The following is a 57,011-nucleotide window of genomic DNA, read 5'->3' as shown; positions in this document are numbered from 1 at the left end:
TGCAGCATAAGCGGCTGTTCGGCATTGCCCGTTTCCACAAGGTCATTCGCCGGCATGGCGCGGAACTCATCCTGCACGGCCATTCGCATCTGCCGTCCTTGTTCACCATCGGCGCACGTGGCGCCAAGGTGCCCGTGGTCGGAGTTGCCGCCGCCGGCCAGGCGCCCGGCGGCAAGCACCCGGCGGCGCAGTACAACATGTTCGAAATCGATGGCGAGAAGGGCAACTGGCGTCTCCGCCTGATCCGGCGCGGCCTGACCGGACCCGCTATGCCGCCATCGGACCTGCAGACCATGGACCTCGACGTGCCGGCCGGCGCGTCGCGCCAGATAGGAACTGCTCTGGTCAGAAGCTGATCTTCATCTGCATGATGCGATCCCAGAACAAGGCCAGCGAAACCGCCAGGCCGACAAGGGCGCCGGCGGCGATCAGGCCGAGGCCGGCGAAGAAGGTCGTCCAGCCGTTGCGGCGCGTCTCGGATTGAATGGGCGGTTCCGCTTCCTGGACCACGGAACGATGCAGGCCGGGAACGGCGCTCTCCATGCCGCCCTCCATCATGTGCTGCCGCTCGACGACACGTTCCGCCACGTAGCGCGTCACCGCATCGGCGACGGCTTTCATCTCGATCGATTCGGCCATCACCACACGGCCGACGCGCGTATCCTTGAGGAAGCGGTACGTGCGGCGGTCGCGTCCCATGGCGACGTGGCTCACCGCATCGATCCATAGCCGCGGCTGCAGGCCCGACGAAACGGCGAAGTCGAAGCTGTCCATGTCGGCCGGGACGTCGGCAAAGACCGGGGCAAGCTCGCTCGCCAGCAGATCGAGCCGCATGCGATGCGCCTCGCGCATGTCTACGACGACGTCTTCGCGGTCGGCGAAGGCATTCTTGACGTCGCGTATGGCATCGGAGAGCTTTCGCGACGGCTCGATCGGGGTGATTTTGTCGCCTGCATCCTTCATGGCGGCTGCCTCGCTGTTGGTTAACAGCGAGTTAACACAGTCGCCGGCAAAATGCACTGATGATAGCGCCGGTCAGCTTGCCGCCGCGCCGAACACCGAGCGTTGTCGCCTGCCGCGGCGGCGCGTGTTGCGGCGAACGATTTCGGCAACCAGGTCCGGGGCCTCCTCGACCAGCATGTGACCTGCGTCAAGAACATGATGCAGGTGGAAATGCGGCGGCAGAACCTCGGTCTGCTCGACAGGCAGCAGCGGGTCCTCAGCTCCCCAAACAACCATCACCGGCATATCGAGCGTGTCCAGTTGCGCGCCGGGGATGACCCCTTGCCGGTCATCCCTGGTCATCGCCGCTGCCATATCGACAAGGGTCTGCAACTGGCCCGATCGTGTGCGCATCCGGCAGAGCGCATCCACGACATGGTCTGGCGGCGTGCTCCGCGGGCCCGACATGGCGGCAAGGCAGGCACGAACCTCTTTCTTGCCGGCCGCGGCCGCATAACGGCGCAGCAGGGGTGCGTTGATTTCAGGACCGAAGCCGCCGGGCGCCAGCAGAGTGAGCGAAGCCACCCTGCCGGGGTCGGCCAGCGCCATCAAGGTCGCGACAGCGCCGCCCATGGAATGGCCGACGAGGTGGACCCTGTCCAGCTCTCGGGCGGCGAGATCGGCGAGGATGGCTCGCGCCGCCGGCTTGGCGCCGCCCCTGCCGTCGCATTCCAATGAATGCCCATGCCCGGGCAGGTCGTAGGCCAGTACTCTCATGCCTGGCACAAGCGATGCGGCCACATCGCGCCAGACTGCCTGGCAGGAACCGAAGCCATGCAAAAGCACAATCGTTTTCGGGCCAGCGCCGCATTCAACGGCATGAGGGGATGAAAGCATGAAAACTAGGGGTAGCGAGGCAGGAGGGGCAGCAATTGCGAATTGTGGCTGAATTGCTCCCTGGCCAGATCGATAGCCAGTAAAATTTTCGCGACCGTTCGATCCTCTACTGCCCTCAACTGGAGGCGGCAGCACTGCGGCCCAGCATTCAGCGAAGCCCGCCCAGTCGACTTAACCGCTTGTTTTTACGCAGTTTAGGGCGAGACCCGCCGCAAGCGGCTGACGCAGTTACCGCAATTATCGGGGCCATGGTTGGAGCGCAAACAGGTGTGCCGGAGGCAATCCCCGTCAGCTCGGGTTGCCTATTCCAGCTTCGCGCAAAGATTGTACCAGCCGATCGGTGAGATCGGCAGGATATTTGCGGTCGACGAATGTCGCGCGCGGATCCGCAGCGAATTTCGGGAATTCGGCGGTGAGCTCGTTGGCAAGCTCGGTCGCCAGCTTGTCGCGGCCCGAAATCCTGGCGCCGATCAGGCGCGCGGCCAGATAGTGCGACTTGGATGCCGTCGTGCGCAGCGACTCGCTGGCGATCGCGGCCTTTTTCATGTCGCCCTGCATGAAGGCTCCGACGAACAGGCCATAATCCCACCAGGTCGGGTGACCGCTGAAGGCCTCGACCGCGTGGCCCAGGATCGGCGTTCCCTCGTCATATTTGCCGGCGAAGATCAGGCCGTAACCATAGGCGGCGGCCATGCCGAGATCGTACGGGTTGAGCTCGTAGGCCTTGCGCATCCAGCGGATCGCTTCGTCCATGTTGCCGAGACGCGAGTTGAGATAGCCAAAGGCTCGATGCGCGTGCGGGCTCATCGGCCCCATCTGGACGGCGCGATGGGCAAGCGACATGGCTTTTTCGAGCGTCGCATCAGGCGGATAGGCGTAGTGGGCGGTGACGGCTTCCAGATGAAGCGAGGCCAGTTCCGCGTAGACAAGCGATGATTTGGTGCCTTCGCCCACCAGCTTCTCCAGGCAGCGATATGCCGCCTCGTGCGTTTTGGCGCTCTGGTCGAGATAGTAGCGGTCGTCGAGCACCAGGCATCCGATCTGGCTGGTCCGGATGTCGCTCTGGTCAATGTAGCTATAGATCACGCCGGAAGCAGGAACGGTCGAGGTGAGCAGGCTGGCGGTGTTGCTTTCAACCATGCCAGGCGCGCTTTCGGTCGATGTCAGGTTGCGCGACAGCAGAACCCGTCCGGTCGCAACGCTCTGCAATTCGACCGTGACGTCGCCGGCGGCGGGCCCTGGAACAACATCGAAAACGAAACTGACCGGATCGGCGGACCGGTCGCGCGTTCTGTCCGCATCGCGCCCGATGAAATCGATTGTGTCGAAACCGGCAAGGCCGGCGCGCAGCGACGATGCGACGCGAGCCGCCTCCGCTCCATCGGCTTTCACGGCAATGTAGATCAGCGGCAGGGAGTCGAATGTCGGCTGGGCGGCGGCGCCGGCCGCCCCGGCCGTTTCGACCGTCGCGGCGGTGTCGTTGGCGTCGAGGAAGGCATTGCTTTGACGCACGATGAGCACGCCGAGCATGGCAATGACCAGAACCATGGCAGCCCAGAAGAACCGCAGTTGCCGCGTGAGCGACTGGGCAGGCGCCGCAGGCTCGCCGGGCGCATGGCCGTCGAGATATTCGGTTGTGGCCGGAGCGGCTTCGGCCAATGCGTCGGGCCGCTGCGCGATGTTGCCGGACGCGGATTTGGCATCGCCAGGCAGCCGGATCGCGTTCAGCTCGTAGGAAGGGACATAACCGCCGCGCGGGATCGCGATGCGCATCGGCTCGGCGATACCTTCATTGGCGAAATACTGCTCCAAGAGCTCACGCAGCCGACCGGCCTGGACCCTGACCACGGCATCGGTGGAGGCGTCGAAATCGCCGTCCTTGCCGAAGACGTCCATGGCGATGGAAACGCCCTTCAGCCTGTCCGCCTGGCCGGCCTGCTCGCGTTCGACAAGATAGCGTAAAAGCCTGCGGGCACGCTCGGATCGTCCGAACGTTTCGCTGGCAAGCAGTCGCTCCAATGTCTCGCGCACTGCGGGGGCGGCAGGCGGGGCATGCTCCAAGTGTCGATCCTTCCGAAGTCGGCACAGGTTAGGATGCGATCATATATAGCGCTCGCGCCGGCGCACAAGGATGCTTCTGTTATGCTATCGCGTAAGCCACCGGAAATTCCCGCGCCGGTTAACGAATGGCGGGCTTCGCATCTTTCCTGAAGCTTGGCGCACACTGGGGTGCGCCCTCGCTCCGATGCCTGGATCCGGTCAGCCGGCCTGGAGCAGTTCACCGTTTCACGAAAAACGGCGAACCGCTCTACCTCTTTGTTTTTACGCAATTCCGGACGGAAAACCGCTCACACTTTTCCTGGAATTGCTCTAACGGCCGATAATACGGTTGGCGGCCGAAACGACGGCCTCCAGCGAGGCGGCGACGATGTTGGTGTTGATGCCGGCGCCGAACAGCTTGCCACCCGGATACTCCATCTCGACATAGGAGATCGCCGAGGCGTTGGAGCCGCGCTGCAAGGAATGCTCGGAATAGTCGAGCACCGACATGTCGACGCCGACATGGCGCGAAAGCGCATCGACAAAGCCGTCGATCGGGCCGGTGCCGGAACCGGTGATGGTCACTTGCTTGCCATTGTCGAGGATGTCCGCCTCGACCATGCGCCGGCCCTTCACCTCGGTGTCGGGATAGGTGCGGTGGTCGAGGAATTTCAGCCGCGCGCCGGGCTGGTCGACATAGGTTTCGAGGAAACGCTCGTGGATGCGCCTGGCCGGCACTTCCTTGCCTTCCGCATCGGTGATCGCCTGGATCGCCTGGCTGAACTCGATCTGCAGATTGCGCGGCAGGTTGAGGCCGTAGTCGGCCTGCAGCACATAGGCGATGCCGCCCTTGCCGGACTGCGAGTTGATACGGATGATCGCCTCATAGTTACGGCCGACATCGGCCGGATCGATCGGCAGATAAGGCACTTCCCAGATCGACGTGTTGGCCTTCTTCAGCGCCTTCATGCCCTTATTGATGGCATCCTGGTGCGAGCCGGAGAAAGCGGTGTAGACCAGCTCGCCGACATAAGGGTGGCGCTCCGGGATCTTCAACTGGTTCGAATACTCGTAGACATCCTTCATCCGGTTGATGTCGGAGCAGTCGAGTTCCGGATCGACGCCTTGCGTGTACATGTTCAGCGCCAGCGTGACGATGTCGACATTGCCGGTGCGCTCGCCATTGCCGAACAGCGTTCCCTCGACGCGATCGGCGCCGGCCATCAGGCCGAGCTCGGTGGTGGCGATGCCGGTGCCGCGGTCATTGTGCGGGTGCAGGGAGATAATCAGGTTCTCGCGGTTGCCGAGGTTGCGGCACATCCATTCGATGCGATCGGCATAGACGTTGGGCGTCGACATCTCGACCGTCGAGGGCAGATTGATGATGAGCTTGTTGTCGGCCGTCGGCTTCACGATCTCGGTGACGGCGTTGCAGATCTCCAGCGCGACGTCGAGCTCGGTGCCGGTGAAGCTTTCCGGCGAGTATTCGAAGCGGAAGCCGCCGCCGGCCTTGGCCGCCATGTCGGTGATCATCCTGGCGGCGTCGGTGGCGATGCGCTTGATGCCGGCGACGTCCTTTTCGAAGACGACGCGGCGCTGCAATTCGCTGGTCGAATTGTAGAAATGCACAATGGGGCGGTGCGCGCCCTTCAGCGCCTCGAAGGTGCGCGCAATGAGCTCGGGCCGGCACTGCACCAGCACCTGGAGCGACACATCGCGAGGCACGCCGCCTTCCTCGATGCACCAGCGGGCAAAGTCGAAATCCGTCTGCGAGGCCGAGGGGAAGCCGATCTCGATTTCCTTGAAGCCCATATCGAGCAGCATGGCGAACATGCGGGCCTTGCGCTCATGGCCCATCGGGTCGATCAGCGCCTGGTTGCCGTCGCGCAGGTCGACCGAGCACCAGATCGGCGCCTTGTCGATGATTTTGTTCGGCCAGGTACGGTCGGTCAGGCCGACGGTGGGGTAGGGCTGGTATTTTCGGGCGGCATCCGGCATGCGCCCGGCCGCGCCACTGGCGGCTTCAGTCTCGCCGACGCGGATTTCTTCTCTTGCGTTCATCGTCATTTCTCCCGGCGGCTCGCATGCCCCGCTTCAGGCGGATGGGTGGCGAGCGTCGCCTCTACCAAAAATTCGTTCGCTTGATTATGACTTTGCCAAAGTCTGGCCAAGGAGCATGCGCCTTGAGCGGCGGTTTTCGACCGCCGGGCGCTCCTTCAGCGAACCCGGCGATCGCCGATAAGGCCGAGAAGAAGCAGGGTCGAAGCGAGCGCGCGCGCGGTCTCGCCGGCAAAGCCGGTGCGAGGAGAAACGACGGAGCGGACGCGCGTGGTCATGCCGGCTTTCTTACAGGAGCGGCCCGGCAGAGGCAAGCGGGACGCATGGATGAACGCGTCGTGTCTGATGCAGAGAGTCTTCCCCGCGGATCGCAAATGCGCCAGAGTTGGCTACGAGGCAGGGCTGCCGAGCAAAGCTCCGGGGAGGGGTCGTCCATGAATTTCGTATTCTTCTCGCCGCATTTTCCCGCCAATGGCACCGATTTCTGCGACCGGCTGAAGAAGGCCGGCGCCACCGTGCTCGGCATCGGCGATGCGCCTTACGAGACCTTGAACGGCAAGCTGAAGGCGGCGCTTTCGGAATATTACCGCATCGCCGACATGGAAGACTACGATGCCGTCTTCCGGGCGGTGGGGCACTTCATCCACAAATGGGGCCGCATCGACCGCTTCGAGTCGCTCAACGAGCATTGGCTGGAACTCGAGGCCAACATCCGCACCGACTTCAACATCTTCGGCACCAAGCTCGACTTCGTGAAGAACCTCAAACGGAAGAGCCGTATGCGCGCCTTCTTCCGCAAGAGCGGCGTCGAGACCATTCCACAACGCAAATGCTCCGACCGCGCCGGCGCCATGACCTTCATCCGTCGTGTCGGCTACCCGGTGGTGGTCAAGCCGGATTCGGGCTCCGGCGCCTCCAACACATTCAAGATCTCCAACGCCAGGGAGCTCGACCAGTTCTTCAGGGACAAGCCGGAGGGCGTGACGTTCGTCATGGAGCAGTTCATCGAGGGGCTGGTGGTGACCTTCGACGGGCTCGTCAACCGTGACGGCGAGGTGGTGCTGGCGGCCAGCCACCGTTACGATCAGAGCATCATGGAGGCGGTCAACTACGACCGCCACATGAGCTACACGTGCTTTCCCGAGATTGCCCCGGCAGTGGAGGAGGCGGGCCGCAAGATCCTGAAGGCGTTCGACGTGCGCGAGCGCTTCTTCCACATCGAACTGTTCGAGACCAAGGACAATCGCGTCATCGCGCTCGAGGTCAACATGCGCCCGCCGGGCGCCTGGATGACCGACGCCATCAACTACACCTTCGACATCGACGTCTATGCCGCATGGGCCGACATGGTGGTCAAGGATGCCGCCGGCGGTCCTTACAGGGGCAAGTATTTCACCGCCTATGCCAGCCGCAAACGCCACATCGATTATTTGCACAGCCACGCGGACGTGCTAGCCGCCCACGGCGACAAAATCGTCCATCACCAGGCCATAGAAGAGGTCTTCAGCCGCGCGATGGGCAATTACGCCTACCAGATGCGTTCGAAGGATCCGAAGGCACTGCGGCATGCGGTCGACTATATCCACGCGGAAAAGGCCTGAGCCGATGGACGTCTCCTATCACAAGGGCCATGCCCGCAATCTCGGCCGCGATATGGAATACAAGCGCTACGGTCATGCCGGGCGCCCGGTTGTGGTGTTCCCGACCTCGCAAGGGCGGTTCTACCAGTTCGAGGATTCGGGCGGGGTCGCAGCACTTGCCGACTTCATCGACACCGGCCGCATCCAGCTCTTCACGCTCGATGGCATCGATTCGGAATCCTTCTTCAACAAGCATGCCGATGCGGCGCAACGCATCGCCCGCCACGAGGCCTATTTCCGCTATGTGCGCGAGGAGGCGCTGCCGGAATTGCAGGCGATTGCCGCCAAGGCCAATGGCGGCCGCGCTTTGAAGCCGCTGTTCTGCGGCTGCTCGATGGGCGGCTACCATTCGTCGAATTTCGTGTTCCGCTTCCCGGAACTGGCGAGCGGCGTGATCTCGCTGTCGGGCGTCTATTCGGCCCGCGACTTTTTCGGCCGGACGCTGGAAGGCAACATCTATTTCAACTCGCCGCTCGACTATCTGCCCGGCATCGTCGACCAGAAGCTGCTCGGCCGGCTGCGGGCGCTGCGGCTGATCTTCTGCTGCGGCCAGGGCGCCTGGGAAGAGCGCATGCTTATCGAAACGCGCGAGCTGGAACAGGTGCTGCGCGACAAATCCATTCCCGCCTGGGTCGACTATTGGGGCGGCGATGTCAGCCATGACTGGCCATGGTGGCACAAGCAACTGGTCTATTTCTTCGGGCGCTGGCTGGATGACGACCTGATGCACAGGCTAGACTGATGACCACGCCCGACCCGATGGCGATCGCATAGCAGGTCTGATCATCAGCTGAGGCCGCAGGCTTCGCTGCGCTTCCCTCGGAAGCGATGCCTTGCTTTGGGCGGCGGCTAAAGCGCGTCGCGATGAAACGGATTCAGACGACGCGCTTTAAGTCTTTGTTTTGATGCATATCGTTATCCCAAAACCGCTGCGCACTTTTGGGCGACATGCACTAACCTTCCTGGCAGGCCGGGACAGGAGCGACATCTTGTTCCGCCACCGATCCGCGACGCAGGCCGAGGAAGACGACGATCGCGGTAAGCACGGTGATCGTCGCCAGTACGACCAGCAGCCGGTCGAAGGCCGTTTCGTAGGCATGGATTAGGGCACTGCCATCGACCACCGGCAGGTGTCGCATCGTTCCGGCGACATTGCCGGTGACAAGCAACTGCGCCGCCGCCGCGGCCGCTTCGGCTGACGAAGCCAATCCTTGAGCGCCGAGCTGCGTGGCGGTGAAGCCCGACAGGGCCGCCATGACGATCGCCAGGGCCACGCCCTCGCTGGCGACGCGGGTGGTGTTGAAGATGCCGACCGCCATCCCGGCGCGCTCCTTCGGCACGACGCTGACGGCAAGCCCGTCCATCAGCCCCCAAGGTAGCGCGATACCAACGCCGATCAGGACCAGCGGGGCCACCAGAGCGCTGTCTGCCGCGGAAACGCGACTGAGCCAGACAACGCCGGCCGCCGCGATCAGCAGGCCAACACCGCAGATCGTGGCCGGGGCGATCCGGCGTGCCAATTGGCCGGCAAGCAACGGCAATATCAGCAGCGGCCCGGAGAGGCAGATCATCAATTGCCCTGCCTCGATCTCGCTCATCCCCTCGATGCCGATGAAGCGGATCGGGAGGAGCACGAGCAGGACGACAAAGGCATAGGCAGGCGCGGCGGCCAGGAACTGCACGCCGACGAAACGCGGGAAGCGAAACAGCGTCAAGTCCAGCATCGGCCGGCGCACGCGCCGCTCGACGAGGACGAAAGCGGCAAAGCAGACGGCAGCCATGCCAAGAAGCGCCATGACGAGGGGATCGGCCCAGCCGTTCTGCGGCGCCTGCAGCACGCCAAAGGTCAGAGCGGCAAGTGCGGTGGTGAAGGTGCCGGCTCCCGCCCAGTCGAGCCCTGTTGCATCCGGGTCGCGCGATTCGGTGACGGTGCGCATACCGAGGGCCGCTGCGGCAACCGCGAGCATTGCCACCAGAAGAAAAATCGCGCGCCAGCCGAATGCGTCGATGAGCAAACCGGAGGCGATAGGGCCGAAGGCGAGCCCGATGCCAAAGCTGGTGCCGAGGAAGCTGAAGGCGCGCAGCCGCGATTGCCCGTCGAATTCCTGGGCAAGCGCAGAGGCGCCGCCGGCGAAGGCGGCAGCGCCGCCTATGCCTTGCAAGGCCCTGAAGATGTCAAACCAGACGATGTCGGGCGCAAGCGTGGCGCCCAGCGCGGCAAGGATATAGGTGACGAGGCCAGCGATGAAGATCCGCTTGCGGCCGTGGTTGTCGGCCAGAGCTCCGGCCGCCATCAGGCCGGCGCCGAAGGTCAGCATGAAGGCATTCGTCACCCAATTGAGCTCGATCGGGCTGCCGCCGAGGTCGGCGGCGATGCGGGAGAGCGCCACGGCGGGGCCGGTGAAGCTCAACGGCATCGTCATGGCGGCAAGGCAGACCGACAGCAGCACAAGCCATCTGCCGGCCGGGCCGGTTCTGGTCATCAAAATCATGGGTTTTCCTATCTGAGGCGGAATTTGCCGGCGGGCCGCGGACTGGTCGCGCCGATCGCAACGACAAGATAGGGGAGCGACATTTCCGGCAAAATAGTATTTGATCTCCAGTCATCCCGGATCAAAGCGCTCGAATAGGTTTTACGCCATGGATCGTCTCAACGGCCTTCTGGCTTTCGCCCGCACCGCCGAGCTTGGCAGTTTCGTCGCGGCCGGGCAGGCGCTCGGCATCTCCGCTTCAGCCGTCGGCAAGAGCGTCGCCCGGCTCGAGCAGGAGCTCGGCGTGCGGCTCCTGCAGCGCAGCACGCGACGCATAGGTCTGACCGAGGAGGGCAGGCTGTTCAACGAGCGGGTGCGCCGCATCCTCGACGACATCGAAGACGCGGAGGCGATGCTGTCGCGGACACGGCATACGCCGCATGGGCGGCTACGCATCTCGACTCCGATCGTCACCTATCATCTGCTTTTGCCGGTGCTGTCGGAATTCATGGCCCGCTATCCCGAGATCGAGCTCGACATCGATTTCAACGATCGCATCGTCGATGTCATCGAAGAGGGTATCGACGTCGCGATCCGCAGCGGCGAGCTGCCCGATTCACGATTGGTGTCAAGGCCGGTTGCGGCTTTTCGGACGATCTTGTGCGCCGCCTCGTCCTATCTCGATCAGTATGGCACGCCCGGCACGCCGGCGGATCTCGCGGCCCATTTCGGCATACATTTCCGCTTTCTCAACAGCGGCAGGCTGCTCAACTGGCCGTTCATGACCGGGAGCGCCGCGCCGCAGATCCGTTCGATGCTGACCTGCAACAACATGGAGGCGTTGAAGGGCGCCACGATCGCCGGTCTCGGCATCGCCTGCATGCCCGATTTCCTGGTGCGGGAGGCGCTGCATGAGGGAAAGCTGCGCACCGTGCTCGACGAGCATGTCGACGGTCGCGGCCAGTTCCGCATGCTGTGGCCATCCAATCGCCACCTCTCGCCGAAGGTTCGCGTCTTCGTCGATTTCCTGGCCGAGCGGCTTGCGGCAGGGCGATAGGTTTCGCGGCGGGCGGCCTGCGGTCAGTAGGTCGTGCGTCCGCCGGACAGATCGAAGGTCGCGCCGGTGGTGAAGGAATTCTCGTCCGACAGCATGAAGACGACCATGGCGGCAGCCTCTTCGACCTCGACGAAGCGGCCGCGCGGCACTTTGCCCAGCATGTAGGCGACCTGGGCCTCGGTGAGCTGCTCAAGAATGCGGGTGCGGGCGGGCGAGGGGGTCAGCGCGTTGACGGCGATGTCGTGACCGGCGAGTTCCTTGCCGAGCGACTTGGTCAACGCCAGCACGCCGGCCTTGGCGGCCGAATAGGCGGCGGCATTGGGGTTGCCTTCCTTGCCGGCGACCGAGGAGATGTTGGCGATGCGGCCGTAGTTGCGCGCGACCATGCCGGGCACCAGGCGCCGGCAGCAGTAGAAGACGCCGTTGAGGTCGATATCGACGATCTGGCGCCAGGCGGCGGGATCGTAATCCACGACGGTTGCCGCCGGCCCAGCAATGCCGGCATTGTTGACGAGGAGATCGACGGGACCGAGCGTCCGCTCGGTTTCGGCGGCCGCGTGATCGACGGCCTCGATCTGCGACTGGTCACAGAGGATGGCTTCAACGCGGCCGAGCGAAGCGAGTTCGACGACGGCTTTGGTCATTGCGGCCCGGTCGACGTCCCATACGGCGACGCCGGCGCCTGACGACAACAGGCGCCGGGCAACCGCAAGGCCGATGCCTTGCGCGCCGCCCGTCACCACGGCGACCCGGCCAGAAAGATCGACGGCATTCAAACGGCGGCTCATGGACAATTCCTTTGCTCCCTTGCATTACCGCGGATCAGGCCCCGACGTTTCGCGCCACCAGCTTGGCCACACTTGGCCCAATAATCAGCACGACCAGGAAGCGCGCCGACTGCAGGGCCATGACGAAGGAGATGTCGACGTTCCGCGCCGCGGCGGCGATGATGGCGACGCTGTCCATGCCGCCGGGGCTGGTCGCCAGATAGGCGGTCAACGGGTCGATGCCGAGCAGGCGGCTGATGACGCAAGCGATGCCGCCGCAAAAGGCGATCAGCGCGATGATCGAACCGATGATCTGCGGCAGGGCGCGCGCCGCATGGCGCAAGATCGGCCGGGTGAAATTCAGCCCGATCGACCAGCCGACCATGGCGTAGCTGATCGCCAGCAGCCAGGGCGGCAATTGCATCGGCACGCCGAGGCCGAGATGGATCACCGCACCGAAAATGAAGGTGCCGAGAAAAAACGGCGAAGCAGTCTAACCAGCTTTCCGAGCAGACCGCCGACGACCGCGATGCCGATGGTGGCGGCAAAGGCAAAGAGATCGATCGGTGGAAACCAGACGATGGGCGGCACCTCGACACCGGATGTGTCGACCCACATTTTGGCAACGAGTGCTGCAGTCATCGAGACGAAGATGACGCGCAGATATTGCATGAAGGCGACCAGACGCTGATCGGCGCCAAAGGCGCCGGCCATCAGCACCATGGCGGTGGCGGCACCGGGCGACGAACCCCAGACTGCGGTGGTGCCGGGCAGGATGCGCCAGCGGCTGATCAGCCAGCCAAGCAGGCTGGAGGCGGCGACGGTCGCGACCACCACGCCGAGGAAAAGCGGCCATTTGTCATAGAACACCGGAACGATGCCGGACGAGATCGAATTCGCGACCAGGCAACCGACGATCGCCTGGGCCGAGCCAAACAGAGGGCGGGGCACGCGCACGGTGGCGCCATTGGTGCCGGCCAGGATCGCGGCAAGCATCGGGCCGATCAGCAGCGCCGCCGGCAGGGCGGCGAGCTCGAGCGCGCCGGCGAAGAGCAACGAAAACACCACCAGCGCCAGCCATTGCTGCGGGGGGCGCAGGCGCGTCATGTGTTCAAGCGGCACTTGCTCCCGTGATGGTTGCTCTGGGGAGGTATCCATCTTTTGGTCTTAGACCTGGGGCCGAGAAATGCGAACCCCGGGCGCACCGGAAAAACCATATTCCCGTATGCTTTAGCCGCCCCTGCATCACGGGCCTCTGGTCAGAGCTTTTGAACGGGACCGGGGTAGCGCGCGACAAGATCGTCCACTGTCAGCAAAGTGATGCCTTCCACCGTCGCTTGCGCAACAAGAATTCGATCGAAGGGTCCTTGTGGATGGATGGAAGTCCGTCGATAGCGACGGCATGCTCGCTGGTGATGGGTAACTCTTGGTAACCGTTGTCGAGAAGGCCTCGCCGCAGCAAACGCGGATCCACGGTGAAGCCGTCCCTCCCAAGTCCACGCTTGATCGCGACCTCCCAAAGGCTGGCAGGACTGAACAGGAGTTCGTTCGACGGGTTCTCGATCTCGGCAAGGGCCGAAAGTGGCAGCCGGTCCGGTTCGCCGGCGGCCCGGAGCAGCAGATGGGTATCGAGCAACAGCTTCACGTGTTCATGTCGAACAGCTGCTCGATCTCCTCATCACCCATGCGGTCGAAATCGTCAGGGACGGAAAATTGACCTGCCATAAAGCCCACCCGTCGCATCTGCGCCGTGGTCGGCTGATCGATAGGCACGACTTTGACCAGCGGCTTGCCTGCCTTGGCGATAATGAACGGCTCACCTTTGGCGGCTCGGTCTACAAGACGCGATAGATTGGTCTTCGCATTGTGGATGTTAACAGTCTGCATCAAGGATGCTCCAAACAGACTTAGTTCATTAGACTTAGTTCATGTCGTGCGGCATTGCAAAAATGCCATCGCGAAGGTTCGAATTTGGCGAGTGCGCGATAAGGGCCGCGCTTCCCGGCTCAGCCGGTTTTGGCCGCGGGAAGTCCGAAACCTCCAACAGGTTGGGTCTCGACCTGGAATTCGAAGCCGGCGATGAAGGGACGTGCCTTGGCGATCGCCGCCTGGACTTCCGGCAGTTGCAGCGACGCTTTATGGCTCGCCTGGTCGGTCCACACCTCGGTGACCCAGATCGCGTCGGCGTCGACTGGATCGATGGCGATGATGTAGTTCAGGCAACCGGGGAGCGCGCCGGTGCTTTCGCGCAGCACGTCCATGACCGCATCGCGCTGGCCGCGCGCCGCCCGCATCTTGCCGATCAGTCCGTACATGCCCTTGATCTCCCTCCAGGTTGCGCGCTGCACCAAGTATGCAATCACCGGCTCACGGCATCAACTGGCCACCATTCACCTCGATCACCTGGCCGATGATGTAGCCGCTCAACTGATCCGACGACAGGAACAGATAGGCGCCGACGCAATCCTGCGCCGTTCCGGCGCGGCCCTGCGGAATGGTGGCGACCATGGCCTTGATCTGCTCTGCGCTGGAATAGCGCTCATGGAAGGGGGTCAAAATGGTGCCGGGCGCAACCGCGTTGACGCGAATGCCGAAGCCGATCAGCTCCTTGGCCATGCCGCGCGTCACGTTGGAAACGAAGGCCTTGGACGAACCGTAAAGGCCGGCGCCGCCGCCGGCGCCGTTGCGGGCGGCGATCGAGGTGGTGTTGATGATGAAGCCGCCCTGACGCTTCAGCCACGGTATCGCCTTGCGCGAGGCGGTCAGCACCGATCGGGCGTTGAGGTCCATCACCGCGTCGTAATGCGCCTCGTCCTGGTCGGCATAGGCGACGCGGCCGAGCATGCCGCCGGCATTGTTGACCAGGCCGTCGAGCCGGCCGAAATGCGCCGCACTTTCCTCGACAACCCGCTCGACATCGGCGGCAATCGAGAAGTCGCCCCGGGTCAGGAACACCTCGCCACCATCATCGCGGATGGACTTGGCCAGGTTTTCGGCGGCTTCGCGGCTCGCATTGTAGTGCAGCGCGACCCGGCATTTCTGCGCCGCATAAGCACGAGCAAGCGCGGCACCTATGCCGGTCGAGGCGCCGGTAACCAGTACCGCCTTGCCGGCAAGATCGGGGATGGCAAGTGTCGTCGTCATATCGGCTGGCCTCCAGGTTGCCGCCTTTCGTAGGCCATTGCCGGCCTGCCGTTCAAGTGCGCGCGCTTTCAGGGCCTGAGATAGACATAGCCTTGGTGCTGCAGTTCGGCGAGTTTCACGACGCCGCCCTTCTCGGCAACCTCAAAGCCGTCCAGCAGGTCGGTCAATGTGATGTCCATGCCGTGCAAGGTGTTGCCGCAAGCCTGTGGGACGAGCCCCTGCTGGACAAGGCCGGCAAAGCGGCTGGAAACAGCGCCCGAAGCGCCCTTGGATTTGAAGGCGGCCAGAGCCGGACCGTGCACCACGAGCACGATATCGACATTGCCGCCGGTGCCTTCATAGTGGTTCTTGATGTTGCCGAGGACGAAGTTGACCTTGTCTGCCTCGCTGAGATGATAGGCGACTTTCAGCCTCTGCTCAGTCGTTGCCGCGTTTGCCCGGCTCAGGCCGAAAAGGCCTGCAGCGCCCGCAAGACCGGCGCGAAAAATGTCACGGCGCAGCATCGTATCCTCCCTTCGCTCATCCGCTCGCAATTTTGCATGGTCCGGGCGGCACTCCTAGACTAGCATGACGCCAGTCTTGTGGGCGGGAGGAGGATCACATGATATCGAGGACCATGGTGGGAAGGACCATGGCAGTCGTGGCGGTTTGCGCTGTCGTTGCCGCTTTTGCCGGCGCTGCGCGCGCCGATGATGCTCTCAGCCTCAAAGAACTCAGCCCCAATGGCGCGGACGCCTGCTTCGGTCGCGTCTACGATGCCGCTCATCTCAAGGCGCATCCGCACCAGAAGGTGGCGCGCATCTTCTTCTTCTATGGCCATGACCCGGTCAGCCGGCCGAATGAGGAGCCGGCAACGAACGCCGACAGCTCCTACAACGGCTTCCTCACCACCACCGTGAGCGGCGCCAAGGCGCCGGAATGGGCCAGCGGCTGGTGCAACAAGAATGGGCCGAGCGATCCGTCAAGCGGCATCCGCTGCGGCATGGACTGCGACCGCACGCTGGCTTCTCTGAAAGTCGATGACAAGGGGAAGCTCCTTCTGTCAGGCCTGTCGCCGGACGTCTATCTCGACCCGGATTCGGAAGAGCAGCTCGGCAAGGCGGAATACAACAAGCAGGCCTTGGGTAGCGAGGACGACAATTTCAAGCTGGACCCGATGCCGGCCGAGACGTGCAAGGCGGAGTTCGCGCGCATCGATCCGATCGATCCGGCGCTTGGGGATCCGCTGCGCGTGCGGCTGAAGCCCGATCAGCCCTTCTGCTTCGGGCGTGACTACGACGATGCGCATCTGAAGTCGCATCCCAACCAGCTGATGCAATCGATCCGCGTCTTCCGCGGCCCGGTCGAGCTTGCCTCCTTCGCCGCCGGTGGGGATACCGCAAACTGGCCGGACGGGGCGGACATCGCCGTGTCGGTGACGACCAGGCGGAAGGGAGCCAAGGTCACGCAGACCTATTCCTGCCAGGGCGAGGCAGACCAGTGGCGTTGCTCGGCCAGCTCCAAGATGAGCGATTTTTCCTGCGACATCTCGCAGAAGGAGATTTTCCTGAAGCGCGGCGCCAATGGCACGATGATGCTCGCCAATCCCAACAATGCGGTCGCGGTTGTAGATCTTTGCTCGAAGGCGGCGGGCGGCAAGACGAAGTCCGACGACAAGGTGTATCGGCTGCAGCCGATGTCGCAGTCGGCGTGCGCTCCGTAACTAGCGCTTCGTCATTCTACGGAGCAAGGAGCGAAGCGACGCGGCGCAGACCATAGAATCCTGTGTGACTTGGAAGCGCCGCCACGGTGCGGAATTCTGCTTCGTTGCACTCCTTGGCGAAGGTAACGGCATGGATTCTAGGGTCTTCGCGACGGAGCTTCGCTCCTGCTTCGCCCTAGAATGACGACGTTGGGAGGCTCCGGCCAATCCCCAACGTCTGCCATGCTGGCACCGTCACGCGAAAGGCACCGCCGTGGTGCCTTTCGGCAGCTTTGCCTCGTCCTCCGGCTCGACATGGATGGTGACGCGCACCGAGGGGATCTCGGCCTTCAGCGCGTCCTCGATGCGGTCGCAGATGACATGGCTGGCGCCGACCGTCATGTCGGCGTCTACGACCAGGTGGAATTCGATGAAGGTGGCGCGGCCGGCGATGCGCGTCTTCAGATCGTGCACCTCGATCGCGCCCTTCGAACTGGCCGAGATGATGCCGCGGATCTGCATGTGTTCCTGGTTGTCGACGGCGCGATCCATCAGCCCGTTCATCGACGAGCCGATGACATGCCAGCCCTGCCACAGGATGTTGAGCGCGACGATGACGGCGAGCGCCGGGTCGAGGATCTGCCAGCCGGTCAGTACGGCGCCGACAAGGCCGCCGAACACGCCGACGGAGGTCACCACATCGGTCATGATGTGCTGACCGTCGGCGACGAGGGCCGGCGACTTTGCGTTCCGGCCGGTGCGGATCAGAATCCAGGCCCAGATCGCGTTGATCACGGTCGCGACGCCGTTGACGGCAAGGCCTTCCCAGGGTTGTTCCAGCGGGGCTGGATGCTGCCAGGATCGCCAGACCTCGTTGAGGATCAGCAGGGCCGCGACGACGATCAGCACTCCTTCGAGCACGGCCGAAAAATATTCGGCCTTGTGATGGCCGAAGGGGTGGTCCTGGTCCGCGGGCTTGTAGCTGACCTGGATCGCCCAGAAGGCGGCCGCCGACGCAATGACGTTGACGATCGATTCCAGCGCATCCGAATAGAGCGCGACCGAGCCGGTGATGTACCAGGCGGCAAGTTTCAGGACCAGCACGACGCAGGCGACGAGGATCGACCAGAAGGCAAGCCTGGCAACCTTCTCCCGGGTCGCGGCTTTCGCCGCGGCCGCCGCCGTGTCCTGCGTTGCGACCATGTTTCCTACGCGGCCTTTTCCTTGGCCTTGCGCGGCAGATGCGCGACGATATTCTCGATGATGCGCATGCCGGCATTGTGACCGAGCGTCATGATCGATTCCGGATGGAACTGGACCGCCGCGATCGGCTCCTTGCGGTGCTCGAAGGCCATGATGATGCCGTCCTCGGTCTCGGCGGTAACCACGAAACCGTCGGGCAGGCGCACCGGATCGGCGAAGATCGAGTGGTAGCGGCCAACGGTCACTTCCTTGGGCAGCCCCGAGAAGATGATGCCGGGCTTAGAGACGCGGATGCGCGACGGTTTGCCATGCATCGGGATGTGCAATTGCCTGAGTTCGCCGCCATAGGCTTCGGCCAGCGCCTGCAGGCCGAGGCAGACGCCGAAGATCGGCAGGTCGCGGCTGCGCGCCTTCTTGATGGTGGCGGCGCAGTCGAAATCCTTCGGCGTGCCGGGGCCGGGCGACAGCACGACGAGGTCCGGTTTCAACCGCTCGAAGACTTCTTCCGGCACCGGCGAACGAACCGTGGAAACATTGGCGCCGGTCTGGCGGAAGTAGTTTGCCAGCGTGTGGACGAAGGAGTCCTCATGATCGACGAGCAGGATGTTGACGCCGTCGCCGACACGAGCGGTGGTGCGCTCGGTTCCGGTGGCGTTGCCGGTCTTGGCGTCGCGGATGGCGGAGAGCATGGCGGATGCCTTCAGTTCGGTTTCGGCTTCTTCTTCCTCGGGCACGCTGTCGAAGAGCAATGTAGCGCCGGCGCGCACCTCGGCTACGCCGTCCTTGATGCGGATCGTGCGCAGCGTCAGTCCGGTGTTCATGTCGCCATCGAAGTTGACCATGCCGATGGCGCCGCCATACCAGGCGCGCGGGCTCTTCTCGTTCTGCTCGATGAAGCGCATGGCCCACAGTTTCGGCGCGCCGGTGACGGTGACTGCCCAGGCGTGCGAGAGAAACGCATCGAAAGCATCCATGCCTTCGCGCAGCCGCCCCTCGATATGGTCGACGGTGTGGATGAGGCGCGAATACATCTCGATCTGGCGGCGACCGATGACGCGCACCGAACCCGGCTCGCAGACGCGCGACTTGTCGTTGCGGTCGACGTCCGAGCACATGGTGAGCTCGGACTCGTCCTTCTTCGAGTTGAGCAGCTTCAGGATCTGCTCGCTGTCCGAGATAGCGTCGTCGCCGCGCTTGATGGTGCCCGAGATCGGACAGGTCTCGACGCGGCGGCCGTTGACGCGCACGAACATCTCCGGCGAGGCGCCGATCAGATATTCGTTTTCGCCGAGATTGATGAAGAAGGAATAGGGCGAGGGGTTGATCGACTTCAGTTTGCGCGAGATGTCGGAAGGCTGGGTCTCGCAGCGCTCATAGAACATCTGTCCGGGCACGACCTCGAACAGGTCGCCGCACTTGAAGCTCTCCATCGCGCGGCGCACCAGGTTGGCGTATTCGCCCGGCTCGTGGTCGCCGCGCGGCGGGATGCGGTCGGCGGTCTTGAACGGCTCGGCATGGGCGTCGCGCGGCAAGCCCTCGGTCGAAAAGCCGTCGCCCGAATAGTCGTAGCGGTCGGTCCAGGCTGAGGTCGAATAGTGATCGACGACCAGGATCTCGTCAGGCAGGAACAGTACGAGGTCGCGCTGGCTCGGCTTGCGCTCGAGCCTGTAGTCGACCGGGTCGAACTGGAAGGCGAGATCGTAGCCGAAGGCGCCGTAAAGGCCGAGATTGGCATCCTCGGCGGTCTTGAACAGCGCGGTGATGGCGCGCAGCACCGTAAAGACCGACGGAACGCGGCTGCGCTCCTCCTCGGTGAAGACGCGGCCTGGCTTGGCGACATCGAGGCGAATGAGCGTCTTCGAGGTCTCGGAGATCGTCACTTCGCTCAGGTGACCAAGCGCCTTGCCGATCACCGGCAGCAGCACTTCGCCGCGCTTGTTCAGCGCTTCGATGCGCATCGCCCGGCCGCGCGCCGAAATCACCAGCGGCGGATCGATGATGGCCGTGTCCCAGCGCGTGTAGCGGCCAGGATATTCGTAATTGGAGGAGAAGACCGCGCCGCGGCGCGAATTCAGGCCGTCGACATAGGCATCGATCGCGCCTTCATAGGGCCTGTCGTGCCGTTCGCGGGTGATCGTCACGCCGCCGGCGGTGACGAAGCGCTCCGCCCCGTTGTCCAGAACTTTAGTCGTCATTGCCGTCTCCATCAGCATTTTGGGCAACGGACCCGGGAATGGCTTTAAAAAACAAATGGCCGCCCGGACATTCCGTTGCGGCCACATTCTTTCTCACGCGCAAACGCACGAACAGGCCGCTGTCAGCAGGCCCACCACCAAACGGTCTTGTTCGAACGCATGTTCATGGCGACTCCCTTAGCGGCGAATGGAGGCCCACGCAACTGGATTTCACGTCGATGCCGAAGCCCGCGCGGTCTCAGTCTTCCAACGTGCCGGAGCGCGCGTCGCTGCTCCTGCCGTTGCCGGCGAGCTTCAAAAGATCCTCGCCGGTGCGGATGATGCGGCGCGAGCGGCGGGTCAGGATGAAGCCCGACTGCGGGGCAAAAACTTCCGCGCGGCCGCCGACCTCGCCGGGCGCGTGGACGATCGTCGCCAGCCTGTCGCCTTTGGCGACGCGGTCGCCGGGCTTTACGTCGTAAAGGATCGCGCCGGCCCGAGGCGAGGGCATCATGTCGATGTTTTCCAGCGGTATGACGGGTCCGGAAAATTTCTCGAATTTCGGGACAGATGAGTCCTGAACGACGCCACGCGTCACCAGCAGGCGGTAGAGACCCTCGGCATCGGACGCAGCCAGGGCGCCATCGACGTCGAGGATGCCGCGATACTCGACCGTGGAGACGACGCGCCGGTCGAAGCGCGCGACGCTCGCCGGCACGTTCTGGTAAGGCATGATCGAAGCGCCCTCGAAGGTGCCCGTATTGTCCTCGCTCCACAGCAGGACGGCTTCGGCGCCCATGGCGGCGGCACAGTCGGCCATATGCGGCCACAGGCTGGTGTGGACGTAGAGATAGGCGAGGCCTTCGTCGTCGCAATGCAGGTCAAGGACGATGTCGTTGCCGAGCGAGAGCTGGACGAGCCGGTTCTTCAGCCTGCGATCGGCGCCGCCCAGGCTGACATCCGGCAGGAGCCTTGCATCGGGCGCCGCAAGCAGCGGGAAGGAGCGGTTGAAGTTTGTCCTTGTGCCGAGATTGAAACGGCCCTGATGCTCGCCGAAATGATATTGCGCGCGGCCGACCGGATTGGCCCAGGGCACGATCGTGACCGGACCCTTGATACGGCCCTCTGCCTCCGCCTTGGCGAGCATCGGCATCAGCGCGTCGATGGCAACGACGCCCGGCAGTTCGCCGGCGTGAAGGGCGGCCTGCAGATAGGCGGAAGGGGCAGTCTTGTCCTTGCCCTCGAAGCGGAAGACTGGAAATTCGTAAGCAACGCCCTCGCTGTCGCCGGCGATGCGTTCGATCGTCTTCTGCATGCGACACCCTCCGTGTGAAAAGGCCTCAGCCATGCATTGTTGCGATCGGGCTGTCGAGTGGTCCAGCCGCGTCGGCTGTCGGGGCAGCCGCTGCTACGGCGAGGACGCCGAGCCTTGCTACGGCGTGGACGCCGAGCCTTATTCGGCCGGCTGTGCCTGCAGGTTGGCGCGGCGATCGAGCGTCTGCGTTAACACCGCAACAGCAACGGCGAGCAGCGCCAGCGCAGCGCCTACCAGCGGCAGGTTGGCGTAGGACACGCCCCAGGAGATAGCAAGGCCGCCGATCCAGGCGCCGCCGGCGTTGCCGACATTGAAGGCGCCCTGGTTGAGCGTGGCGGCAAGGTTCGGGCCTTCGGAAGCCGCTTCGACGACGCGTATCTGCAGCGGCGGCACGACGATGAAGATCAGCATGCCCCACAGGAAGACGATGGCGACGGCAATCGTGGCAATCGCGCCGAGCTTGGCGAAGACGACGAAAAGCAGGGCCATGGCGAGCAAGGTGCCGATCACCGTCTGCATCAGCTTCCAGTCGGCCAGCCTGCCGCCGATGATGTTGCCGATGGTCATGCCGGCGCCGAACAACAGCAGCACCCAGGTGACGGTCCCCGTCGACAGGCCGGAGACGTTGGTGAGATAAGGCTTGATGTAGGTAAAGACCGCGAACAGGCTGGCGGAGGCGAGCGAGGCGATCAGCATCGCCAGCCACACCTGCAATTTGCCGAGCACGCGCAGTTCGCCGAGCAGACCGCCGCCGCTGGGCTCCGCGACATCCGACGGCACCAGCCAGGCGATGGAAGCGACCGAGATCAGGCCGATGCCGACGACGGCGAGGAAGGTGGCGCGCCAGCCGAAGGCTTCGCCGAGCGCGGTGCCCGCGGGAACGCCAAGGATGTTGGAGAGCGTCAGGCCGGCAAACATCAGCGCGATGGCGCTCGCCCGCTTGTTGCGCGGCACGAGGCTTGCCGCGACCACCGAACCGATGCCGAAGAAGGCGCCGTGGCCGAAAGCGGTGAAGACACGCGCCGCCATCAGCAGCCAGTAGTTGGGTGCGATGGCGCAGAAGAGATTACCGATGACGAAGAGGGTGGCGAGGCCGACCAGCACCGGCTTGCGCGGCAAGCGCGCGGTTGCCATGGCCACGATCGGCGCGCCGAAGACGACGCCCAGCGCATAGCCGGTGACCAGCAGGCCTGCGGAAGGGATCGAGACGCCGAGGTCGGCCGCAACTTCCGGCAGCAGGCCCATGATGACGAATTCGGTGGTGCCGATGCAGAAAGATGCAATGGCAAGCGCTAGGATCGGCAGCGGCATGGGATGTCCGGACTGAATCGGTTCAAGTCGAGACTGACTTTGGACATACCCGGCGCACAAGCGCCATTGTTGCAACGCAGCAATGCAGAAACGGGAGAGCGACTTTCCGACCCTGAGGCGGGCGTTCAGGTGAGCGGCTTCAGCTCCTGGGCGATCGTCGGCAACAGCTCCGAGACGTTGGGATGGATGTGCATGGCGCGCGCGAGCGTCGAGATCGGCGCCTTGGCATACATGAGGTCGAGCACGCAGTGGATCGCCTCGTCGCCGCCCGGCCCGAGCACGGAACAGCCGAGGATTTCGCCGGTGTCGGCATCGGCCAGGATCTTCATGAAGCCTTGCGTCTCGCCCTTCTCGACCGCACGGCCGACGCGGGTCATCGGCCGCTGGCCGACCAGCGCGCGGCGGCCGGATTTCTTCACGGCGGCTTCCGTCATGCCGCAGCGTCCAAGCGGCGGGTCGATATAAAGCGCGTAGGCTTCGATGCGGTCGCTTACGCGGCGCGGGTCGTTGTCGAGCAGGTTGGCGGCGACGATCTCGAAGTCGTTGTAGGAGGTGTGGGTGAAGGCGCCCCTGCCGTTGCAGTCGCCCATCGCCCAGATGCCGGGCACATTGGTGCGCAATTGGTCGTCGACGACGACGAAACCGCGCTGGTCGACCTCGACGCCGGCCTTGTCGAGGCCAAGATCGTCGGTGTTGGGCGTGCGCCCCAGCGCCAGCAGCACATGCGACCCCACTGCCGGCGGCTTGCCGGCGAAGAAGGTGACGGCGATGTCGCTGCCTTGCCTGGCGAAGCTTATGTCGCCGGCGCCGACATGAACGGCGATGCCTTCATTTTCGAGGATGGACAGGATGGCGGCCGAGGTGTCCTCGTCCTCGCGGCCGGTCAGCCGCGGCGCCTTCTCGATCACAGTAACTTCGGAGCCGAAGCGGCGGAACATCTGCGCGAATTCGAGCGAAATATAGCTGCCGCCGACAACGACCAGATGGCTGGGCAGCACATCGAGATCCATCATCGAGGCGTTGGTGAGGTAGGGCACGTCGTTGACGCCGGGCAGGTTGGGCACCGAGGCGCGGCCGCCGGTGTTGAGGAAGATTTTTGGCGCGGTGAGCAGCTGGTCGCCGACACGCACGGTGTTGGCGGATTCGAAACGCGCATGGCCGCGATAGAGCGCGCAGCCCTTCATGCCGCCTATCCATTTCTCGAGATTGCCGCGGGCGTCGTTGGTGACCTTGTCCTTGCGCGCCTTGATCCGCTTGTAGTCGACACCGACGGGCCCCGAGAGCGCGACGCCGTAGTCGGCGGCACGGCGGGCGAGATGCGCAGCATAGGCGCTCGCCACCATCGCCTTGGTCGGCATGCAGCCGGTGTTGACGCAGGTGCCGCCGATGAACTTGCGCTCGATCAGCGCAACCTTCATGCCGGCCGCCTCGAGCCGGCCGACGAGCGGCGGGCCGGCTTGGCCGGCGCCGATGACGATAGCGTCGAAGCTCTTCGCCGTCATGTGACGGCCGCCACAATCAGCAGCCCGCCGATGATAGCGACCGCATCCTCGATGAAGGCGGCGGGCGGATCCTTGCCGAAGGCCGCGGCCATCCGGCCGCGCACCTCGGCGCCGCCCAGCGTGCCGATCACCGCGCCGGTCGCGCCTGCGACCAAACCGCCGATGGTGGCGCCGGCGGTGGCGCCGATCACCGCGCCCGCGAAAGCGCCGGCGACGATGCGGGCGCCGAATTGCTGCGGCACTTTTCTGCTCGGCGTCGAGGGCAATTGATCGGTGACGAGCTCAACGACCGCCAGAATGGTGAAAATGCCGACGGCGATCCAATGGCCCATGAAACTCGCCCAGGTGTTTGCCACCGGCAGCCATCCGAGCCAGGCGCCCCAGGCAACGGCGGCAGGCGCCGTCATGGCGCGCAGGCCGGCAACGACGCCAATCAGCAATGCAAGAATGTAAAGCATGACGACCCCTCAAGATCGGAACCTCAGCCGGTTTCCAAGATACAGGCTAGCATAGGTCCGGCGTTTGGCTACTGGCTTTCACGGGCGATACGGTATGCTTTGGCAGCAATACTGGAGGTGCCCGTCGTGACGAATAGCGAACGCATTAAGATGGCGGCCGGCGAATGGTATACGTGCATCGGTGATGAACTTGAGGATTTGCGCGTCAGGGCGCGCGACGCCGTGTTCGAGCACAACAGCCTGCCGCCCGGGCAGCGCGGTAATATGGGTCCTGCCTTGCGGGCTCTGCTCGGCGGCGCGGGCGAGAAGGCGCGCATCGAGGCGCCGTTCCACTGCGCCTATGGCTTCAACCTGTTCCTCGGCGATGGTGCCTTCCTCAATGCCGGCTGCACCATTCTCGACGCGGCGCCGGTGCGCATCGGCAAGGGAACGCTGCTTGGTCCCAACGTGCAGATCTACTGCGCCGAGCATCATCGCGAAGCCTCCGGCCGGCTGGCCGGGCTGGAGATCGCAAAACCGGTGACGATCGGCGACAACGCCTGGATCGGCGGCAGCGCGGTGATCCTTGCCGGCATCAGCATAGGCGAGGGCGCCATCGTCGGCGCGGGCGCTGTGGTGACCCGCGATGTGCCGGCCAATGTGACCGTCGTCGGCAACCCGGCACGGGCCGTTACAAGAGGCTGAGTCCGTCTGGCGCCTGGCTGCCTCGGGAAAACTCGCGCCGGTATTGCCTCGGCGAGGTTCTGAGCCGAGCGGCAAAATGCTGGCGCAGCGAGGTGGCGCTGCCGAAACCGGCTTCGAAGGCGACCACGTCCATCGACTTGTCCGTCTGCTCCAGCAGCCTTTGCGCCAGCCCCACACGCTGGTCGGCAAGCCAGTCGCCGAAACTGGTGCCGATCGACTTCTGGAAGCGGCGCGTGAAGGTGCGGCGGGTGAGGCCGGCCGCATCGGCGACGCTGTCGAGACTATGGGATTCGCCGAGTGTCGCGTGCACCTGATCGAGTGCGCGCGTGAACCGGTCAGCGTTTGGCGTCGGCGCAAGCGGGCGCTCGATGAACTGCGCCTGACCGCCCTGCCGGTGCGGCGAGAGCACGACATGGCGGGCAAGCCGAAGCGCGGCCTCGACGCCATAGCGGGCGCGCACGATGTGCAGGCAGCAGTCGAGCCCGGCGGCGACGCCGGCGGAGGTGATGATGTCGCCGTCGTCGACATAGAGAACGTCGGCGTCGATCGCGATGTCGGGATGAAGCGCCTGCAACTGGTCGGTATAGGCCCAGTGGGTGGTCGCCTTTCGCCCGGCGAGCAAGCCGGCGGCGGCAATGGCGAAGGTGCCGAGGCACAAGCCCACGATCAGCGCGCCACGCCGATGCGCGCGTTGCAGCGTGTCCTTGAACGGTGCGGCCAGAGGCGCCTCGAGGTCCTTCCAGCTGGGAACGATGACGATGTCGGCCTCGTCGAGGGTGGAAAGCCCATACGGCACGACGATGTCCAGTCCGGCATCGGTATGAACAGGTCCTTCCTCCATCGCGCAGACGCGGAAATCGAAGCGCGGCAGGCCGAGCTTGGTGCGGTCCGCGCCGAACACCAGGCAAGGCACCGAGAGGTGGAAGGGGCTGATGCCGTCGAAGGCGACGGCGGCAATGATCGGGTTCTTCATGACAGACATCATTTGGGTTGATTGGCGAATGTCCCAATTCTTTCGAATGATGTCAATCGGGACACTTTCAGCATCCCAAGCATCCGCCTAGCTTTGCCCCATCAACCCGGTCGAAAGGAAACCGCCATGTCAGCACCCACCACCCAGCCACGCCGCGCGCTTGTCGTCGTCGATGTCCAGAACGACTACAACGGCGGCAATCTTGCCATCCAGCATCCGCCATTCACCGAGACCGTCGCTAACGTGGCGCGCGCCATGGATGCCGCCGCGGCGGCCGGCATCAAGGTCGTCGTCGTCAGACAGATGGCGCCCGAGACGTCGCCGATCTTCGCCAAGGGCAGCCATGGCGGCGAGTTGCATCCCGAGATCGCCAGGCGCCCCCGCGATCACTATGTCGAAAAGACGCTGCCGTCGGCCTTTACCGGCACGGATCTCGAGGCCTGGCTGCGCGCCAATGCCATCGATACGATCGCGGTCGTCGGCTACATGACCCACAATTGCGATCTGTCGACCATCATCCACGCCGTGCATATGGGCTTCGCGGTCGAGTTCCTTTCCGACGCCAGCGGCTCGGTGCCCTACGCAAATAGCGCCGGCTATGCGTCGGCCGAGGACATCCATCGGGTGGTGAGCATCGTTTTGCAGTCGCGCTTCGCCGCGGTGCTGAAGACCGCCGAATGGATCGATTGCCTGAAGACCGGTGCGTTGCCGGAACGCGACACGATCTATGCGTCGAACCAGCGCGCGCTGGCACGCAACGCGGCGTAGACCGAACTGCGTTCGAACAGCAAAGGCGTCGCTAAGATGCGGCGCCTTTTGCTTTGACGATAAATATCGGGGAAGAGCGTGACCCATTTCACGGAAATCATTCCGCTATTTTCGGAAAGTCGCGACGCATGTGAGTAAGCGCGGTTGGCTGGGGGCTGAATTGAAAGCGCGCGTTGCACGAACCGTGGTCGTCCTGGCCCTCGCTGTCGGCGCGGCACTGCTGCCGTGGCCGGCCTTCGCGCAAGTTCCGCCGCATGCGCCGGGAACGATCTGCTTCACCCAATTCTTCTGGTGCTGGGCGCAGCCGCCCGGGCCTCCCGGTTATCCCTGCGGGTGCCCGTCGCAATATGGCTTCGTGCCAGGTTACCTGGGCTAGTCGTCGGAAGGGACTCGCGATGACGGCATCCAACGATCCTCTTGTCTCCGGGTTGCTCAAGGATGCGAAGCTGGTCGCCGGTTATGGCCGCTACGGCGTGTTCAAGGACAGCGCCCTGTTCGCCGCGATCGGCGATGCGGAAAAGCTAACCGACGCGACGGCAAGTCAGCCCGAGGTCGTGAAACTGCAGACGGTGCTAAACGACTGTTCCGACACCGTGCCGTTTTCCACCCTGGCTGCCTTGCGTACCGGCTGGTCACCGGGCGACATGTCGCGGCGGACCGCGCTCGCGACCTATTTTCTCATAGCTCTCTCGGTGACGATGATGATCATCATCGGCAAGCTGACCTATGTCTACAACAGAGGTATTTCGATCGGCGCCGAGTTGCAGGAGATCGACAACAACGATTTCAGCGCCCGGTTCGGGCAGTCGATCAGGCAGGTCTGGGCGACGAAGAAGCAACTGAGCTCGGCCACCGCCCGGCAAGCGTCAACGACCGACCTGACGCTACTCAAGGACGCCTATTACAATTCCGTCGACAGCCTGCATTCGCTCGATCAGCGTTTTTCCTCGTTGCTGGTGAGGGCGCAGGGGTTCATGACGCAGGAGGCGCCATTTCCGCTTTGGGGCATGCAATGGGGGTATTGCAAGCTCTCCGCCTCGCCGGTCAAAGCGGGTGCGCCACTTGATTTCTCGAACCCCAGACAAATGGCCATAAACCAGTTTTGCGGCCAGGCGGTCGCGCTGGCGCAACAGCAAAGCGGGGCCGGGAACAGCCAGCCGCTCAAGCAGTCGGATTTCGACTGCAAGAACAACGACAACAGCCAACCCAACACCGAGGTCGTCAGCGCTACCGGTCCGGCAGCCCAGGCGGAGGACCTGAACGCCGATTTCGATGAAGCGACGCGCAACCTGCAATGCGAAGGCGTCATTACCATCACGCCGAATTCGATTTCGACGCTGACATTGCAGGCCAAGACGCTGGGCGAGGTGCTCAGCCCCTATGCGCTGTGGATCCTGCCCGCGCTCTACGGCGCGCTTGGCGGCATCATGTTCCACATGCGCATGATCCTCAATCCGCTGCTGCCCAATCCGCCGCTGTCCCGGCTCATTCACCGCATCGCGCTCGGCGGGCTCGCCGGCATGATCCTCGCCTGGTTCATGGCGCCAGGCACCAAGCTCGGCGGCGAGGTGACCGGCATAGGCTTCAGCCTGTTCACCTTCGCTTTCCTGTTCGGCTTCAGCTTGGATATCTTCTTTGCCATCCTCGACCAGTTCGTCAGCATGTCGGTCGCCGGCATCAAGAAGTTCGGCGCGTCCACTGCGGCTTAGAACAGGCCAAGCAAAAAGGGCGCCGCAATAAGGCGGCGCCCTTGGTCGTTCCCAGTCCTGGCGATTCTTAGAACAGCCCTTCGATCTGGCCGGCTTCGTTCAGGAAGATCTTTTCCGACGACGGCTTGCTTGGCAGGCCGGGCATGGTCATGACCTCGCCGCAGATGATGACGACGAATCCGGCGCCCGCCGAAAGCCTGACCTCGCGTACCGGCACGGTGTGGCCGGTCGGCGCGCCGCGCAGGTTCGGGTCGGTCGAGAAGGAATACTGGGTCTTGGCCATACAGACCGGCAGGTTGCCGTAGCCGGCCTGCTCCCAGGCATGCAACTGGTCGCGGACCGACTTGTCGGCGATCGCCTCGTCGCCGCGATAGATGCGCTTTACGATGGTGTTGACTTTCTCGAACAGAGGCATCTCGTCAGGGTAAAGCGGCGAGAACTGCGAGGCGCCGGATTCGGCGATTTCGACGACCTTCTTCGCCAGATCCTCGATGCCGGCCGAACCCTGCGCCCAGTGCTTGCACAGGATCGCCTCGGCACCCTGCGCCTTGACGAAGTCCTTCATTGCCTGGATCTCGGTATCGGTATCGGTGGTGAAGTGGTTGATCGCCACGACGGCCGGCACGCCGAACTGCTTCACGTTCTCGATGTGGCGGCCGAGGTTGAGGCAGCCCTTCTTCACCGCCTCGATGTTCTCCTTGCCGAGGTCTTCCTTCTTGACGCCGCCATTCATCTTCATGGCGCGCACGGTGGCGACGATGACGGCCGCCGACGGCTTCAGCCCAGCCTTGCGGCACTTGATGTCGAAGAATTTCTCGGCGCCCAGATCGGCGCCGAAGCCGGCTTCGGTCACCACATAGTCGGCGAGCTTCAGCGCCGTCGTGGTGGCGACGACCGAGTTGCAGCCATGGGCGATGTTGGCGAACGGTCCGCCGTGGACGAATGCGGGATTGTTCTCCAGCGTCTGGACGAGGTTCGGCTGCATGGCGTCCTTGAGCAGAACCGCCATGGCGCCGTCGGCCTTGAGGTCGCGGGCGAAGACCGGCGACTTGTCGCGGCGATAGGCGACGATGATGTCGCCAAGGCGCTTTTCGAGGTCCTTGAGGTCGGTGGCGAGGCATAGGATCGCCATCACCTCCGAGGCGACGGTGATGTCGAAGCCGGCTTCACGCGGATAACCGTTGGCGACGCCGCCCAGCGAGCAGATGATCTCGCGCAGCGCCCGGTCGTTCATGTCCATGACGCGGCGCCAGGCGACGCGGCGGGTGTCGATGCCGAGTTCGTTGCCCCAATAGATGTGGTTGTCGATCAGCGCCGAAAGCAGGTTATGCGCCGTCGTAATGGCGTGGAAGTCGCCAGTGAAGTGGAGGTTCATGTCCTCCATCGGCACCACCTGCGCATAACCGCCGCCGGCCGCGCCGCCCTTGACGCCGAAATTCGGGCCGAGCGAGGCTTCGCGGATGCAGACGATCGCCTTCTTGCCGATGCGGTTCAGGCCGTCACCAAGGCCGACCGTGGTGGTCGTCTTGCCTTCGCCGGCAGGCGTCGGGTTGATGGCGGTGACCAGGATCAGCTTGCCGTCCGTCCTGCCCTTGACCGACTTGATGAACTCGGCAGAGACCTTCGCCTTGTCATGGCCATAAGGCAGCAGATGCTCGTTCGGGATGCCGATCTTGGCGCCGATCTCCTGGATCTGTATTTTCTTCGCGGCGCGGGCGATCTCGATGTCGGACTTCACTTCGGCCATGACGGCTTTCCTCTGGATTGGGCGGTGGAAGGGACGGTTTTGATCTTTTGTGCATGTTCGAAGCGCCGCACGGGCGCAGGGGGCATTTTCTAACCCTGTCGCTGCCTAGGCGTCAACTTTCATGCAACTATGTTTCCTGTAAAGAAAGAATATTGCTGTTCCCCGGTTCGACCCTCTTCGGGTCTTCGGCGCCCGGTCGCTTGCGCCGTATAGAAGCCAGAGCGGCGGCCGCTTCGCCGTCTCAAAACAGCCGCCTAATGCGCGAAAAGCGACAGGGGCGAAGGCGCAAATCCGCCATCGCCCTGACCGACGGACGCCAGCCCTATTGCGTCAGCACGTTGCTGATCTCGACCATGTTGGAGCGCACCCGAAGCACGTAGAAGCCCATCGTTGTCAGATGTGTCGGCAACAGCCAGCCATCCTCGCGGCCATTGGCGATGATGAAGGGCTGGATGCGCAGCGCGGAGACGAACTGCGCGTCCATCGTGTCCCACAGGTTCTGCAGATGCTTTTCCTTGATGACGCCTTCGAAATCGGCCTGGGCGCCCTTCATCAGGCCATAATAGGCGTAGAGCTGGCCATAGGCGAACCAGTAGCGGTCGTCGGCGCGGAAGTCGAACCAGCCATTGTTGTGGTTTTCGGCGCGTTCCTTGAGGATGGCCGAGGTCGAGCCGATGTCCGACGCGATGCGGTCGATGTACTGTTTCAGATTGTCGGCGCGGGCGTCGAAAGTCGTCTGGCAGGTGGCGAGGCGGGCATTGAAGGAGCGCAGATTGCCCATCGCACGCCGGTACATGCTGGGCGTGGTCGCGGTCATGCCGTTGCGGCTGATGTACCAGATGGACTCGTCGTACTGCAACTGACCACGAGCATCCTGCAGATTGGTGTCGATCTGCGACGTGGTGCGGACACGGCCAAGGTTGTCGGCAAGCTCGGTGGCTGTACGGCGCACTGCCTGATTGATGCCGCGCTGGAACGAAGCCTTGTTGTCCATCCATGGCGTGTCGTCCCAGTTGATGCCGAACAGACCGAGCTTGTAAAGGACCATCGACGAGACCCAGGCGTTCTGGTTGACGTTGAAGTCGATCAGGTCCGCAGCAATCTGGGCGATACCGGAGTCGCCGCAGGTCTTTGTGGTATCGGTGCCGGCGCCGGCGGCTACCTGTTCGCCGGCGGAAACATTGCGTTTCTCGAAGCTGTAGGTGTCGGGATAGCTCGGGTTGAAATTGCTCCACCATTGGGTGGCGTAGAAGAAGTTGGCGTAGAGGCCGACCAGCACCAAAAGGGCTAGGCCGACCACTGCCTTGAGGATCCAGCCGCGCTGCGTGTACCAGCGGCCGGCCCACATGAACGGCCACAAGATGACGCCGATCAAAAGGCCGATGCCGCGGCCGATCCACTGGAAAATCCTGACGAAGAAGGTCACGATCGGATCAAGCATGGCTGTTTCACCCCTCAGAGCATTTCACCGTTTCCTGGGAAACGGCGATCTGCTCTAACCCTTTGTTTTGATGCAATTCCGGGCGGAAAACCGCCCACACTTTTCCTGGAATTGCTCTAGTCAGTCAAGCCGTAAAGGCGCGCGCGGAACGCCGCCTTGTCCTTCAAATATGTGGTTTTCAGAACGTCCACAACATGCGACCGCCAGGCATCGCTGTAGCCGTCATAGTCCTTGTAGAATCCCGGCTTGTTGAAGACGTAACGTGAAACGAAGTCCTGCGGTACGAAATCCGAGATCAACTGGTTGGTCAGCCAGGCATCGGGATGATCGGGCTTGGCGCGCACGACCAGGAAACGCTGGCGCGGCGGCACGTCCTCGATCTTGAGATGGCCGAGTTGGGCGATCTCGCGCTTGGCGGCATTGAGAAAGGGAAAGTTTCCGTCGCTTGCGATCAGATCGGCATGGCCAAGGATCCAGGTCTGCAGCCAGACCTTGTCGACGTCTGTCAGATTGCGGTTGGGTTCGGCGTCGCGGATCAGCGCGCGCACGACCATTTCGGCGCGATGCTCGAGATAGCCGGAAGCCTCGATCCATGAGGCTCGCGGCAGGTCGAGGCGGCCGGTGGCGGCAAGGAAGCGGAACACCTTGTCGGCGTCGTTGATCGACAGATAGCTCACCTGCCACGGCCGCGAGCGGCGGAAGCCGGGTGCGGCCGGGTCGCTGATCACCGTCGTCATATCGGGGTCGACAAACACGTAGAGCCCGCCGAAATGACTGGTCCAATAGGCGGTGTGGCGGAAGATCACCTGGTCCGGCACCAGCGCGTTCTCGCGGATATCGCCGCAGACCTTGGCGAGATCGACCATGCGCTCGAGCATGGCGTTGTCGCGCCAGGCGTCAGGCTCCTGCTTCAGCCGGTCGACGAGCTTGCCGAGCTCGGCGGCCTTGCCGAGCACGTCCTCGGCCGACAGCACCTTGAACTCGACCTGATTGATCGACAGCAGGTCCTCGATGTCGTTGACCTTGGGAACGGAGTCCTCGATCTCGCCGTAGATCACGTCCTTGATGGTCAGCGCGTCGATGGCGCGCTGGTTCCTCGACATGAATTCGAACATCAGCTGCGAGGTGTTGGAGAAGGCGGTGTGGACCACCGGCAGGTCGATCTGCGACGGCGTCAGGATGATGAAGCGGCGGTTGACCTCGTTGGGGTCGAGATAGCCATAGTCACCGCACTCCTCGGCGATTTCGGGCGAGAAGCCGGTGCGGTCGATCTGGAAGCTCGTAAGCTTGGTTGGCTGAAGGCCAAACGCGGCCATTGCCTTGTTGTAGCGCTGGACAAGATGCGGCTCGTCGACGGTGAGCAGGCGGCCGTAGATCAGATCGTTGTCGCGCAGAAGGTCGGGCTTTTTGGCGTGGGTCACTCTTCCTTCTCCCCGTTCACGGGGAGAAGGTGCCCGAAGGGCGGATGAGGGGCGGCGCAAACGCTCATCATTTTTCCCCCGACATAGCTGCCGGCAGAAATTTTGCATCGGTACCAATCATCTTGCGATCCAACCGACCATCCAATGCTGCAACAATCGTATCCAGCACACCCGTGCGGCTGGTCAAAACGTCCGCGTGCCAAACCCTCAATACCGACCACCGTTATTGTTCATCGTCTCGTCCCTATATCGATCTCGGGACCGACCTGCATGTTGGCTGCCGTCGACCTCCACGACCAGATTGGCTTCGCGGCAAGCGAAGTCTGCGAAATAGGGCCCAATCGGTAGCTGGCGTACAAACTTGTGGCCATTCAATCGCCGTCCGCGCAGTTCATGCCAAAGCCTTTCCTCGGCATCGTTCTCAACCTTCCGTAGCTCACGGGCTCTCGCTACTTTCGGCTCATTTCTGCCACGCATTGCGCTGCCCCTCATCCGCCCTTCGGGCACCTTCTCCCCGTGAACGGGGAGAAGGAAGATCACCAAAGCCCCTTCTTCTTCAATTCCTCCATCTCGCTCGCTGCGCGCTCGCGCAGCCGCGCGTCGCGCAAGAGCTTCTCCACCGCGGCATCATCGGATTTGTCGGAATAGCGGAATTCGGAATCGGCGTAGCGGTTGATCTCCTGCATGACCATGTCCATCGAAAATGGCCCGCGCAGCTCCTCGATCATCGCCTTCTTGTCGTCGTAGCTTTTGTGCATGAAGGCTTCGGGCTTTTCGAACCAGTCGTCCGGCAGCTCGATGTCCATGGCGCGCATTTTTATCGCGTCGGTGACGTTCTTGATGGCGCGGCCGGTGAAGCGCGGCTCGGCGTCCTTGATCATGTGCAGGTAGGTGCCGACATCGGCCATGGTCTTCGGCGCACCATTTTCCTTCATGTAGCGCTCATAGACCTTCACCAGGCCGTCTTCCTGCGGCTTCTCGTGCTCTTCATAGGCCTCGGCCACGGCGCGCTGGATCTCCTGCGCGGCGTAGAGCTCATGCTTGCCCAGAGGGATCTGGTGGTTCTTGCCGGCGAGCAGCACGAAGATATCTATATAGTCGTCGCGGGTCTGCGGGCCATCGATCAGCCAGCGGGCGCCGGCGCGCTGGCGCAGCGCATCGTCGACGTTTTCGGGATAGTTGGAAAACATGCCGAAGGAGCAGTTGCCGCGCACCACCGTCGAGGCGCCGGCGAAGGCATCCATCAAGACGCCGGTGATCTCCTGCTGGCCAGCCGAGGCGCGGTCGTCGGAACGGCGCGCCGCCACCTGGTCGATGTCGTCGACTGTGCCGAAGCCGATGACGCGTGGATTGAGCACATTGTTGATGAACTGGCGGCAGTTCTGGCCGGACTTGCCCTGATAGGACGAAATCTGGTCGACGCCGAAATTCTCGTAGGCGAAGGGATAGCCGGCCACCTGGCAATAACCGTTGAGGAGGCCGGCGATCATCTGGATCAGCGTCGTCTTGCCGGTGCCGGGCGCGCCATCGCCGATGAAGGTGAACAGGAAGCCGCCGAGCTCGACGAAAGGGTTCAGCTCGCGCTCGAAGTCATAGGCCATCAGCATCTTGGCCAGCCTGACCGACTGGAATTTGGCGATGTGATTGCCGACGACTTCTTCCGGTTTCTTGAAGGTCATCACCAGCGGCTTGGAGCGTTTGCCGGGCGCGACGTCGAAGCCGTCGAGGATGAAATCGTCGACATCGATGCGGATATGCGCGTTCTCGAACGGGCCGATACCGTCGAAGCGGCCTTTTCGCGCCAGGAGCCCGTCGATGGCGATGCGGGCAAAGGCCCGCGCCCGCGTCGTCAGGTCGGCGTCATCCTTCGAACCGGCAATCGCCTTGTCGAGGCCGGCGACGATCGACTTCACCGCATCCTGCGGCGTGTCGAACAGGAAATCGGGTTCGGGACTGTCGTTCGGCGCCTCGCCGTCGCTGTCGATCAACTGGAACAGATAGGAGGCGAAGCTGAAGGCCGAAACGTAAGCCGAAGCCGACAAAAGCTTCTTGAAGGTCGACGCGTCGTCGCCTTCGAGCGGCGCGCGGGCGTTCTTGGCCTGCAGGCTTTCAAGGTCGGAGCCTTCGGCGAAGACATCCGAAATGGCCAGTGCGATGGCCAGGCCGCGTCGGGCGCGAAACAGCAGCGTGTGCTGCGGGATCGTCATCAACTGGTCGTCGGGGTGAATGGCCGCGACCGTCTTCGAGAGCTCGACCTCGCGCGTGCGGCGCACCGAACCGACCGACACGGTCGAGACGAAGCGGCGGTTGGTGCCGGCGAGCGCGGTACCGGATTCGCGCGAGGGATCCTCCAGCACCACGATGCGGGTGATGAAGCTCTGCGCGGTCGCGCGATGCTTTTCGATGGCGGCTTCCGAGATCGTGGTCAGGCCGGTGTCCATCATCAGCTCCCCATCGGAATTATCGTTTCGCCACGGGCGGATGAATCGCGAGCTTGATGCGCGGCATCGAGATACAGGTCCAGCGTTTGGTCCAGCCGGTCGAAAAGCAGCTTGTCGAAGGCGGCATGACCGCCGCCGCGCTGGTCGATTTCAAGCGCCGCGATATAGGCAGGGCGATCTTCGGGGCGGATCGCCACGGCCGGGTAGCCGGCGCGCGCCAGCACAAGGTTCATCAAGAGCCGTGCCGTGCGGCCATTGCCGTCGTTGAAGGGATGAATGCCAACGAACCGCCGATGGGCCTCGAAGGCGGTTTGCGGTCTATTGCGTGCCGCGCCAAGCCAGCGGCAGAAACTTTCCATGAGCGCGGGCACTTCGGTTGGCGTAGGGAAATTGTGAACGCCGGCATCGGTGTTCACGTGACGGGCGCCGTCGGCGTAGCGACCGGCGATCTCCGGCTTGGAATTCGCGACGACCAAATGATGCAGGTTGCGGATGTCAGCCTCGATTATCGGAGTGTCGCGTTGAGCAGCGATTTCCAGCACCCAGTTCAGAGCCCGTGCGTGATCGACCGCTTCAAGGTGATCCTTGAGGGGCTTGCCGCCGATGGTGATGCCTTTCTCAATGACCAAGGCGGTCTCACCCGCGCTCAGCGTGTTGCCCTCGATCGCGTTCGACGTATAGGTGATGTCGATGCGCTGGGTGTGCTCCAGGCTATCCAAGGCACCTGGGCGAACTTTCTTTTTTAGAGCGTCAAGCTCTCTTTTCTTGACGAAAACCCTGCCTGCTGGTGTCATTTTCGCACCTCGCTTGCGCGCCGCGACTCTGGCTGCGCAAGCATCTCACACATCGCTGATGACCTGTCCATTGGACAGGATGTGGACCTTGTAGCCGGAAAAGACCTTCTGCGCCTCGCCCGCGGCGTAGAGCGCCTGGTAGGCCTCGTGAGGGATCAGCGCGTGGTTCTCGTAGCTCGAGACGCCCTGGCGCGCCGCTTCGAGATCGTCGGTGTTGATGAAGAACTCCTGCGTCGTCTTCTCGCTGGAGAAAAGACCCTTGCGGCCGGGCTTCTCGGCCTTGGAGAAGACTTCCTGGATGGTCCAGGTAAGCAGCCAGGCGTTCTCCGGCTTGCGCACCTTGGCCAGCACTTCGGTCACCGTCGAATTGTTGTCGGTGATGCCGGCCGAATAGAAGGGCCCGAGCACGACGCGGCGCAGTTGCTTGGGATGCAGCGGCTCGAAATCCTTGTCGAGATTGACCGCGATCGTCGCCGGCGAAAGTGTGTAGGCCGAGTTCTTTTCGGTGAAATCGTCGAAGCGGTGTGCGAGCTCCGGATTGAGCAGGCCGTCGACGGGAAGCGGGATGTCGACCCGCTCGTTGAGCTTGCCGTTGCCGTCGACCAGCTGGCGCACCATGCTTTCGGAGGAGTCCTCCACGGTCACCATGTAGACCAGCGGCAGGTTGGCGCTGCCGTCGAACGAGGCCCAGTGGACGAGATAATAGGGCCGCATGGTCTTCGGGTTGACCGAAACCTTGGCCGTCTGCGACAGGGTGAAGGGGCCGAACGTTGCCTCGCTCTTGACGTCCTCAAGATAGAGCCGCTCGGCCATCGACTTCTGCAGCGCTTCGGGAAATTCCTTGTGGCGTAGAATGAAGTCGGCCATCTCCTCGCGCAGCTCGCCAGCCAGGGGAATGTTGGCCAGCCGGGCATCGGCCTGGCGGCGGTCGTTCTCCAGCTCAAGCAAGTTCTGGAACACCGGGTAGCCGCTGTCGGCGCGCGAAATGCGGAACGTGTCCATGAAGCCGAGGCGGTTGCGCCAGCACACAAACGACTTGTCCAGCCGGGCGATGTATTCGGCGACGATCTTGGCGACGATGCCATGCCGGTAAAGCGGCGAGCGGTCGTCGCGCATGAACACTTCCAGCCCGCTCAGCGCCGCCGTGATGGCGGAGAAATAGCGTGCCGCCGCGTCGTTCTCAGGTGTCATCTGGCTGCCGTGGATATGAAGTCAGCGGCGCCGCCTATTGCTGCACATAGTTGGCGGAATTGTGCTTCTTCATCACCTCGTCGAAGCGGCGCGCGAAGGCATCATCGGCGAGTTTCTTGCGGCGCTGAATGTCGGCTGAAGCCACCATGTTCTTCTCATGCATCTCGAGCAGGTCGCCGATGTGCTTTTGGGAAGCGGCACCGATGCCGGCCATGGTTTCCTCGGCGGTGTTGTCGACCTGGCTGCCAAGCGTATTGATCTTGTGGGCGACGTCCTGCTGGGCGGCGGTCTTCAGCGAATCTTCCAGCGCCTTGTAGAGGACGATGCGCTGCTCGGTGTCGATGGTCAGCTTGTTGATCAGCGTCGACTGCGCGGCGATCTGGTTGTTGAGCGAATCGACGAAGGTCTGGAACATCGAGGTATAGCGCTCCAGCGTCTGGCTTTCGGCAAGCAGCTCCTGCTCCTTGGCCTGCTTTTCATTGTATTCGGTCGCCATTTTCGAGCGCTCGCCTTCAAGCTCGGTGCGCTCCTTCTGGGTCGTCGAGGCGGCGATCTTGTTTTCGATGTCGAGCAGCATCGGGTTGAGCTCCTCGATGCGCTTCTGCACCGTTTCGAGGTTGGTCATGGTCACCTTGCGGCGCTCGATCACCTGCGACAAGCTGGCCTCTGAGGTCTTGTAGCGCTGGTCGAGGACCTGTTTCTGCGCCTTCAGGATGCCGACGATGGTGTCCGACTTCGCCAAAAGCTCCTGCAGATTGCCGGCGAGCGACATGTTTCGCACGCGATCGGTGCGCATGCGCTGCTTGCGCTGTGCGGAGAACACGCCGACGAAGTTTTCCCAGCCGGTGTAGTTCTTCATGCTTTCGAATTCGGCGCCGAAGACGTTGGTGGCGTCCTCCAGCCCGATGATCAGGTCGGCGATATTGCCCTCCATGACCTTCTGTTGCTTGAGCACGTCCTCGATACGGGCGTTCTCGATGTCGAAATTGGCGTCGCCGATCTTCTTGTCGGCGGTGGCAAGCGTGTCGAGCACGGTGCCGGACTGCTCGATCTTGGTGCGCATGTCCTGCACGACCTGCTTGGTCTTGGCAATTTCGGCATCGAAATTCTGCAATGTCGCCATTGGGGCCTCCCGCTTCGGCATCCGTTTCCGTGTCGTGGCGGCGAATATATGTGGGGCTTCAAAGGATTGAAAGAAGGAAGGCAAGGAGAGGCGTCAAAACAAAAGAATTGGTTAGGTTCTTGAAAGACAAGGCAAGCATGCGTAAGGCGCCCAGTAGCGCGCACGTCGTCGAACAGCTTTGGCCGATATGCCTTAAGCTCTTGTTTTTGCGAACGGCCATGAAACAGCGCCGGCAAATCTCTGGCGGCGACAATACCGGTTTCTCCTGCGCCGATCAGGGCTTGGGGTCGGCCTTGAGATAGGCGATCACGTTGGCGATGTCGTCATCGCTGGTCAGGCCGGTAAAGGCCATTCTGTTGCCTGGAACCTTCTGCCTGGGCGCCTTGAGATATTCGGCGAGGTTGGCTTCGTCCCAGACGAGGCCCGCGGCGCCTGCATCCTTCATGGCTTGCGAATAGTGGCCGGCAAAGCTTTCCGCCGAACCGGCCTTGCGGCCGACGACACCCATCAGATGCGGACCGACCTTGTCGCGGTCGCTCGCCGCCTCGTGGCAGGCGATGCAACGGTTGAAGACCTTCTTGCCCAGCGCCGCATCGCCATCGGCATGCGCGGCAAGGCCGCCGGCAAGCAGCAAGACCGCGGCGGACGGAATGGCTCGAAGCATGGCGGCAACTCCCGATGGCTTTGGCCAGATAGAATCGCTGGCCCGCTCTAACTCTCTATTTTCACGCATTCCGGACGGAAAACAGCTGCGCACTCTCCAGGAATTGCTGAAATAACGGGCAGGCTTTAACAAAGGCAGCATAAAACCGCGCATTGCAAGCGGGTGGCAGCGGCGGCTACCCGGCTACCCGATGACCGGCAGCCGATCAGGCTCAGCGGCTGACGAAACCGATGAAGTCGTCAGGCGCGGCCCTGCCCATCTCCTCTTCCCAATGGCGGCGGCAGAGCGAAACATAGACGTCCTTGCCGATCGCCACCTGCTCGCCCTGCTTCGCCACCTTGCCGTCGGATGCCAGGCGCACCACCATCGTCGCCTTGCGGCCGCAACGGCAGATGGTGCGCACCTCGCGCAGGTCGTCGGCAATGGCGAGCAGCGCTCGCGAGCCGGGGAACAAATTACCCTGGAAATCGGTGCGCAGGCCGTAGCACATGACCGGAATGCCCAGCCGGTCGGCAATGCGGGCGAGTTGCCAGACCTGCTCCTCCTCGAGGAACTGCGCCTCGTCGACAAAGATGCAATGCACGGGGGCATGCTGGTGATGCTCGGCGACCCTGGCATAGAGATCGTCGCCGCCGCGGAACATCCCGGCCTCGGATTCGAGACCGATGCGCGACGAAATCAACCCGCTGTCGCCCTTGCGATAATGGCCGGCGACGAACAGCATAGTCGACATGCCGCGTTCGCGATAGTTGTAGGACGCCTGCAAAAGCATGGTCGTCTTGCCGGCATTCATCGTCGCGTAATGGAAGTAAAGCTTGGCCATAGGTGCTTTTAAGCTGACTTGCCGCGGCACGGGGAGGGGGCGCTGGCTCCGTCCACCAAAAACTCGATGTCGTTCAAAAACCTGTCATGTCGTCTATTGGCCAGTGCGCGCCGTTCATCGTGATGTCGAACCGCTTGAAACAACATCAAAATGGTGTTTGGCTGACGAAACAAGGCGGGCGCAAGAACCGTGACTTCGCATCGCCTAAGAATCGCAATGGGAGAAAGTTCATGTCGCGTATGAAATCCATCGTCGCGGGCCTCGGCCTGGCGGCGCTTCTGACCACGACCGCCGCTTATGCTGGCGATCCGGCGAGCTGCAAGGCGGTTCGCCTGTCCGATGTCGGCTGGACCGACATCCAGGCCACCACGGGGCTGGCGTCGGTGCTGCTCACTGCGCTCGGCTACGAGCCGCAGACGATCCAGCTTTCGGTGCCGGTGACCATGGCCTCGCTGAAGAACAAGGACCTCGACGTCTTCCTCGGCAACTGGATGCCGTCGATGACCAACGACATCAAGGACTATACCGCCGACGGCTCCGTCGAGACGATCAGCACCAACCTGACCGGCGCCGGCTATGGCATCGTCGTGCCGACCTATGTCGCGGACGCCGGCGTCAAGACGCTGACAGATCTCGGCAAGTTCAAGGACAAGTTCAACGGCAAGATCTACGGCATCGAGGCCGGTAATGACGGCAACCGCATCATCCTCGACATGATCAAGAACCCGGCCGACAATCTCGGCGGCTTCGAGTTGGTCGAGTCCTCGGAGGCCGGCATGCTGACGCAGGCCGAGCAGTCGATGAAGAACAATGAGTGGATCGCCTTCCTCGGCTGGACGCCGCATCCGGTGATGGGCGCCATGAAGATCACCTATCTCGACGGCATGGGCGACAGCGGCTTCGGCGCCGCCACCGTCTACACCAATGTGCGCAAGGGTTACACCACCGAGTGCCCGAACGCCGGCAAGTTCATCGCCAACCTGAAGTTCAACCTCGACATGGAAGGGCAGATGATGGACGCGATCCTGAAGGGCGGCGATGCCCAGACGGTAGCGACCGACTGGCTGAAGAAGCATCCCGACGCCGTGGCGCCGTGGATTGCCGGCGTCACCACCTTCGACGGCGGCGACGCGGCTGCTGCCGTCAAGACCGCGCTCGGGAGCTGAGCCGGCTTTTCAGTCCGGCATGATGATCCGGAAAAGGGCAGCCAGCAGAAAAGGCTGCCCTTTTTCTTAAAGCGCGCCGCGCTTTAAGTCTCTGCTTTTACGCATGTCATTTTCCCAAAACCGCTGCACACTTTTGGGTGACATGCGTTAAGCTGTGAGAAGATGACCGTACGGAAAGTGCGGCGAAGCCGAGAGGGGAAAGATGGATCCGATTTCGAAATTCCTGACCGACTACAAAATCCCCATTGGGCCATGGGGCAAGGCCTTCTTCGGCTTCCTGACCGACAATTTCGACACTATTTTCCGGGCGTTTTCAAACGGGCTGAATTTCATCCTCGACGGAGCGGTGAACCTCCTGCTGATGGTGCCGCCGGTGCTTCTGGCGCTGGTCATCGCGATCGTCGCCTGGCTGTTGCAGCGTTCGCGGCCGCTTGCCATCGGCGTTTTCCTCGGCCTGATCTTCATCATCAACCAGAACCTGTGGAAGCAGACGGTGCAGACGCTGGTGCTGGTGGTTGCAGCCGCCGCCATGGCGATGGCGATCGGCGTGCCGCTTGGCATCTGGGCCGCGCACAAGCCGAAGGTCTACCGCATCATGCTGCCGGTGCTCGACCTCATGCAGACGCTGCCGACCTTCGTCTATCTGATCCCGGTGCTCACGCTGTTCGGGCTTGGCAACGCGCCCGGCCTGATCGTCACCATCATCTTCGTCATCCCGACGGCCGTGCGGCTTACTCATCTCGGCGTGGTTTCGGTGCCCAAGGCGATCGTCGAAGCGGGCGAGGCGTTCGGCGCCACCAAGCGTCAGCTTCTGTGGAAGGTGGAGCTGCCATCGGCGCTGCCGACCATCATGGCGGGCCTGACGCAATCGATCATGCTGTCGCTGTCGATGGTGGTGTTCGCCGCCCTGATCGGCGCCGGCGGCCTCGGCACGGAAATCAACCGCGCGCTCGGCTCGCGCCGCATCGATCTCGGGCTTGAGGCCGGCCTGGCAATCGTCGTGCTCGCCATCGTGCTCGACCGCATGACCCGCATCGGCGTTGGAGGCAAGAAATGACCGTCGCGGTTGATTTCAAGAACGTGGATATCGTCTTCGGCGCCGACCAGGCAGGTTCGCTGGCGATGATCGACAAGGGCGCCACGCGGGCCGAGATCCTCGAAAAGACCGGCAACGTGCTTGGCTGCGCCGGCGCCAGCCTGACCGTGCACGAGGGCGAGATATCCGTGCTGATGGGCCTGTCCGGCTCCGGCAAGTCGACGCTGCTTCGGGCGGTCAACCGCCTCAACGTGGTGTCGCGCGGCCAGGTGCTGGTCAAGGACGGCGACCGCACCGTCGATGTCGTCACCTGCGACGAGCCGACCTTGCGGCGGCTGCGCCAGAAGCAGGTGGCCATGGTGTTCCAGCAGTTCGGACTGCTACCTTGGCGCACCGTGGAGGAAAATGTCGGCTTCGGCCTCGAACTAGCGGGCGTGCCAGAGGCCGAGCGCAAGGAACGGGTGCGGAAGCAGCTGCAGCTTGTCCATCTCGACCAGTGGTCGAAGAAATATGCCCACGAGCTTTCGGGCGGCATGCAGCAGCGCGTCGGTCTCGCCCGGGCCTTCGCCACAGAGGCGCCGATCCTATTGATGGACGAGCCGTTCTCGGCGCTCGATCCGCTGATCCGCACCAAGCTGCAGGACGAGTTGCTGCAGCTGCAGGCCGAGCTGAAGAAGACCATCATCTTCGTCAGCCACGACCTCGAGGAAGCGCTGAAGATCGGCAGCCACATCACGATCATGGAGGGCGGCCGTATCGTGCAGACCGGCGCGCCGGAAGACATCGTTCTGCGGCCCGCCAACGACTATGTGCGCGACTTCATCGCCAATGTGAACCCGCTGTCGGTGCTGACGGCATGGAACGTGATGCGCGACCGCCGCGATCTCGAACAAGGCGACGACGGCTGGGTGTGGCTCGACCGGCGCAAGACCACGCGCTTCAAGATCGACGAGCATGGCCTGGTGGCAGCCGCCGAGCGCGACGGCAAGCCGGCGGTGTGGGTCTCCTGCGCCGACGTCGAGAGCCAGCCCGAGGAGGGAGCCCAGGTGTTCTGGGCCAATCCCGGCACGCCACTGAAAACGGTAATGCTGGCCATGCACCGCTCGCAGACCGCCCCGGTGGCGCTGTTCGACGAAGGCTCGCGCTTCGTCGGCGCGATCGGCATCCGGGACGTGCTGAGCGCGGTGCTGAGGCGATAGGCCTCTTCGCAGGCGTCGCCCAGGTCACCGGTCCGGGCGCGCTGCCTGCGGCTTGTTTTTCACCTCCTTCGAGCGCAGAGTCCGCCTGTTGCGTGCCCATGCGCCGAGGGGGTGATGCCGACGCCGCGCACAGGGTTTCCAGGCGCGATTGCGCTGTCGATTTTCGCCGGGGTCCCGCTTGCAAGCGGCGCCGCGTTTTCCCAAAGTTTTGTCATCGGCAACGGCCACACCGCTGGCCAGCAAACGATGACGGGAGCCGGCGATGCCGGCATCGTCAGCCCAACAGGAGCCATCGAAACTTTCGGCGCCGGCATCGATGCCGTACGGATGCTTGGTTCGGACCAGAGGCTCACAAACAGCGGGCTGATCGAAACATTGGGCGGGGCTGCCGCCAATGTGTATTCACAAGGGTCCGGCGCGACCATCCTCAACAATGGGGCCATCCTGGCCACAGGTGACGCCTCGATCGGTGTCCTGTCCGAGGGTGACGATGTGTACGTCGTCAACAACGGTTCGATCGAGGCATTGGGCGTCGCCACATACGGCATCATCAGCGACGCCCCGGGCGGGCATGTGGACAATCATGGCTTTATTGGCGTTTCCGGCACGGCCGCAGCCGGCATCATCGGCGATGGGCCAGACCTGACAATAGATAATAGCGGCTCGATCGAGGCCTATGGGACCGCCGCCGCTGGGATCATCTGGCAGAACAATGGCCTTCGGCTCGATAATTCCGGGTCGATCACGGTATCGGGGCTGGCTTCCGTTGGCATCGGTGCCAGCGGCAATGACATCGCAATTGCCAACAGCGGTACGGTCAACGCCTTCGGGACAGGCTCGACAGGCATCGGCACCCTGTTCGGCAACGCCACGATCGCCAATTCCGGTTCGGTCATTGTCGAGGGTGTGGGCGCCGTCGGCATTGCCGCCCAGGGCAGCAGCTCCGCCGTCACCAATTCCGGCCGCGTCTTCAGCGACCAGAGCGTGGCAATCTATTTCGGCGCGCCCGGAGCGACGCTGAATCTTCTGGGCGGGACGGCCATCCAGGGACCGGTCGTCTTCTCCGGCGGCGGCAACATCGTGACCTTCGGTCCCGCACTCAGCGCCGTAATGAATTTTTCGGGAAGCGGCCTGCCGCAAACCGTCCTGACCGGCGGCAGGCCGTTCGTGACGAGCGGCAACAGCGTGGCGGTGGTCGACATCACCGGATTTACAAGCAGCGCACCGCTGATCGAAGATCTTGTTGACGGCATAGCCGGCGTGTCCGAGGCGCGCATGTCTGTCGCAAGCGGCGGCTTGCTTGCGCCGCATAACGGTCGGGATGCCTGGATCTCCACTTTTGGCGGAATACGCTCCCAGGGCGGTTCCGGCGCATCGGCCGGGTTCAGCGAGACACTGGGCGGCGTCGTCGCCGGCGCCGAAAGGCGCTCGGGCGACGGCTTCCTGGGCGGCGTTTTGCTGGGAGGCGCCGCTGGATCGACCGAGGTCGACGCAGACGCGCAAGAGATCGTTCATCGCAGTGTATTTGCAGGCGCCTATCTCGGCTATGACGCAGGAGCGCATTTTGCGGAGGCGACATTCATTGCCGGCGTGCTCCAGGAGCATAGCCGCCGCCGTGTCGCGAACAATCTGGTGCTCAATGGCGTCGAGACGGCACGGGCCGATTTCAACGGCATCTTCCTCAGCCCGTCGGTTACGCTTGGCATGCGTCTGCCGGTCGCGGCTGGTACGCTGATACCCAGCGCGCGGCTGCGTTACGCCGGGCTCTTGATCGACGACTACGCTGAGACCGTTTCGGACGGCGATCTTTCGGTTTCGCGGCGTGACGTCAACGTCTTCGAGGCGCGTGGCCAGCTCGCGCTGGCCCTGGCGCCCGTCAGCACGCGGAGCCAGACCTGGCAAACCACGATTCGGGCCGGGATCGATGCGATAGCGCAAAACAGCGACGACGTGACGGCGACGCTGCTTGGCCAGGACATCTCTTTTGCCGCCGGCGGCAAAAAGGCGGTGTTGCGCGGCTTTGCCGGCGCCGACGTCGCGGCGGAGGTGGGCGCCGGCATGACCCTGAATGCCGGCTTCGAGGCCGGTTACGGAAGCGACAATGCTTTCACCGTCCGAGGCGATGTTCGTCTCAGCAAGGCTTTTTAAGGACGCTACTCGACAAACCCCGGCGCCACATTTGAAGGCTGGCACTCTGTCGCCGCAGGGAAGGCTGTCTACCGGCATATATTTTTTTCGAATTCCATTCCGATTCCGCTGGCCGGTGGGGTAGGATATTGCCGCGACCGCGCGGTGGGCGCCCGGCGGTGCAAAAAATGCAGCGGGTTTGTGGCGAATGATCTTCCGTCAGCTCTTCGATTCCGTCTCAGGCACCTATTCGTACCTGCTCGCCAGCCGGCGCGGCGGCGAGGCGCTGATCATCGATCCGGTGCTGGAAAAGGTCGACCGCTATCTGCAACTGGTCAACGAGCTGGACTTGAGGCTGGTCAAGGCGGTGGACACGCATCTTCATGCCGACCACATCACCGGCCTCGGCGCGCTGCGCGACAGGACGCATTGCGTGACCGTCATGGGCGAGCAGACCAAGGCCGACGTGGTGTCGATGCGGCTTGCCGACGGCGACAAGCTTGGCATCGAAGGGCTGGCGCTCGACGTCATCTACACGCCCGGCCACACCGACGATTCCTACAGCTTCATCCTGCCCGACCGTGTCTTCACCGGCGATACGCTGCTCATCCGCGGCACCGGCCGCACCGACTTCCAGAACGGCGATCCGCGCCAGCAGTATGAATCGATCTTCGGCCGCCTGCTCAAGCTGCCCGACGAGACGCTGATCTTCCCGGCGCATGACTATAAGGGCGAGACGGTGTCGACCATCGGCGAGGAAAGAGCCTTCAACCCGCGCCTGCAGGTGAAGTCGATCGACGAGTATGTGAACATCATGAACAACCTCAATCTGTCGAACCCGAAAATGATGGATGTGGCCGTGCCCGCCAATATGAGGGTGGGACTTCATCAGGACGACATCGCTAGTCGCGGCTGGGCGGTGAGCGCCGAGCAGGCGCTGGCGCTGGTCGGGCGTCCCGACGTGGCGCTGATCGACCTGCGCGAGCAGACCGAACGCGAGCGCCACGGCGTCATCCCCGGCGCGATCCATCTGCCCTATGCGCGGCTGCAAGAGAACATCGCCGCCGGCGGCATGCTGCATGAGCTGGCGAAGTCGACGAGCAAGCAGCTCCTGTTCTACTGCGCCTTCGGCGAGCGCTCGGCGATGGCGGTGCAAGCTGCGCAGGACGTCGGAATCGCCAGCGCCCGTCACATCCAGGGCGGCATCGACGCCTGGCGCAAGGCCCGCGGGCCGTTATCTCACTAGTTCCCCAGCGCAAACGCCGGGGATTGGTTGAAGCCGCCCCAACGTCGTCATTCTATGGCGGAGCAAGGAGCGAAGCGACGCGGCGCAGACCATAGAATCCATACCGTGACTTCGAAGCGCTGCTGGGGTGCAGAATTCTGCACCGTCGCAACGCCTTAGCGTCACGGCATTCTAGCGTCTGCGCGACGGAGCTTCGCTCCTGCTCCGCCCTAGAATGACGATCGCGAAGGGCGTTTCGGCCAATCTCCAAGGCATGCCGCCTGCCAACGCAAACCGAGCCGACCGGTCAAAATCCCTGTGCAGTGCCACTAGCCGAATTCAATTCAGTCCGATCAGCTTGGCGCCGTTCCGGAACAGGGCTTCCCCATCCCGGTCGAAGCGGAAGGTGGCGATGAAATCGTCGGCGCGATAGTCCGGCAGCGTCTTGCGGATCGCTGCGGCGAAACTCCGCGCCTCGTCCTGCCGGCCGGCCAGCGCCAGGCAATGGGCGGCAATCGCCAGGATGATGACATGGGCGTTTGGGCGCGCCGCGGCCTTGAGCGCCCATTCGGCAGCCGCGTCGAATTCGCCGAGGCGAGCATGCGCCATGGCGCGTGCGCCCATCATGCCGAACAGCAGCGGGTCGAACGGGCTGAGGTGGCGCGAATGGTCGGACGAGCCGATCGCCGATTGCGGGTCGCCCGACTGCGAATGGACGAAGGATAGCGCGTAGTGGCCGAGCGCGAAGTTCGGGCTGAGGTCGACGGCATTGGCCAGTTCGAGCAGCGAGCCGTCCTGTTCGCCGCGCAGCCATAGCGCGCGGCCCATTGCCCAATGTGCGGCGGGGTTGCGGTCATCGACCAGCAGGCTGTGCCCGGCGCTTTCGAAGGCGAGCGCCGTTTCCCGGTCGCGGTCGCCCCAGCGCTGGAAGGCGCTCTGCCAATGGGTGAAGGAAAGGCCGGCATAGGCGCGGGCGAAAGTCGGATCGAGCTTCAGCGCTTCGTTGAAGAAATGCTGCGCCAGTTCGTTTTCCTGGCGGGTGAAGCGATACATGTGCCAGAGACCGCGATGGTAGGCCTCCCAGGCATTGAGCGAATTCGGCGCCTTGAGCAGCGCGCGGTTGCGCTCGACCGTCGCGATTTCGGCGGCGATGGAAGAGACGATGCTGTTGCCGATATCTTCGATGACAATGAAAATGTCGTCGGGCCTGTGGTCGAAGGTCTCGGCCCAGACGATCCTCGCCGTGCGGACCTCGACAAGCTCGACGGAGACGACTATCCGGCCCGGCCGGCTGCGCACCGAACCTGTCGCGACATAGTCGACGTTCAGCCTGCGGCCGGCATCCTGAGGCGCGATGTTCTTCTCGGACAGGGCGAAGACCGAGCCGCGGGCGATGACGAAGAAATCGCGAAGCTTGGCAAGCCGCGTGATGATGTCGTGGGTGAGGCCATCGGCGAGCCCGCCGCGGAAGCTGCCGGCGCCGGCGCTCTCCGCAAACGGCATCACCGCGAGCGAAGCCCGGCGCGTCGCGGCTGGCTCGGATTCGAGCCCAGCGATTGGCGGCTGCGGGGACGGGAAAGCCGGCCCGGATCGGGCGCATGGCGTTGCGCTGGCGTTCCGGGCTCTTATCTCCTGCCACGCCTCGCGCAACGGCGTGAAATCCAGCTCTTCCGAGTGAAACAGCTCCGCCGCAGCGGCAAGATGCGCCTCGCCGGCGCCGATTTGTCCGCGCCGCGCGAGATTTTCCAGCAGCGCCACATGTGCACGGCCATCGAACGGCGCGAGCTCCAACCATTTGTCGATATAAGCGCCGGCTTCATCGGCTCCCCGCGGGACAAGGCCGATGATGTGCTCCAGAACGGCGACATGGCATGAACTGAAACGGCGACGCTGCGCCGTCAGCCAGCTGCCGAAATGCGGGCTGCGATCGAGTTCCAGGCCGTCGAGAAAATCGCCGGCGAAAAGTTGCGCAAGTGCCCGCAGACGTTCGAGGCCAAGCGTCTCGATCCCTTCCGCCACCGCGGCGGCGGCTTCGACGGCATCGACGCTCGTATCGCCAAGACGAAGCGCCACGGTGTCGCCCTCGGTCTCGATCCGCTGCAGGCCCGATTCGTCGAGCGCGGCGCGAAGCTTGCTCAGACACCAACGCAGCTCGCTGCGCGGATCGTTGGGCACATCCCAGAGAAGTTCGCAAAGCCGGCCGCGGCTGACCGGATGTGGCGCCAGCGCCAGAAAGGCAAGCAGCGCGCGCAGCTTGCGCGAGGAGGGCAACGTCAGGGGCATCCCGTCGCGGGCAATCGTCAGTTGCCCGAGCAGCCTTACGGACAGGCCGGCGCCGGGGTTGTTCAGGCTCGATCGGGTGGATTCCACGTATGTTTCCACGCTCTCTCCAACGCTGACCAGTAGGTCCATGTTCTATCACCAAAGACGACAGGAAGCATCCGGCAGGCCTATTCCATGCCGGAATGCCGCCGTTGCCGCATTCGCGGCAGGTCAAGCAAACCTATTGCGGCAAGGTGTCGAAACCGCGCCGCCCAAGTCGCCGGTCTGTAACCGGCGCGTGAGATATCGAGGAGAAAAGCCCATGTTGCAGCAATTGAAAATCAGAACCACGGCCGGTCGCGGCCGGCTGTTCGACAGCATTCTCGATACGGTCGGCGACACGCCGGTCATCCGCATCAACAATCTCGGCCCGGGTCATGCGACGATCTATGTGAAGGCCGAGTTCTTCAATCCGGCGGCCTCGGTGAAGGACCGGCTGGCGCTCAACATCATCGAGGAAGGCGAGCGCAGCGGCAAATTGAAGCCCGGCCAGACGGTGGTCGAGGCAACGAGCGGCAACACCGGCATCGGCCTTGCCATGGTCTGCGCGCAGAAAAGATATCCGCTGGTGGTGACGATGGCCGATAGCTTTTCCATCGAGCGCCGCAAGCTGATGCGTATGCTTGGCGCCAAGGTGGTGCTGACGCCGCGCGCCCAGAAGGGTTTCGGCATGTACAATAAGGCGGTCGAGCTTGCCGAAGCCAATGGCTGGTTCCTGGCCCGCCAGTTCGAGACCGAGGCCAATGCCGCCATCCACGAGGCGACCACAGGCCGCGAGATCATCAACGATTTCGCGGGGTCGCGTCTCGACTATCTGGTCACCGGCTATGGCACGGGCGGCACCGTCGCCGGCGTCGGTCGGGTGCTTCGCCGGGAGCGGCCGGAGGTCAGGATCGTGCTTGCCGAGCCTGCCAATGCTCAGCTGATCGGCAGCGGCAAGCCGCAGGAGCGCGGCGCCGGCGGCGCGCCGGCTGCCAGCCATCCGGCCTTCGAGCCGCATCCGATCCAGGGCTGGACGCCCGACTTCATCCCCAACGTGCTGCAGGAGGCGATCGACAAGCGCTACTACGACCAGGTGGTGCCGATCCCCGGTCCCGAAGGCATCAAGTGGGCGAAGGCGCTGGCGCAGCAGGAAGGTATCTTCACCGGCATTTCCGGCGGCGCCACCTTCGCGGTGGCGCGCCAGATCGCCGGCACCGCGCCGGCCGGCTCGGTGATCCTGTGTATTCTGCCCGACACCGGTGAGCGCTACATGTCGACGCCGCTCTTCGACGGCGTCGAGGCCGAGATGGACGCCGAGGAAACGGCGCTGTCGCGCTCGACGCCGAGCTGTCAGTTCGAAGCCTGAAGATAGACACCGCGACGCCGCCTCGCATGGGCGGCGTCGCGCATTGCGCATGGGTCGGCCACGCGCCGGGGAAGAGACCGGATGGATAAATTTCAGGAAGCGACGACCGAGAACGAAACTCTCGATCCGCCGGATTGGACCGATATGGGAGTGCTCTCGCACCGGATTCTCGACGATGCCATCAGCTATCTCAAGGATGTCCGCGACCGTCCGGTCTGGCGCGAGATGCCGGCCGAGGTGCGGTCATTCTTCAGCGCGCCCTTGCCGCGATCACCAGCGCCGTTGGCTGACGTCTATGACGATGTCGCCCGCAACGTGATGCCTTACCCGATGGGCAATATCCATCCGCGCTTCTGGTCCTGGTACATGGGATCCAGCAATTTCACCGGCGCGCTCGGCGACTTTCTGGCGGCGATCCAGGGCTCCAATCTCGGTGGCGGCAACCATGCCGCCGGCTTGATGGACAGCCAGGTCGTCAACTGGTGCAAGGAGATGGTCGGCTTTCCGGCCGCGGCAAGCGGCACGCTGGTCAGCGGCGGCTCGATGGCCAACATCATCGGGCTCACAGTGGCGCGCAATGTCAAGGCGGGGGTCGACGTGCGCGAGCGGGGCGTGGGCGCCATCCCCAAGCCGCTGCGCTACTACGCCTCGGACCAGGTCCATTCCTGCCACCGCAAGGCCATGGAGGTGCTCGGCCTCGGCAACCGGGCGCTGCGGCGGATCCCGACCGACGCGGGTTTGCGCATCGATATCGCCGCGCTCAAGAGGGCAATCGCGGAGGACCGCGAGGCTGGGTTCAAGCCGGCCTGCGTGATCGGCACCGCTGGCACCGTCAACACCGGTGCCGTCGACGATCTTCAGGCGCTGGCTACCGTGGCGGCCGAACAAGACCTCTGGTTTCATGTCGACGGCTGCATCGGCGCGCTGATCGCGATTGCCCCTGAGAACCGATCGCTCGTTGCCGGCATCGAGCAGGGGGATTCGATAGCGCTCGATCCGCACAAATGGCTGCATGCGCCATTCGAAGCCGGCTGCGCGCTGGTGCGGGATGCGTCCGCGCACCGCAACACATTTGCCGTCACGCCGGAATATCTGGAATCGACGCCGCGTGGACTCGCGTCCGGAGAGTGGCTGCACGATTACGGTCTGCAGACCTCGCGCGGCTTCCGCGCGTTAAAAATCTGGATGGCGCTGAAGGAGCATGGCCTCGAAAAATTCGGCCGGCTGATCGACCAGAACATTGCCCAAGCCCGTTACCTCACCCGTTTGATCGAGGCGGAGCGGGCGCTCGAGCTGATGGCGCCCACCACCATCAATATCGTCAGCTTCCGCCACCGGCTGGGCGACGCGTCCGAGGAGCACCTCAAGACGTTCAACACTGAGATCATGCTCAGGCTGCAGGAAGAAGGCATCGCGGTCCTGTCCGATACCACCGTGGGCGGCCAGCACTGCCTCAGGGTGGCAATTGCCAATCACCGCACGCGCCGCGATGACCTCGACCTGCTGGTCAGCGAAATGCTCCGGCTGGGGAGGGAGATCGAAGCGCCAAGTATGCCGGGTTGAGGCACTCCTGGCTCTCAGCCGGTGGCTTTCGCAGCCTCTTCAATGCCGGTAGCCAGCGATGCGCCGGGACGATAGAGCACGATCGGCCGGATCTCGTAGACAGCGGTTGGATTGACGCGCTTCAAGTCGCGCGCGGCGGCGACCGCCTCGTCCTGGTCTGCACAGTCGAGGACATAGAGGCCGAGCAACTGCTCCTTGGTCTCGGCGAAGGGACCGTCGATCACCATGCCGTCGCCCGGACCGCGCAGCGTGACGGCTTGCGCCGTCGCGCCAAGCCTGGCCGCCGGACCGAGCTTGCCCTCGCGGGTCAGCCTATCGTTGACATCGAGCAGGTCCTTCATCAGTGCCGCATCCTCGTCGGGTGACCAGGATTGGACAGTGTCTTCGACGTGGTAGGCAAGGACGGCATAGAACATGGCGCGGTTTTCCTCATACCGAAACGGGCCGCACTATCACAAGGAAGAGGCGGGCGATCCAGTGGCACGGCCGGTGCGCGCGACCGGCTCCTGACTCAAACTGCCACCGGCAGCCGCAGCTCCGTCAGCAGGCCGCCGCCGGGGTAATTGGAAAGATCGACCTCGCCGCCGGCGCCGCGGGCGATGTTGCGGGCGATGGTCAGGCCGAGGCCGAGGCCGCCGGTCGTGCGGTTGCGCGATTCCTCCAGCCGCACGAAGGAGCCGAACACCGCGTCCAGTTTCGCCTGCGGAATGCCGGGACCTTCGTCGCGGATCGAAAGCGTGATCGTGTCGCCCGATCGCCGCACGCCGAGATGCGCCTTCTTGCCGTAGGTGACAGCGTTCTGGATGAGATTGGTGATGCAGCGGCGCAGCGCCACCGGCCGCGCAATGCAGATCAGGCCGCGCGAAGGGATCACGTCTTCGTCGAAGGATGCGCCGTCGAAGGAGTCCGCGACCGATTCCACCAGCGACCAGAAATCGATCCGCTCGGCCTTTTCCTCGGTCACCTCGAATTTGGCGAAGTCGATGACCGAACTGGCGATGCTTTCGATGTCGGCGAGGTCGTGCGCTAGCGCCTCGCGCGCAGCCGACCTGCGCAACAGTTCGAGGCGCAGGCGCATCCGGGTCAGCGGCGTGCGCAGATCATGGGCAAGCGCTGCGGCCAGGTGCTCGCGATCCTCGACGTAATCGCGCAGCCGCATCTGCATGGCGTTGATCGCTTTTGCCGCGGCGCGGATCTCGCGGCTGCCGCTCTCGGCGATCGGTGGGCTCTTGAGATCATTGCCGATGCGCGTGACCGCGGTTTCCATCATCCGGTAGGGTGCGGTCAGCCGGCGCAGCGACCAGATCGACATGACCACGACAAGCCCGGCAATCAACGAATAGAGCGGCAGGCTGTCGAGGCTCAGAATTGGCCCCGGCGGTGTGATCGGCTCGGTGAAATTCAACCACTGTCCGTCGGAAAAGCGCAATGAGGCCGTCAGCTTGTCGCTCTGCGCAAAATCCGCGGCCAGAACCAGCAGGTCGCGTTCGACCTGGCCGACATCCTTGTTCACCGCCTCGCCGTCCGGGACGTCGGATTCCTGGGTGGCCGGGTCGCGCCGCACGCGCGCATCGGTGATGCCGAACTTCGACAGGCGGCCGACCAGGATGTCCTCCAGTTCAGCAAGCTGGTCGTCGCCGGCGATCGAAGAGGTGACCGCGGGTGTATCCGAAACCGTCAGCGCATAGGTCGAGTTGAACAATCCGGACGCAGTGGCCTTGCGCTCTTCTGGCGTGGCGTCATGCATCAGCTGCACCAGGGAATAGGCGCGATCGTTCAGCCGGTAGAGATCGACGACGCCGTTGGCGGCGGCCCGATCGCGCGCGACGATGTAAAGCGTGGCGACCTGGCTGGTCATCAGGCCGGCAATGACGATGAGCAGTACCCAGACAGGCAGGGTCTGCGGCAGGAAGCGTCTCATTCGGACGTCGTCTCGGGCAGGAACTGATAACCGCCGCTGCGCACGGTCAGGATCAGTTTCGGCGTCTTCGGATCGTCTTCCATCTTGCGGCGCAGGCGGCTCACCAGAATGTCGACGCTGCGGTCGAAGCTGTAGCCGGTGTCGCCGCCGGAAAGCTCGATCAGCTGCTCGCGGGTAAGCACGCGCTGCGCGCTCTTGACGAAGGTCTGCAAGAGGTTGAACTCCGCCATCGTCAGTTCCACCCGTACGTCGTCGGGCGCCGTCAGGCGGCGTCGCGCGCAATCCATGGTCCAGCCGGCAAATCGGAAGACCTGCTTGGCGATCGGGCGACGCGGCTCGGCGCTGCCGTTGCGTCGCAGCACGGCGCGGATGCGGGCCAGAAGCTCGCGCGGATCGAAAGGCTTGGGCACGTAGTCGTCGGCGCCCATTTCGAGGCCCACCACGCGGTCGGTCGTTTCGGTGACCGCGGTCAGCATGATGATCGGCGTGGTGTAGTTGGCGCGGATCTCGCGGCAAAGCTCAAGTCCGCTTTTGCCGGGCAGCATCACGTCGAGGATGATCAGGTCCACCGGCGTGCGGCGCAGGATCGCTTCCATTTCGGTGCCGTCGCCGGCCACCGTCGTGTGCAGCCCGCGCTTCTGGAAGAACTCCTGCAGCAGGTCGCGTATGCCCTTGTCGTCGTCGACGATCAGTATGTGTGCGTCGGATTTCACTGCAGACCTGTCATTCTATTAGCCAACCGTCTCTTCCCGCGATCACCCACACGATAGAATTCGGGCCACATCTTGGCCAGTGGCCGCGATCGTCGCGCCGAGCGGATTCCCCAGAAACAATCCAGAAACAAAATTCTACAGTTGGGAAAAACTGGTGAAAAATTTCAAGGGCATAACCGGTGCCGTGGCGGTCAGGTCATCGGCTGCGACGCAAGTTTCCGGAGTAACGGACAAGACCAATGCAGAGGTTCTGGATCAGCGTGACGGGTGCTTTGCTCAGCATATCGCTCATCACGGCAGCGGCCGGCGCCTCCACTGCAAAGGTGGCGCCGCTGACCCGGACGGAGCGCTGCACCAATCTGAGCCGTCAAGTTGACGAAGCCCTCGAAACTCATGCCGCGGCAACGCAGGTCACCGCGGCGAAGGCACTGCAAAGAAAGGGAAACCGGTTCTGCGCCAACAAGAAGCAGGCGCAGGGTATCCGGATGCTCGCAAACGCTTTGAAGCTGCTTGGAGTGACGCCGGTCGACCCAGATCAGTGACACTCAACTCCCGACCCGCACAAAAAGGAAGCAAAGCCATGAAAAAGTCCCTCCTCTCCGCCCTCGGCCTCGCTGTTGCCCTGGCCTTCTCGATGCCGGCTCTCGGCAACGCCGCCGCCACCACGACCGCTGCTGCTCCGGCTGCCTCCACCACGACGACCACGACCGCTCCGGCGACCGACATGACCGCCAAGCCCGCTGCGAAGAAGGTAGCGGCCAAGAAGGTCTGCAAGCCGACCAAGAAGCACAAGTGCCCGGCACCGAAGAAGGCGTCGGCAATGAAGCCTGCTACTGCGAAGCCGGCTGCCAAGAAGCCCTGATCTAGGGCTCGGCACCACGTTAGATGAAGGCCGCTCCAGCCGATTTCGGCCGGGGCGGCTTCCTGGCGGCAGGAGCCAGACACCGGCAGGTTCCAGCCGCACTCAGTCCCCTCCTTAACCCCATCGCAATGCCGGTGCTGTAGGACAATCCGCATGAAGAAGCGGTTTTCGTCCCTGATGCGTTCGCTGACCCTCGGCGGCCTGATCGCCACCGGGGCGGCACGATCGTTGATCATGTTTACCGCAAGCCCCGTGCCGGATCCCGCCAGCCGCAGGACCGAGCCCGAGCTTTTCGCGCCGGCGATCTCATCGAGTTTCGACTATATCACCCCGGCACAGTCCTGGATGCTGATCGTGCTGACCGGGATAACGGTGATCGGGCTGGTCGGCTGGATATTCTTTGACTTCATGGAACGCGGCTCAGGCATGGATGGCGGCGCCGGCTCGGGCAGATCGGGCTCCGAGATGCGCCGCCCGGTCGGGCGCCAGGGCCGTTGACCCTCCGGCAGCGCTTCCCCACATAGGGTTGATCGTCCAGTCTCCCCGCCATCCGTGCGGATGGTTGGACGTATGCTTTCACGCGTGACAAAGTGACAACGAGAACCCAGTTCCTCGCTAGTGAATCCGATGCCCGAAACCGTCATCAAACCCCGCGTCAAAACGCAGCCGAAGACCGAGCGGCCGAAGCTCTACAAGGTCATCCTCGTCAACGACGATTTCACGCCGCGCGAGTTCGTGGTGACGGTGCTCAAGGGTGAATTCAAGCTCAGCGAGGACCAGGCGCACCGCGTCATGATCACGGCGCATACGCGCGGCGTGTGCGTCGTCGCGGTCTTTACCCGCGACATCGCGGAAACCAAGGCGACGCGGGCGACCGATGCCGGCAAGGCCAAGGGCTACCCGCTGCTGTTCACGACCGAGCCGGAAGAGTAAGGGCGGTGCTTTCTTCTCCCCTTGTGGGAGAGTCGACCGTGAACAATGAGATTGGTCAGGCATCGATCTCGTTTGGCTGACTTTGGAGGGCTGCGATGAGAAGCCACAAAAGCTGCCTGAACCAGTTGAGCAGGAGGGAGAAGTTGTAGCCGGCGGC

General features: G+C 63.4%; 49 protein-coding genes and 3 pseudogenes (1 of these 52 running past the window's edge). 19 read left to right on the top strand and 33 right to left on the bottom strand.

The window, feature by feature from the left end; translation table 11 throughout:
- On the top strand, positions 1 to 356 hold the 3' end of the coding sequence (locus RFM68_RS15200) for a metallophosphoesterase family protein (RefSeq protein ID WP_320233799.1). It extends 592 nt beyond the left edge of the window; the window shows 356 of its 948 coding nt (coding positions 593–948); its start codon lies beyond the left edge, outside the window; its stop codon occupies positions 354 to 356.
- Here the strand turns inward: RFM68_RS15200 and RFM68_RS15195 are convergent.
- The 4 genes from RFM68_RS15195 to leuA form a co-directional block, all read right to left on the bottom strand.
- Entirely contained in the window at positions 346 to 963 is a 618-nt protein-coding gene (locus RFM68_RS15195) for a hypothetical protein (RefSeq protein ID WP_320233798.1), read from the bottom strand. The two genes, RFM68_RS15200 and RFM68_RS15195, sit on opposite strands and share 11 nt — an antisense overlap.
- A 72-nt stretch (positions 964 to 1,035) precedes the next feature.
- Positions 1,036 to 1,839 (bottom strand): alpha/beta fold hydrolase, encoded by an 804-nt coding sequence (locus tag RFM68_RS15190; RefSeq protein ID WP_320233797.1) that lies wholly within the window; start codon positions 1,837 to 1,839, stop codon positions 1,036 to 1,038.
- Between the two features lie 288 nt (positions 1,840 to 2,127).
- Positions 2,128 to 3,900, bottom strand: a complete 1,773-nt coding sequence (locus RFM68_RS15185; RefSeq protein ID WP_320233796.1) for a tetratricopeptide repeat protein — start codon at positions 3,898 to 3,900, stop codon at positions 2,128 to 2,130.
- A 309-nt stretch (positions 3,901 to 4,209) separates the two neighbouring features.
- Positions 4,210 to 5,877, bottom strand: a complete 1,668-nt coding sequence (leuA, locus tag RFM68_RS15180) for a 2-isopropylmalate synthase (protein ID WP_320233943.1) — start codon at positions 5,875 to 5,877, stop codon at positions 4,210 to 4,212.
- A 494-nt stretch (positions 5,878 to 6,371) separates the two neighbouring features.
- Between leuA and RFM68_RS15175 the strand changes: the two genes are divergently transcribed.
- Positions 6,372 to 7,538, top strand: coding sequence for an ATP-grasp domain-containing protein (locus RFM68_RS15175; protein WP_320233795.1), 1,167 nt, complete (start codon positions 6,372 to 6,374; stop codon positions 7,536 to 7,538).
- Between the two features lie 4 nt (positions 7,539 to 7,542).
- The gene (locus RFM68_RS15170) at positions 7,543 to 8,319 is read left to right on the top strand and encodes an esterase family protein (protein ID WP_320233794.1); all 777 of its coding nucleotides are present in this window, start codon (positions 7,543 to 7,545) and stop codon (positions 8,317 to 8,319) included.
- A gap of 211 nt (positions 8,320 to 8,530) precedes the next feature.
- Here the strand turns inward: RFM68_RS15170 and RFM68_RS15165 are convergent, their stop codons facing one another.
- Entirely contained in the window at positions 8,531 to 10,069 is a 1,539-nt protein-coding gene (locus RFM68_RS15165; protein WP_320233793.1) for an MFS transporter, read from the bottom strand.
- 148 nt (positions 10,070 to 10,217) lie between these two features.
- Between RFM68_RS15165 and RFM68_RS15160 the strand changes: the two genes are divergently transcribed.
- Positions 10,218 to 11,105: a LysR family transcriptional regulator gene (locus RFM68_RS15160; RefSeq protein WP_320233792.1), complete on the top strand. Its 888-nt coding sequence runs from the start codon at positions 10,218 to 10,220 to the stop codon at positions 11,103 to 11,105.
- Between the two features lie 23 nt (positions 11,106 to 11,128).
- On the opposite strand, the gene RFM68_RS15155 is transcribed toward RFM68_RS15160, so the two are convergent.
- From RFM68_RS15155 to RFM68_RS15125, 7 genes and pseudogenes are all read right to left on the bottom strand, one after another.
- Positions 11,129 to 11,881 carry an SDR family NAD(P)-dependent oxidoreductase gene (locus tag RFM68_RS15155; protein ID WP_320233942.1) on the bottom strand — a complete coding sequence of 251 codons (753 nt, stop codon included), beginning with the start codon at positions 11,879 to 11,881 and terminating at the stop codon, positions 11,129 to 11,131.
- 46 nt (positions 11,882 to 11,927) lie between these two features.
- Positions 11,928 to 13,030 (bottom strand): annotated as a pseudogene (locus RFM68_RS15150) (AbrB family transcriptional regulator).
- A 101-nt stretch (positions 13,031 to 13,131) separates the two neighbouring features.
- Positions 13,132 to 13,517 (bottom strand): annotated as a pseudogene (locus RFM68_RS15145) (type II toxin-antitoxin system VapC family toxin).
- Entirely contained in the window at positions 13,514 to 13,759 is a 246-nt protein-coding gene (locus RFM68_RS15140) for a type II toxin-antitoxin system Phd/YefM family antitoxin (RefSeq protein WP_320233791.1), read from the bottom strand. Before RFM68_RS15140 ends, RFM68_RS15145 begins: the two are co-directional and overlap by 4 nt.
- 119 nt (positions 13,760 to 13,878) lie before the next feature.
- The gene (locus RFM68_RS15135; RefSeq protein ID WP_320233790.1) at positions 13,879 to 14,187 is read right to left on the bottom strand and encodes a putative quinol monooxygenase; all 309 of its coding nucleotides are present in this window, start codon (positions 14,185 to 14,187) and stop codon (positions 13,879 to 13,881) included.
- A 52-nt stretch (positions 14,188 to 14,239) separates the two neighbouring features.
- Complete coding sequence (locus RFM68_RS15130) at positions 14,240 to 15,016, bottom strand: SDR family NAD(P)-dependent oxidoreductase (protein WP_320233789.1); 777 nt, start codon at positions 15,014 to 15,016, stop codon at positions 14,240 to 14,242.
- A 68-nt stretch (positions 15,017 to 15,084) separates the two neighbouring features.
- Positions 15,085 to 15,519 carry a DsrE family protein gene (locus tag RFM68_RS15125; RefSeq protein WP_320233788.1) on the bottom strand — a complete coding sequence of 145 codons (435 nt, stop codon included), beginning with the start codon at positions 15,517 to 15,519 and terminating at the stop codon, positions 15,085 to 15,087.
- 113 nt (positions 15,520 to 15,632) lie between these two features.
- On the opposite strand from RFM68_RS15125, the gene RFM68_RS15120 reads away from it, so the two are divergent.
- Positions 15,633 to 16,718, top strand: coding sequence for a hypothetical protein (locus tag RFM68_RS15120; protein WP_320233941.1), 1,086 nt, complete (start codon positions 15,633 to 15,635; stop codon positions 16,716 to 16,718).
- Positions 16,719 to 16,952: 234 nt separating this feature from the next.
- Here RFM68_RS15120 and RFM68_RS15115 read toward each other — a convergent pair whose 3' ends face one another.
- The 6 genes from RFM68_RS15115 to RFM68_RS15090 form a co-directional block, all read right to left on the bottom strand.
- Positions 16,953 to 17,900 (bottom strand): cation diffusion facilitator family transporter, encoded by a 948-nt coding sequence (locus RFM68_RS15115; protein WP_320233787.1) that lies wholly within the window; start codon positions 17,898 to 17,900, stop codon positions 16,953 to 16,955.
- 5 nt (positions 17,901 to 17,905) lie between these two features.
- Entirely contained in the window at positions 17,906 to 20,095 is a 2,190-nt protein-coding gene (locus tag RFM68_RS15110; RefSeq protein WP_320233786.1) for an anthranilate synthase, read from the bottom strand.
- Positions 20,096 to 20,333: 238 nt separating this feature from the next.
- Positions 20,334 to 21,389: a M14 family metallopeptidase gene (locus RFM68_RS15105; RefSeq protein ID WP_320233784.1), complete on the bottom strand. Its 1,056-nt coding sequence runs from the start codon at positions 21,387 to 21,389 to the stop codon at positions 20,334 to 20,336.
- Between the two features lie 138 nt (positions 21,390 to 21,527).
- A complete protein-coding gene (locus tag RFM68_RS15100; RefSeq protein ID WP_320233783.1) occupies positions 21,528 to 22,700 on the bottom strand; it encodes an MFS transporter in 1,173 nt (390 codons plus the stop codon).
- A gap of 125 nt (positions 22,701 to 22,825) precedes the next feature.
- Positions 22,826 to 24,202 carry an FAD-containing oxidoreductase gene (locus RFM68_RS15095; protein WP_320233782.1) on the bottom strand — a complete coding sequence of 459 codons (1,377 nt, stop codon included), beginning with the start codon at positions 24,200 to 24,202 and terminating at the stop codon, positions 22,826 to 22,828.
- On the bottom strand, positions 24,199 to 24,660 hold the full coding sequence (locus tag RFM68_RS15090; protein WP_320233781.1) for a DUF4126 domain-containing protein: 462 nt from the start codon (positions 24,658 to 24,660) through the stop codon (positions 24,199 to 24,201). Before RFM68_RS15090 ends, RFM68_RS15095 begins: the two co-directional genes overlap by 4 nt.
- 126 nt (positions 24,661 to 24,786) lie before the next feature.
- Here RFM68_RS15090 and RFM68_RS15085 point away from each other — a divergent pair, with 126 nt between their 5' ends.
- Complete coding sequence (locus tag RFM68_RS15085; protein WP_320233780.1) at positions 24,787 to 25,344, top strand: sugar O-acetyltransferase; 558 nt, start codon at positions 24,787 to 24,789, stop codon at positions 25,342 to 25,344.
- On the opposite strand, the gene RFM68_RS15080 is transcribed toward RFM68_RS15085, so the two are convergent.
- A complete protein-coding gene (locus tag RFM68_RS15080) occupies positions 25,331 to 26,317 on the bottom strand; it encodes a helix-turn-helix domain-containing protein (protein WP_320233779.1) in 987 nt (328 codons plus the stop codon). The genes RFM68_RS15085 and RFM68_RS15080 overlap by 14 nt on opposite strands.
- 126 nt (positions 26,318 to 26,443) lie before the next feature.
- On the opposite strand from RFM68_RS15080, the gene RFM68_RS15075 reads away from it, so the two are divergent.
- Entirely contained in the window at positions 26,444 to 27,085 is a 642-nt protein-coding gene (locus tag RFM68_RS15075) for a cysteine hydrolase family protein (RefSeq protein ID WP_320233778.1), read from the top strand.
- A 395-nt stretch (positions 27,086 to 27,480) separates the two neighbouring features.
- Complete coding sequence (locus RFM68_RS15070; protein WP_320233777.1) at positions 27,481 to 28,794, top strand: hypothetical protein; 1,314 nt, start codon at positions 27,481 to 27,483, stop codon at positions 28,792 to 28,794.
- A gap of 67 nt (positions 28,795 to 28,861) precedes the next feature.
- Here RFM68_RS15070 and RFM68_RS15065 read toward each other — a convergent pair whose 3' ends face one another.
- From RFM68_RS15065 to RFM68_RS15020, 10 genes and pseudogenes are all read right to left on the bottom strand, one after another.
- Positions 28,862 to 30,541, bottom strand: coding sequence for a formate--tetrahydrofolate ligase (locus RFM68_RS15065; RefSeq protein ID WP_320233776.1), 1,680 nt, complete (start codon positions 30,539 to 30,541; stop codon positions 28,862 to 28,864).
- Positions 30,542 to 30,863: 322 nt separating this feature from the next.
- A complete protein-coding gene (locus RFM68_RS15060) occupies positions 30,864 to 31,982 on the bottom strand; it encodes a DUF2333 family protein (protein WP_320233775.1) in 1,119 nt (372 codons plus the stop codon).
- 116 nt (positions 31,983 to 32,098) lie between these two features.
- Entirely contained in the window at positions 32,099 to 33,403 is a 1,305-nt protein-coding gene (locus tag RFM68_RS15055; RefSeq protein ID WP_320233774.1) for a DUF6638 family protein, read from the bottom strand.
- A 67-nt stretch (positions 33,404 to 33,470) separates the two neighbouring features.
- Positions 33,471 to 33,880 (bottom strand): annotated as a pseudogene (locus RFM68_RS15050) (endonuclease domain-containing protein).
- A gap of 59 nt (positions 33,881 to 33,939) precedes the next feature.
- Complete coding sequence (locus tag RFM68_RS15045) at positions 33,940 to 35,844, bottom strand: ATP-binding protein (RefSeq protein WP_320233940.1); 1,905 nt, start codon at positions 35,842 to 35,844, stop codon at positions 33,940 to 33,942.
- Between the two features lie 2 nt (positions 35,845 to 35,846).
- Complete coding sequence (locus tag RFM68_RS15040; protein ID WP_320233773.1) at positions 35,847 to 36,638, bottom strand: Fic family protein; 792 nt, start codon at positions 36,636 to 36,638, stop codon at positions 35,847 to 35,849.
- Positions 36,639 to 36,683: 45 nt separating this feature from the next.
- Positions 36,684 to 37,829, bottom strand: coding sequence for a hypothetical protein (locus RFM68_RS15035; RefSeq protein ID WP_320233772.1), 1,146 nt, complete (start codon positions 37,827 to 37,829; stop codon positions 36,684 to 36,686).
- Positions 37,830 to 37,863: 34 nt separating this feature from the next.
- Positions 37,864 to 38,952, bottom strand: coding sequence for a hypothetical protein (locus RFM68_RS15030; protein WP_320233771.1), 1,089 nt, complete (start codon positions 38,950 to 38,952; stop codon positions 37,864 to 37,866).
- Between the two features lie 274 nt (positions 38,953 to 39,226).
- Entirely contained in the window at positions 39,227 to 39,616 is a 390-nt protein-coding gene (locus tag RFM68_RS15025; protein WP_320233770.1) for a c-type cytochrome, read from the bottom strand.
- Positions 39,617 to 39,827: 211 nt separating this feature from the next.
- Positions 39,828 to 40,439, bottom strand: coding sequence for a thymidine kinase (locus RFM68_RS15020; RefSeq protein ID WP_320233769.1), 612 nt, complete (start codon positions 40,437 to 40,439; stop codon positions 39,828 to 39,830).
- 230 nt (positions 40,440 to 40,669) lie between these two features.
- Between RFM68_RS15020 and RFM68_RS15015 the strand changes: the two genes are divergently transcribed.
- The 5 genes from RFM68_RS15015 (at position 40,670) to RFM68_RS14995 (ending at position 47,213) form a co-directional block, all read left to right on the top strand.
- On the top strand, positions 40,670 to 41,605 hold the full coding sequence (locus RFM68_RS15015) for a choline ABC transporter substrate-binding protein (protein ID WP_320233768.1): 936 nt from the start codon (positions 40,670 to 40,672) through the stop codon (positions 41,603 to 41,605).
- Positions 41,606 to 41,807: 202 nt separating this feature from the next.
- Complete coding sequence (choW, locus tag RFM68_RS15010; protein WP_320233767.1) at positions 41,808 to 42,662, top strand: choline ABC transporter permease subunit; 855 nt, start codon at positions 41,808 to 41,810, stop codon at positions 42,660 to 42,662.
- Positions 42,659 to 43,840 carry a choline ABC transporter ATP-binding protein gene (choV, locus tag RFM68_RS15005; RefSeq protein ID WP_320233766.1) on the top strand — a complete coding sequence of 394 codons (1,182 nt, stop codon included), beginning with the start codon at positions 42,659 to 42,661 and terminating at the stop codon, positions 43,838 to 43,840. The genes choW and choV overlap by 4 nt, the downstream gene beginning before the upstream one ends.
- 114 nt (positions 43,841 to 43,954) lie before the next feature.
- Entirely contained in the window at positions 43,955 to 45,988 is a 2,034-nt protein-coding gene (locus tag RFM68_RS15000; RefSeq protein WP_320233765.1) for an autotransporter family protein, read from the top strand.
- Between the two features lie 187 nt (positions 45,989 to 46,175).
- Entirely contained in the window at positions 46,176 to 47,213 is a 1,038-nt protein-coding gene (locus tag RFM68_RS14995; protein WP_320233764.1) for an MBL fold metallo-hydrolase, read from the top strand.
- 318 nt (positions 47,214 to 47,531) lie between these two features.
- Here RFM68_RS14995 and RFM68_RS14990 read toward each other — a convergent pair whose 3' ends face one another.
- On the bottom strand, positions 47,532 to 49,604 hold the full coding sequence (locus RFM68_RS14990) for a transcriptional regulator (RefSeq protein ID WP_430694864.1): 2,073 nt from the start codon (positions 49,602 to 49,604) through the stop codon (positions 47,532 to 47,534).
- Positions 49,605 to 49,776: 172 nt separating this feature from the next.
- Between RFM68_RS14990 and RFM68_RS14985 the strand changes: the two genes are divergently transcribed.
- The gene (locus RFM68_RS14985; RefSeq protein ID WP_320233762.1) at positions 49,777 to 50,862 is read left to right on the top strand and encodes a PLP-dependent cysteine synthase family protein; all 1,086 of its coding nucleotides are present in this window, start codon (positions 49,777 to 49,779) and stop codon (positions 50,860 to 50,862) included.
- Between the two features lie 81 nt (positions 50,863 to 50,943).
- Complete coding sequence (locus RFM68_RS14980; protein ID WP_320233761.1) at positions 50,944 to 52,425, top strand: pyridoxal phosphate-dependent decarboxylase family protein; 1,482 nt, start codon at positions 50,944 to 50,946, stop codon at positions 52,423 to 52,425.
- Between the two features lie 14 nt (positions 52,426 to 52,439).
- Here the strand turns inward: RFM68_RS14980 and RFM68_RS14975 are convergent, their stop codons facing one another.
- The 3 genes from RFM68_RS14975 to RFM68_RS14965 form a co-directional block, all read right to left on the bottom strand.
- The gene (locus tag RFM68_RS14975; protein WP_320233760.1) at positions 52,440 to 52,841 is read right to left on the bottom strand and encodes a YciI family protein; all 402 of its coding nucleotides are present in this window, start codon (positions 52,839 to 52,841) and stop codon (positions 52,440 to 52,442) included.
- Positions 52,842 to 52,936: 95 nt separating this feature from the next.
- A complete protein-coding gene (locus tag RFM68_RS14970; RefSeq protein ID WP_320233759.1) occupies positions 52,937 to 54,346 on the bottom strand; it encodes an ATP-binding protein in 1,410 nt (469 codons plus the stop codon).
- The gene (locus RFM68_RS14965) at positions 54,343 to 55,059 is read right to left on the bottom strand and encodes a response regulator (protein ID WP_320233758.1); all 717 of its coding nucleotides are present in this window, start codon (positions 55,057 to 55,059) and stop codon (positions 54,343 to 54,345) included. Before RFM68_RS14965 ends, RFM68_RS14970 begins: the two co-directional genes overlap by 4 nt.
- A gap of 239 nt (positions 55,060 to 55,298) precedes the next feature.
- Between RFM68_RS14965 and RFM68_RS14960 the strand changes: the two genes are divergently transcribed.
- The 4 genes from RFM68_RS14960 to clpS all read left to right on the top strand — a co-directional run bounded on the left by RFM68_RS14960 (position 55,299) and on the right by clpS (position 56,854).
- A complete protein-coding gene (locus RFM68_RS14960; protein WP_320233757.1) occupies positions 55,299 to 55,601 on the top strand; it encodes a hypothetical protein in 303 nt (100 codons plus the stop codon).
- A 38-nt stretch (positions 55,602 to 55,639) separates the two neighbouring features.
- A complete protein-coding gene (locus RFM68_RS14955) occupies positions 55,640 to 55,921 on the top strand; it encodes a hypothetical protein (RefSeq protein WP_320233756.1) in 282 nt (93 codons plus the stop codon).
- Positions 55,922 to 56,074: 153 nt separating this feature from the next.
- Positions 56,075 to 56,419 carry a hypothetical protein gene (locus tag RFM68_RS14950; RefSeq protein WP_320233755.1) on the top strand — a complete coding sequence of 115 codons (345 nt, stop codon included), beginning with the start codon at positions 56,075 to 56,077 and terminating at the stop codon, positions 56,417 to 56,419.
- A 129-nt stretch (positions 56,420 to 56,548) separates the two neighbouring features.
- Positions 56,549 to 56,854, top strand: a complete 306-nt coding sequence (gene clpS, locus RFM68_RS14945) for an ATP-dependent Clp protease adapter ClpS (protein ID WP_027164990.1) — start codon at positions 56,549 to 56,551, stop codon at positions 56,852 to 56,854.
- Positions 56,855 to 57,011 lie beyond the last annotated feature (157 nt).

This window comes from Mesorhizobium montanum (assembly GCF_033977145.1).
GTDB classification, from domain to species: domain Bacteria; phylum Pseudomonadota; class Alphaproteobacteria; order Rhizobiales; family Rhizobiaceae; genus Mesorhizobium; species Mesorhizobium montanum.
The sequence above is the reverse complement of the archived record's forward strand: the minus strand, read 5'-3'. Positions and strand labels throughout refer to the sequence as shown.

What these genes read in the sequence shown, in the direction of transcription:
- RFM68_RS14960 (WP_320233757.1), top strand. Translation starts at nt 55,299, where the DNA reads ATGCAGAGGTTCTGGATCAGCGTGACGGGTGCTTTGCTCAGCATATCG.
- RFM68_RS15105 (WP_320233784.1), bottom strand. Translation starts at nt 21,389, where the DNA reads ATGCAGAAGACGATCGAACGCATCGCCGGCGACAGCGAGGGCGTTGCT.
- RFM68_RS15000 (WP_320233765.1), top strand. Translation starts at nt 43,955, where the DNA reads ATGCCGACGCCGCGCACAGGGTTTCCAGGCGCGATTGCGCTGTCGATT.
- RFM68_RS15095 (WP_320233782.1), bottom strand. Translation starts at nt 24,202, where the DNA reads ATGACGGCGAAGAGCTTCGACGCTATCGTCATCGGCGCCGGCCAAGCC.
- RFM68_RS15165 (WP_320233793.1), bottom strand. Translation starts at nt 10,069, where the DNA reads ATGATTTTGATGACCAGAACCGGCCCGGCCGGCAGATGGCTTGTGCTG.
- clpS (WP_027164990.1), top strand. Translation starts at nt 56,549, where the DNA reads ATGCCCGAAACCGTCATCAAACCCCGCGTCAAAACGCAGCCGAAGACC.
- leuA (WP_320233943.1), bottom strand. Translation starts at nt 5,877, where the DNA reads ATGCCGGATGCCGCCCGAAAATACCAGCCCTACCCCACCGTCGGCCTG.
- RFM68_RS15190 (WP_320233797.1), bottom strand. Translation starts at nt 1,839, where the DNA reads ATGCTTTCATCCCCTCATGCCGTTGAATGCGGCGCTGGCCCGAAAACG.
- RFM68_RS14955 (WP_320233756.1), top strand. Translation starts at nt 55,640, where the DNA reads ATGAAAAAGTCCCTCCTCTCCGCCCTCGGCCTCGCTGTTGCCCTGGCC.
- RFM68_RS15110 (WP_320233786.1), bottom strand. Translation starts at nt 20,095, where the DNA reads ATGACGACTAAAGTTCTGGACAACGGGGCGGAGCGCTTCGTCACCGCC.
- RFM68_RS15015 (WP_320233768.1), top strand. Translation starts at nt 40,670, where the DNA reads ATGTCGCGTATGAAATCCATCGTCGCGGGCCTCGGCCTGGCGGCGCTT.
- RFM68_RS15025 (WP_320233770.1), bottom strand. Translation starts at nt 39,616, where the DNA reads ATGCTTCGAGCCATTCCGTCCGCCGCGGTCTTGCTGCTTGCCGGCGGC.
- RFM68_RS14995 (WP_320233764.1), top strand. Translation starts at nt 46,176, where the DNA reads ATGATCTTCCGTCAGCTCTTCGATTCCGTCTCAGGCACCTATTCGTAC.
- RFM68_RS15160 (WP_320233792.1), top strand. Translation starts at nt 10,218, where the DNA reads ATGGATCGTCTCAACGGCCTTCTGGCTTTCGCCCGCACCGCCGAGCTT.
- RFM68_RS14980 (WP_320233761.1), top strand. Translation starts at nt 50,944, where the DNA reads ATGGATAAATTTCAGGAAGCGACGACCGAGAACGAAACTCTCGATCCG.
- RFM68_RS14975 (WP_320233760.1), bottom strand. Translation starts at nt 52,841, where the DNA reads ATGTTCTATGCCGTCCTTGCCTACCACGTCGAAGACACTGTCCAATCC.
- RFM68_RS14970 (WP_320233759.1), bottom strand. Translation starts at nt 54,346, where the DNA reads ATGAGACGCTTCCTGCCGCAGACCCTGCCTGTCTGGGTACTGCTCATC.
- RFM68_RS15030 (WP_320233771.1), bottom strand. Translation starts at nt 38,952, where the DNA reads ATGGCGACATTGCAGAATTTCGATGCCGAAATTGCCAAGACCAAGCAG.
- RFM68_RS15135 (WP_320233790.1), bottom strand. Translation starts at nt 14,187, where the DNA reads ATGTACGGACTGATCGGCAAGATGCGGGCGGCGCGCGGCCAGCGCGAT.
- RFM68_RS15075 (WP_320233778.1), top strand. Translation starts at nt 26,444, where the DNA reads ATGTCAGCACCCACCACCCAGCCACGCCGCGCGCTTGTCGTCGTCGAT.
- RFM68_RS15175 (WP_320233795.1), top strand. Translation starts at nt 6,372, where the DNA reads ATGAATTTCGTATTCTTCTCGCCGCATTTTCCCGCCAATGGCACCGAT.
- RFM68_RS14990 (WP_430694864.1), bottom strand. Translation starts at nt 49,604, where the DNA reads ATGGACCTACTGGTCAGCGTTGGAGAGAGCGTGGAAACATACGTGGAA.
- RFM68_RS15070 (WP_320233777.1), top strand. Translation starts at nt 27,481, where the DNA reads ATGACGGCATCCAACGATCCTCTTGTCTCCGGGTTGCTCAAGGATGCG.
- RFM68_RS15195 (WP_320233798.1), bottom strand. Translation starts at nt 963, where the DNA reads ATGAAGGATGCAGGCGACAAAATCACCCCGATCGAGCCGTCGCGAAAG.
- RFM68_RS15035 (WP_320233772.1), bottom strand. Translation starts at nt 37,829, where the DNA reads ATGACACCTGAGAACGACGCGGCGGCACGCTATTTCTCCGCCATCACG.
- RFM68_RS15065 (WP_320233776.1), bottom strand. Translation starts at nt 30,541, where the DNA reads ATGGCCGAAGTGAAGTCCGACATCGAGATCGCCCGCGCCGCGAAGAAA.
- RFM68_RS14985 (WP_320233762.1), top strand. Translation starts at nt 49,777, where the DNA reads ATGTTGCAGCAATTGAAAATCAGAACCACGGCCGGTCGCGGCCGGCTG.
- RFM68_RS15125 (WP_320233788.1), bottom strand. Translation starts at nt 15,519, where the DNA reads ATGCTGCGCCGTGACATTTTTCGCGCCGGTCTTGCGGGCGCTGCAGGC.
- RFM68_RS15045 (WP_320233940.1), bottom strand. Translation starts at nt 35,844, where the DNA reads ATGGACACCGGCCTGACCACGATCTCGGAAGCCGCCATCGAAAAGCAT.
- RFM68_RS15060 (WP_320233775.1), bottom strand. Translation starts at nt 31,982, where the DNA reads ATGCTTGATCCGATCGTGACCTTCTTCGTCAGGATTTTCCAGTGGATC.
- RFM68_RS15080 (WP_320233779.1), bottom strand. Translation starts at nt 26,317, where the DNA reads ATGAAGAACCCGATCATTGCCGCCGTCGCCTTCGACGGCATCAGCCCC.
- choV (WP_320233766.1), top strand. Translation starts at nt 42,659, where the DNA reads ATGACCGTCGCGGTTGATTTCAAGAACGTGGATATCGTCTTCGGCGCC.
- RFM68_RS15040 (WP_320233773.1), bottom strand. Translation starts at nt 36,638, where the DNA reads ATGACACCAGCAGGCAGGGTTTTCGTCAAGAAAAGAGAGCTTGACGCT.
- RFM68_RS15170 (WP_320233794.1), top strand. Translation starts at nt 7,543, where the DNA reads ATGGACGTCTCCTATCACAAGGGCCATGCCCGCAATCTCGGCCGCGAT.
- RFM68_RS15020 (WP_320233769.1), bottom strand. Translation starts at nt 40,439, where the DNA reads ATGGCCAAGCTTTACTTCCATTACGCGACGATGAATGCCGGCAAGACG.
- RFM68_RS15140 (WP_320233791.1), bottom strand. Translation starts at nt 13,759, where the DNA reads ATGCAGACTGTTAACATCCACAATGCGAAGACCAATCTATCGCGTCTT.
- RFM68_RS15120 (WP_320233941.1), top strand. Translation starts at nt 15,633, where the DNA reads ATGGTGGGAAGGACCATGGCAGTCGTGGCGGTTTGCGCTGTCGTTGCC.
- RFM68_RS15100 (WP_320233783.1), bottom strand. Translation starts at nt 22,700, where the DNA reads ATGCCGCTGCCGATCCTAGCGCTTGCCATTGCATCTTTCTGCATCGGC.
- choW (WP_320233767.1), top strand. Translation starts at nt 41,808, where the DNA reads ATGGATCCGATTTCGAAATTCCTGACCGACTACAAAATCCCCATTGGG.
- RFM68_RS15090 (WP_320233781.1), bottom strand. Translation starts at nt 24,660, where the DNA reads ATGCTTTACATTCTTGCATTGCTGATTGGCGTCGTTGCCGGCCTGCGC.
- RFM68_RS15130 (WP_320233789.1), bottom strand. Translation starts at nt 15,016, where the DNA reads ATGACGACGACACTTGCCATCCCCGATCTTGCCGGCAAGGCGGTACTG.
- RFM68_RS15115 (WP_320233787.1), bottom strand. Translation starts at nt 17,900, where the DNA reads ATGGTCGCAACGCAGGACACGGCGGCGGCCGCGGCGAAAGCCGCGACC.
- RFM68_RS14950 (WP_320233755.1), top strand. Translation starts at nt 56,075, where the DNA reads ATGAAGAAGCGGTTTTCGTCCCTGATGCGTTCGCTGACCCTCGGCGGC.